Raw genomic sequence first — 57,135 nt, 5'->3', positions numbered from 1 at the left:
TCGCGCTGCCGACCATGTACTTCCACTGGCCGATCTGGCTCGCGATCGTGTTCGCGTTCGTCGGCTCGATGCTGCTCGGCGCGCTCAACGGCTATCTGGTGATGCGCACGCGCCTGCCGTCGTTCATCGTCACGCTCGCGTTCCTGTTCATACTGCGCGGTCTCACGCTCGCGCTATCGGTGATGTTCGCCGATCGCACCATCATCTCCGGCGTCGGCGACGTCGCGCGTCAGGACTGGTTCGCGCACACGTTCTTCCAGGGCGTCGCGTTCAGAGGCCTGTTCGTGTGGCTCGGCCACCTCGGCCTCGTGAAGATGCTCGACAACGGCACGCCGCTCGTGCCGGGCATTCCCAAGGTGCTGCTGTGGTGGCTCGTGCTCGCCGTGGTCTGCGCGTTCACGCTCGCCAGGACGCGCTTCGGCAACTGGATTTTCGCGGTCGGAGGCGATGCCAACGCGGCCAAGAACGTCGGCGTGCCGGTGCGTCGCGTGAAGATCTCGCTGTTCGTGCTGACCGCGTTCTGCTCGGCCCTGTATGCAGTACTTCAGGTGTGCGACATCGGTTCGGCCGCGGCCGACCGCGGTTTGCAGGCGGAGTTCGAGGCGATCATCGCCGCGGTGATCGGCGGCACGCTGCTCACGGGCGGCTACGGCTCGGTGATTGGCGCATGCTTCGGTGCGCTGATCTTCGGCGTCGTGCAGATCGGCATCACGTACACCAACGTCGATTCCGACTGGTTCCGCGTGTTCCTCGGCGTGATGCTGCTGTTCGCCGTGCTGTTCAACCACTACGTGCGCGGCCGCGTCGCGGCATCGCGCTAGACGGAGGTTCACGATGAGCACCCCCGAACAGAACACCGACGACATCATTTTGTCGCTGGAAAACGTCAGCCGTTATTTCGGCAACATCATCGCGCTGAACGACATCACGCTGCGCCTCATACGCGGCGAAGTGCATTGCCTGCTCGGCGACAACGGTGCCGGCAAGTCGACACTGATCAAGACGCTCGCAGGCGTGTATCAGCCGAGCAAAGGCACCTACCGGGTGGACGGCAAACCGGTGCACTTCACGTCGCCGAAAGACGCGCTCGATCTCGGTATCGCAACCGTCTACCAGGATCTCGCGCTGGTGCCGCTGCTATCGGTCGCGCGCAATTTTTTCATGGGCCGCGAGCCGCAGAAAAAGCTGTTCGGCCTTCTGAACGTGATGGATCTCGAAACCTGCGCAACCACCGCGCGCGACAAGCTCGCCGAAATGGGCATCAACGTGCGCGACCCGCATCAGCCGATCGGCACGATGTCGGGCGGCGAGCGTCAATGTCTGGCGATTGCGCGTGCGATCCACTTCGGCGCGCGCGTGCTGATTCTCGACGAACCGACCGCCGCGCTCGGCGTCAAGCAGAGCTTCAACGTGCTGAAGCTGATCCACAAGGCGCGCGCCAAAGGCATCTCGGTGATCTTCATCACGCACAACGTGCACCACGCGTATCCGATCGGCGATTCGTTCACGCTGCTCAATCGCGGCCGCTCGCTCGGCACGTTCACCAAACAGACGATCAGCAAGAACGAAGTGCTCGACATGATGGCCGGCGGCGCCGAGATGCAGAAGATGATCGGCGAACTCGAAGGCGCGACGATCTGACCGATTCGCGCGGCACGTCCAGCCTCGGCGCGTTTCGCCCGGCTGGCCGACGCGCACCTACCGCGCACTGTTACTCAGGACTATTCATGGCTCACTCCAGTACCTCCAGCGGTAACGCAGCGGACAGCCGGTTCGCGCCGGGGCGCGCCCGCGACATCGTGTGCCTCGGCCGGCTGGCCGTCGATCTGTACGCGCAGCAGGTCGGCGCACGGCTCGAAGACGTGTCGAGCTTCGCGAAGTATCTCGGCGGCTCGTCGGCGAACATCGCGTTCGGCTGCGCGCGGCTCGGGCTTGCCGCGGCCATGCTGGCACGCGTCGGCAACGATCACATGGGGCGTTTCCTGACGGAGACGCTCACGAAGGAAGGCTGCGACGTGAGTCACGTGCGCATCGATCACGATCGGCTGACCGCGCTCGTGCTGCTCGGCCTGAAGGACCGTGACACCTTTCCGCTGATCTTCTACCGCGAGAACTGCGCGGACATGGCGGTCGACGAGGCCGATTTCGACAAGGCGTTCATCGCGTCATCGAAAGCGCTGCTGATCACCGGCACGCATTTCTCGACCGAGCAGGTCAATCGCACGAGCCGTCGCGCGCTCGACTACGCGCGCCGCAACGACGTGCGCACCGTGCTCGACATCGACTACCGCCCGGTGCTGTGGGGACTCACGGGCAAGGCCGACGGCGAGACGCGTTTCGTCGCGAGCGAAGGCGTCAGCGCGCATTTGCAGCGGATTCTGCCGCTGTTCGATCTGGTGATCGGCACCGAGGAAGAGTTTCGCATCGCCAGCGGCAAGGCCGACCTCGCCGACGCGCTCGCGATGGTGCGCGCGGTGACGCCGGCCACGCTCGTGCTGAAACGCGGGCCGCTCGGCTGTCAGATCATCGACGGCGAGGTGCCCGCATCGCTCGACGATGCGCCGGTTCACGGCGGCGTCGAAGTCGAAGTGCTGAACGTGCTCGGCGCGGGCGACGCGTTCGCCTCCGGCTTTCTGTCCGGCTGGCTGCGCGATCAGCCGCTCGTCGCCTGCGCGCGCGCCGCGAACGCGAGCGGCGCGCTGGTCGTATCGCGGCACGGCTGCGCCCCGGCGATGCCGACATCGGCCGAACTCGACTACTTCCTGCGCGAAGCGCAGGCCGATCCGCAACGCATGCGCCGCCCCGATCGCGATGCGAAGCTCGCAAGACTGCATCGCGTGTCGCCGGCGCGCAAAGCGTGGCACGAGGTGCTCGGCTTCGCTTTCGATCATCGCAATCCGTTCTTCGAACTCGCGCAGCAGACTGGGGCCGACGAAGCGCGCATTGCCTCGCTGAAGGGCTTGTTCGTCGAAGCGGTCGCGCAGACCGAACGCGCGTTGAATCTGCACGGACGCATCGGCGTACTGATCGACGACCGCTATGGTCAGGACGCGCTGAATGCCGCGACCGGTCGCGGCTGGTGGATCGGCCGCCCGGTCGAACTGCCCGGCTCCGTGCCGCTCGTGTTCGATCATGGTCGTTCGATCGGCACCACGTTGATCGCGTGGCCGCAGGAGCACGTCGTGAAATGCCTCGTGCAGTTTCATCCCGACGAACCGATCGAGCAGCGGCTCGAACAGGAGGCGCAACTGCGCGCGCTGTATGACGCGACCCAGGCAAGCGGCCACGAACTGCTGCTCGAAGTGATTCCTCCGAAGCATGCGTCGCTGCCGCAGGGGCCGGATATCGTGTATCGCGCGTTAAAGCGCATCTACAACCTCGGCATCTACCCCGAGTGGTGGAAGCTCGAACCGATGGACGCCGCGCAATGGCAGGCCATCGACGCGCTGATCGCCGAGCGCGATCCGTATTGCCGCGGCGTCGTGCTGCTCGGTTTGTCGGCGGCGGTCGAGCAGTTGAGCGAGGGCTTTCGCGCGGCCGCGCAAGCGGCGACGTGCCGCGGCTTCACGGTCGGCCGCACGATCTTTCACGAACCGAGTCATGCGTGGCTCGCCGGTGAAATTGGCGACGACGAACTGATCGCGCGCGTGCGCCTCACGTTCGAAACGTTGATCGCCGCATGGCGCGGTGCGCGCGGCGAACCGGCGGCGCATGGCACACCTCATCACGCTCATCAGGAGCAGGCCGCATGAACGAGCGCATCATGCATGACGACACCCCATCGGCCAGCGGCGCGACGCAAGCGCACGCGCCTGCGCGCACCGGCGGCACGATTCGCCTGACGATGGCGCAGGCGCTCGTGCGCTATCTGGCCGCGCAACGCGTCGCCAGCGAAGACGGCACCAACGTCGAACCGCTGTTCGGCGGCGTGTTCGCGATTTTCGGTCACGGCAACGTCGCGGGCATCGGCGAGGCGCTGTATCAGCATCGCGACGCGCTGCCGACCTTGCGCGCGCACAACGAGCAGGCGATGGCGCACAGTGCGATCGCCTACGCAAAGGCGCACTTTCGCCGCCGCATGATGGCCGTGACGACGTCGATCGGCCCAGGCGCCACCAATCTGCTGACCGCGGCCGCGCTCGCGCACGTGAACCGTTTGCCGGTGCTGCTGTTGCCCGGCGACATCTTCGTGTCGCGCGCGCCCGATCCGGTCTTGCAGCAGGTCGAGGATTTCAACGATGGCGGCGTATCCGCGAATGACGCGTTCAAGCCGCTGTCGCGCTACTTCGACCGCATCGTGCATCCTGCGCAATTGCTGAGCGCGCTGCCGCGCGCGATCCGCGTGCTCACCGATGCCGCGTTGTGCGGCCCCGTCACGCTGGCGCTGCCGCAGGACGTGCAGGCGCAGGCGTGGGACTTCCCGGAGGACTTTTTCACGCCGCGCGTCGTGCGCTTTCACGCACCCGCGCCGCGTAGCGACGATATCGACGCCGCGTGCGCGCGCTTGCGGCACGCGAAGCGTCCGTTGATCGTCGCGGGCGGCGGCGTGCTGTACAGCCGCGCGGCCGATGCGCTGCACCGCTTCGCGAGCTCGCACGGCGTGCCGGTCGCGGAAACGCAGGCCGGCAAAAGCTCGCTCGCGTGGAACGATCCGCTGAATGCGGGCGCGCTCGGGGTGACCGGCTCAGCGGCTGCCAACGCGCTTGCGCATGACGCCGACTGCGTGCTCGCGCTCGGCACGCGGCTGCAGGACTTCACGACCGGCTCGAACACGCTGTTCACGCAAGCCGACGTGATCGCGATCAACGCGAACGGATTCGACGCGCTCAAGCATCGCGGCTTCGTCGTCGAAGCCGATGTGAAACTCGCGCTCGATGCGCTAACGGGGCCGCTGCATGGCTGGCACGCCGAGCGCAGCTGGACCGCGCGCGCACACAAGCTCGCGGCGAGCTGGCGCGACACCGTGCAAACGCTCACCCATGCGCCCCAACGCGACGCGGTACTGCCCTATGAGGGCGACGTGATCGGCGCGGTGCAGCGTTCGAGCGCGCACTCGCCGACCGACGACATCGTCGTCTGCGCGGCCGGCACGCTGCCCGCCGATCTGCACAAGCTATGGCGCGCGGGCCGGCCCGGCGCGTATCACGTCGAATACGGCTATTCGTGCATGGGCTACGAGATCGCGGGCGGCCTCGGCGTCAAGCTCGCGCGGCCCGAGCGCGAGGTGATCGTGATTCTCGGCGACGGCAGCTATCTGATGATGAACAGCGAGATCGCGAGCTCGGTGATGCTCGGCGCGAAGCTGATCGTCGTCGTGCTCGACAATCGCGGCTTCGGCTGCATCAATCGACTGCAACAGGCTTGCGGTAGCGCACCGTTCAATAATCTGCTCGACGATTGCGTGCACGCACCGGAAGGCGCGCCGCGCATCGACTTCGCCGCGCATGCGCGCGCGCTCGGCGCGCAAGCCGAGCATGCGCGCAATCTCGCCGAGCTCGAAGCGGCACTGCAACGCGCGCGCGCGGCGCGAGGCACGTACGTGATCAGCATCGACACCGACCCGGCTCGCACCACCGAAGACGGTGGCTGGTGGTGGGAAGTCGCGGTGCCCGAAGTGTCGACGCGCACCGAGGTGCGCGAGGCCCGCGCGAAGTACGACGCGCAGCTCGCCGCGCGCGCGGCGCCGCCCGCGACGCCTGCGCCGTCACAGGGCGCCGATCACGACTGAGAACCATGAGGACTCCGGCATGACTGCTTTCGACGTACGCATCGGCATCAACCCGCTGTCGTGGATGAACGACGACCTGCCGTCGCTCGGCGGCGAGACGCCGCTCGAAGTCGCGCTGACCGAGGGTCGCCAGATCGGCTATCAGGGCTTCGAACTCGGCAACAAGTTTCCTCGCGAGCCGCAAGCGCTGAAAACGCTGCTCGCGCAATACGACCTCGCGCTCGTGTCCGGCTGGTACTCGGGACAACTGGCCAGGCGCAGCGTCGCCGAAGAAATCGACGCGGTCGGCCCGCATCTGGAGTTGCTCGCGCAGAACGGCGCGACCGTGATGGTGTATGGCGAAGTCGCCGATTCGATCCAGGGCGCGCCGCGCCCGCTGTATCAACGGCCGCGCTTTTTCGGCGACGCGCAATGGGCCGGCTACGCGGCCCGCGTCGATGAATTCGCGCGTTATACGCTGAGTCGCGGCGTGCGGCTCGCCTATCATCATCATATGGGCGCGTACGTCGAAACGCCTGCCGACGTCGATCAGTTGATGGCGCGCACAGGCGACGCGGTCGGCCTGCTGTTCGACGCCGGGCACATCACGTTGGCGGGCGGCGATCCGTTGGCCGTGCTCGACAAACACATCGCGCGCGTTTGCCACGTGCACTGCAAGGACGTGCGCCCCGCCGTGATGAAGCTCGCACGCAATCGCAACTGGAGTTTTCTCGATGCGGTGATCGCCGGTGCGTTCACGGTGCCCGGCGACGGCGCGGTCGATTTTCCGGCGCTGATCGACCGGTTGAAGCGGCACGGTTATTGCGGCTGGCTCGTCGTCGAGGCGGAGCAGGACCCGGTGGTCGCGCCGCCGTTCGACTATGCGCAGAAGGGATATGGAACTTTGCGGGCGCTCGTCGATGCGCCGCTCGGCACGGAGGCAACATGAGCTTATTAGTGAAGGCAGAGCGCGAAGGCCAGACGATCGCGCGCGTGACGCCGCAGTCGGCCTGCTGGCGCTATGTGGGATTCGCCGCGTACCGGCTCGGCGCGAACGAACTCGTCTACGTGTTCGAGCCGGCGCGCGAAGCGTGCATCGTCGTGCTGAGCGGCGCGGTCGATATCGAAACGCCGGGCACGACGTGGAGCTCGCTCGGTTCACGCGACAGCGTGTTCGAAGACGCGGCGCCGTACGCGGTGTATTTGCCGCCGAAGGTGCGCGCGACGGTGCGCGCATGCCGCGACGCGGAGATCGGTGTCGCGAGCGCGCCGGCCAAGGGCGAGTATCCGGCGCGGCTGATCGAGCCGGCGTCGATGAAGCGCTCGACGCGCGGTAAGTCGCTGAATACGCGTTACGTGTGCGACATTCTTCCGCACACCGAGCCGGCGGAATCGCTGCTGGTGGTCGAAGTGAGAACGCCGGGCGGTCACGCGTCGAGCTACCCGCCGCACAAGCACGACACCGACAATATCCCGCTCGAAAGCTCGCTCGAAGAAACCTATTACCACCGGCTCGATCCGCCGCAAGGCTTCGCATTCCAACGCGTGTACACCGACTCACGCGATATCGACGAATCGATGGCCGTCGAGGATCACGACGTCGTGATGGTGCCGCGCGGCTATCACCCGGTCGTCGTGCCGTACGGCTACGACTCGTATTATCTGAACGTGATGGCGGGCAGCCAGCGGGTCTGGCATTTCCATAACGATCCGGCGCACGAATGGATCATCAACAAGGATGCTTGACTAACTTGTCCGTAGCCGCGCGTCAGCCAACCCCGAGCCATTCGCGCATCACGTCGTCGCGCGACATAAACGACGCCAGCGCGCCGTCGAACACGATCTCGCCGTGCCCCATCACCGCGACGCGGCACGCGATGTCCCGCGCGATCACGAGCCTCTGCTCGATCAGCAACATCGCGACGCCACGCTCGCGCAGCGCGTGCAGACAGGCGGCGACCTGCTGCATCACGAGACTCGCGAGCCCTTCGCCGGGCTCGTCGATCAACAGCAGATCGGGATCGCCGAGCAGCGCCCGCGCGAGCGCGAGCATCTGTTGCTCGCCGCCCGACAGCGCGCCGGCGTGCGTGCGCTTGCGCGCGGCGAGCACCGGGAACAGCGCGTACGCGTCGTCGAGCGTGAAGCGCGGCGCGCGGCCGCGCGCACGCGATGCGGCAGCCGGCGCAATGCCGAGCAGCAGGTTTTCATGCACGCTCAGCGCGGCGAACACGTCGCGATGCTCGGCCACATAGCCGAGCCCGAGCCGCGCGATCTCGAACGTGCGCCGACCGGCGAGCGAACGCCCCGCGAAACGCAGTTCGCCCTCGCAGCGCACGAGGCCCATGATCGCGCGCGCGAGCGTCGAGCGGCCCGAGCCGTTGCGGCCGACCAGCGCGACCACTTCGCCGGGCTCGATGCTCAGCGTGACGCCGTGCAGCGCCTGGCTCGCGCCGTACCACGCATTCAGGTCGCAAATGTCGAGCAGCGCGCTCATCGGCCTGCTCCGTGGTCCGGTTCATCACCCGCCCGCGCGCGTGAGCCGACGTCGAAGCGTTCACCCAGATACGCGGCCCGTACCGCCGCGTCGGCGCGAATCGCGGCCGGCGATCCACTTGCGATGATGCGCCCTTGCACCAGCACCGAAATGCGATCGGCGATCGCGAACACCGCATCCATGTCGTGCTCGACCATCAGCAGCGTGCGGCCCGCGGTGGTGTCGCGGATCAGCTCGATCGCGCGTGCCGCTTCCGCGCGGTTCATGCCCGCCGTCGGTTCGTCGAGCAGCAGCGTGTGCGCGCCGCCCGCGAGCGCGATGCCGAGGTCGAGCGCGCGCTGCTCCGCGTAGCTGAGCGTGCCGGCCGCGACGTCGCGGCGCGCGCCGAGGCCGACCGCGTCGAGCACGTCGGCCGCGCGCGCATCGACCGCGGCCGTGCCGGTCAGACGCTGCCACCAGCGCGTGCGATCGCGCTCGGCAAGCTGCGCCGCGCAGCGCAGGTTGTCGAACACGGACAGCCGCGCGAACACGCTGGTGCTCTGAAAGCTGCGCGCGAGGCCACGGCGCGCGATCGCGGCCGGCGCGAGCCGCGTGATGTCCGCGCCGAACAGGTGGATACGCCCCGCGCTCGGCCGCGCGCCGCCCCCGATCAGGTTGAACAGCGTGGACTTGCCCGCGCCGTTCGGGCCGATCAGCGCGTGCCGCTCGCCTGGCTCGATCGCGAGATCGACGCCGCGCAGGATTTGCGTCGAGCCGAAACGCTTTTCGATGCCGTAGAGCGCGAGTGCGGGGATCATCGTGCGGCTCCGGGGAATCGCGCCGCGCGTGCATGGGCCGTGACGCGCGCATGCGCGCGCAGCGCATGGCGCGTGGTCAGCGCAGCCAGAGCGGCGAGCGCAACGAGCGCCAGCGCAAGAGGAAGCGGCGACAGCGGCGGCGCGACGGTGACATCGGTACCCGCGCCAGCGCCCGCACCTGCCCCGGCGCCGAACCATGCGCCGAACAACCCACCTGAAACCGCACCTTCGTCCGCGCCGAACTGCGCCGCATAGGCCCACTGCACCGCGAACACGATGGCCGCGAGCCACAGCACCCCCGCCGCCGCGCTCCACCAATACGCGGCGCGGCAACGTCGCCAGCCGTTGGCGGCAATCCGCGCCGTCTGCCGCGAGGCAAAGCCGGCGAGCCCATCCGGCGCGGCCAGCACGACGACGACGAAGAACAGCCCGAGATAGAACAGCCACGCCCGCGTGACACTGGCGACCACCACGCTGAAAAACGTCAGCACGATCGCCCCCGCGACCGGCCCGAAGAACGCCGCCGTGCCGCCGATCACGGTCGCGATCAGCACCGCGCCCGAGCGCATCATGCCGACGCTCTCAGTCGATACGAGCTCGATATTGATCAGCCCGAGCGTGCCCGCGACGCCCGCGAAAAACGCCGACAGCACGACCACGCCATAGCGAACCCGCCGCGGATAGCAGCCGATCGCCGCCGCGCGCGCCGGGTTGTCGCGCACAGCGTTCGCGAGCCGCATGAACGGTGTGCGCGACAGCCCGAACATCGCGACGCTGGCCACGACGCTCCACAGCGCGATCAGCGCATAGGCCTCGCGCGCCGGACCGAAGCTCCAGCCGCCGAAGAGTGGCCCGCTCGCGCGATCGATCGCGACGCCCGCCTCGCCGCCGAACCAGCCCGGCAGCGTCCACGCGGCCGCGACGACGAGCTCGCCGAGACCGAGCGTGATCATCGCGAATGCGGTGCCGGCACGGCGCGTCGCGATGAAGCCGAACAGCACGCCGCACAGTGCGCCGCCGATGCCGCCGAGCAACGGCAGCAGCACGAGCGGCATGCCGCCCGCGTTGAACACCCGCGCGGCGATCAACGCGCCGAGCCCCGCATAAGCGGCGTGCCCGAACGACAGCAGCCCGGTCCCGCCGAGCAGCAGGTTGTACGACAGCGCGAACACGATCATCGTCGCGCTTTGCGCGAGATAGCCGAGCAGCCAGCTGTGCGGCCAGATGAAAGGCGGTACGGCCAGAAAGGCGACGAGCGCGAGCCACGGCGCGAACGCACGGCCGCCCCCGCGAGACGGCACCTCGCTTTCCAGCGCGTTTGACGACCCGCTCCGCTTACGCATGATCGTCACGCCGTCCGAACAGCCCGCGCGGCCTCGTCGCCAGCACCGCGACGAGCAGCAGGTACGGCAGCAGCGGCGCCAGTTGCGCGAGCGTCAGCGCGTCCCATTCGGGCGGCAGCACCGCGCCGGCGAGCGACACCACGTCGCCCAACGACAGATCGCTCGCGACCGCCAGCGTTTGCAGGCACCCCACCAGCAGCGACGCGACGAGCGCCCCGCTCAGCGACCCGAGCCCGCCGATCACGACCACGACGAACACGATCGAGCCGAGCGACTCCGCCATCGCCGGCTCGATGACGAACAGCGGCGCGCCGATCACGCCGGCCAGCGCGGCGAGCGCGGTGCCGGCCGCGAACACGCCGGTGAACACGCGCGGCACGTCGTGCCCGAGCGCTTCGACGGCCTGCGCATGCGTGAGCGCGGCGCGCACGATCAAGCCCGTCTTCGACACGCGCAGCATCGCGACGAGCGCCGCGAGCATCGCGAGCGACACCGCCATCATGAACGCGCGGTAGCGCGTGAAGACCGCGCCGTACAGCGAGAACAGCGGACCGTCGAGCACCGCCGGAATCCTCGCCGACAGCGGACCGAGCCCCCAGCCGAGCTTGACGAGTTCGCCGAGCAGATAGGCGGCGCCGAACGTCAGCAGCAGTTCGGGCAGATGCCCGTGCCCGCGCACGCGCCGCAGCAGCCAGCGTTCGAGCGCCGCGCCGAGCAGACCGACGAGGAGCGGCGCAACCACCAGCGCGCTCCAGAAGCCGGCGCGCGCCGCCACCGAAAAGCCGACGTACGCGCCGAGCATATAGAAGCTCGCATGCGCGAAGTTGAGCACGCCGAGCATGCTGAAGATCAGCGTCAGCCCGGCCGACAGCATGAACAGCAACAGCCCGTAGCTCAGGCCGTTGAGCAGAGTGATGATGAACGGCTGCACGCGTCTAGTCCGCCGGCCCGACGACGCACAACGGTTCGAGCGCCGCGCGCAGCTCGGCGGGCAGGTTCACGGGACGACGCGTCGCGCGATCCACGTAGACGTGCACGAAATGCCCTTGCGCGGCGGGCTCGGCGTCGCCATCACGAAATAGCCCCACCTCGTAGCGCACGCTCGACGTGCCGAGCCGCGCGACGCGCAAGCCCGCGTCGATGCGATCGGGAAACACGAGCGGCGCGAAGTAGTTGCACTGCGTCTCGACGACCAGCCCGATCGTCGTGCCGTGCTCGAAATCGAGTACGCGCGCGCGGATCAGATACTCGTTCACGACGGTGTCGAAATAGCTGTAGTAGACGACGTTGTTCACGTGGCCGTAGACGTCGTTGTCCATCCAGCGCGTGGTGATCGGCAGGAAATGCGGATACGCGGCGCGGCCGGCGGGGGCGGGTTTGTTCATCGGACGTGGCGGTGGGTGGAGGCGAGGATCACAGCGACTCGGTCAGCATGCGGCGATAGTCGTCGGCGCTCGCCTCGCGCGGATTCGTGCGATGACAATGGTCGACCAGCGCGCCCTGCACGACCTTGTCGAACATGCTTTCGTCGACGCCCATTTGCCTGAGGCCGGTCGGCAGTCCAAGCCGCGCCGTCATGTCGAACAGCGCCTGCGCGAGATCCGCATGCTCGGGCACCCCCATCACGCGACGCATGCGCGCATAGCGACGCTCGGCCACCACGCTCGGCGCGCGCTCGTTGAAGCGCAGCACCGCGGGCAGCACGACCGCGTTCAGCGTGCCGTGATGCAGCGACGTGCGGCCGTTCACCTTCAGGCCGCCCAGCGGATGCGACAGCGAGTGCACACAGCCGAGGCCCTTCTGGAACGCCATCCCGCCCTGCATCGACGCGCTCATCATGTTCAGGCGCGCCTCGCGATCGCCGCCGTCCGCGCACGCGCGCTCGATGTTGTGCCACGCGCGTTCGAGGCCATCGAGCGCGATACCGTCGGCGGGCGGATTGAAGGCCGGCGCGAGGAAGGTCTCGATGCAATGCGCGATCGCGTCCATGCCGGTCGCGGCGGTCAGCCCCGGCGGCAGGCCGAGCGTGAGACCGGGATCGCACAGCGCCGATTTCGGCAGCAGATTCCACGAATGAAAGCCGAGCTTGCGGCCGTCGTTCAGGATCACAATCGCGCCGCGCGCGACTTCGCTGCCAGTGCCGGCCGTGGTCGGAATCGCGATCAGCGGCGCGACGGCGTCGGTGATCTTCGCGCTGCCGCCTTCGATCGTCGCGTACTGCGTGAGCGGCCCCGGATGCGTGGCCGCGATCGCGACGCCCTTCGCGAGATCGATCGACGAACCGCCGCCCACCGCGATCAGCCCGTCGCAGCGTTCGTCGCGATACACCTGGGCGGCCGCGAGCACCATTTCCTCGGTCGGGTTCGACGGCGTGTCGTCGAACAGCGGCACGTCGCCGAGCTTCAGCGCGTCGAGTGCCTGCCGCGCAATGCCGGCCGCGACGACGCCCTTGTCGCTGATCACCAGAGGCCGCTCGATGCCGATGCGCGCGCACTCGGACGACAGTTGCGACAGGGCGTCGTAGCCCAGATGAATATGGGTCAGGTAGTAGATGTAGGCCATGCCGTTTTCTCCCTGAGCGTGCGCTCATTGACCGCCGATTGACGTGGATGATCGGTTCGGTGATGCGTCGATGGATGTGCCGGGTCGTGTGGTGTCGCGTGCGTTGTGGGCTGTCTCCATGTTGGCTGTGATTTCTGCGTCGTCTGTTTGCTGGCTAATGTTGCAGCTCGATGGGCCGAACGCCTCACTGCCCCGGCCGCTCGACGAATTCGAACGGCAACCCGCGTCGCCGCATCCATTCGCCGAGCGCCTGGCCGGTGCCCGCGCGCCACGGCCGCAGCTTCGCGGGCTCGACGAGCCGGTATTCGAGCAGCTCGGGCGAGAGCGCGATCGTCCCATGCGCCTTCACGTGATACGCGATGATCAGCTCGTTCTTGCGGATGAATTCGTACACGCCGATCAGCTCGACCGACACGGCGTGCAGCGAGGTCTCCTCCATCACTTCGCGCGCGATGCCCTGCTCCGGCGTCTCGCCGTTTTCGAGGAAGCCGGTGATCAGCGCGAACATGCCCTCGGGCCACGCGGCATTGCGCGCAAGCAGGATCTTGCCCTCGTACTCGACGATCGCCGCGACGACCGGCAGCGGGTTATTCCAATGGACGTAGCCGCACTCGGTATCGGGACAGCTCTGACGGACGCGGCCGCCCTCGTGGTCGGGGTCGGCGCGTTCGGTCAGGGGTTTCGCGCAGCGGGGACAGAATCGGTACTCGGTCATGGCGGGGGACGTCTCTTTGTTTCGTGTTTTCTGGCGGGGCGTAGTTGGGTGGCTTTGCGCGTGTGCCGAGTGGTGCATCGAGGCGCCGGTGGTAACTCGGGTTCCAGCAACCTCACGCGTCTTCCATCACGCGACGCACAGCTCACGCACGTCGGCGGCGAAACGCTCGACCGTGTCGGGCTGCGTGTCCCACGCGCACATCAGCCGGCAACCGCCCGCGCCGATAAACTCGTAGAACTTCCAGCCGCGCGCGCGCATCGCCTTCGCGGCATGCGGCGGCAACTGCGCGAACACCGCGTTCGATTCGCTCGCAAACATGATGCTCACGCCGGGGATTTCCTGCAACCGCGTCTCCAGCAGACGCGCCATCGCGTTCGCGTGACGCGCATTGCGCAGCCATACGTCGTTGTCGAGCAGGCCGAGCCACGGCGCGGAGATGAAGCGCATCTTCGATGCGAGCTGCCCCGCCTGCTTCAGCCGATAGGCGAAATCGTCGGCGAGCGCGCGGTCGAAGAACACCACCGCCTCGCCGACCGGCAAGCCGTTCTTGGTGCCGCCAAAACACAGCACGTCGACGCCCGCGCGCCATGTGATTTCCGACGGATGCACGTCGAGCGCGGCGACCGCGTTCGCGAAGCGCGCGCCGTCCATGTGCACCTTCAGATGACGACGCTTCGCGATCGCCGCGATGGCGCGCACTTCCTCGACGCTGTAGACGGTGCCGACCTCGGTCGACTGCGTCAGCGTGACGATCTTGGGCTTCGGATAGTGGATATCGGCGCGCCGCGTGACGATGGACTCGATCGCATCGGGCGTGAGCTTGCCGGCGATGCCCGGCGCCGTGAGCAGTTTCGAGCCCCCTGAAAAGAACTCGGGGCCGCCGCATTCGTCGGTCTCGATGTGCGCGAGTTCGTGGCAAATCACCGAGTGGTACGACTGGCACAGCGACGCGAGCGCGAGCGAATTGGCCGCCGTGCCGTTGAACACGAAGAACACTTCGCAATCGGTCTGAAACAGGTCGCGCAGACGGTCGCAGACCTGGTTGGTCCACGAGTCGTCGCCGTAGGCCGGCTCGTGGCCGCTGTTGTTGGCGGCGATCAGCGCGTCGAGCGCTTCGGGACAGATGCCGGCGTAGTTGTCGGACGCGAAATGTTGCATGGTCGAGCGACGCGCCCGGCGACAGGCGCGAGGGAATGACGGAAAGCGGTCATTTTAGTGCGCTCGTGCGAGATTTGTTTTCGCGTCTTAGCTGCAACCGCAATCCGGCATGCGGCCACGGCGCGGGCCACGCGGCACGCGCGTCACTGCGATCAGGCCCGCCGCCCCCGCCAGCAGCGCGCCCGCGGCGAGCCACAGCGCCAGCGAAAACGACCCCGTGTGCGCGGCAATCGGCGCGGCCACCAACGGACCCGCGATCTGACCGATGCCATAGGCCGCCGTCGCATAACCCATCAGCCCGGCCGCGTCGTCGCCGCGCAGACGCCGCGCCTCGCGCATCGCGAATAGCGTGATCGCGGTGAACGGCAGGCCGATCAGGATGCTGCCGAGCGAGAACCCGCCCGCCGTCGGCCATACGATGCCCAGTGCGATGCCGAGCGCCTGCAGCACATACGAGCCCGCGAGCAGCGCGCGGTTGTCCCAATGCACGGGCAAACGCGCGGCGAGCAACGCGCCGACGATCAGCGCCGCACCGAACATCGGCCAGAACAGGTCCGGCCACGCCGAGCCCGGCAACGCGTGGCGCGCGATGACCGGCAAAAAGGTCGCGGTGATGATGTAGCCGAAGCCCGGTATGCCGTAGAGCAGGATCAGCCAGACCGCGTCGCTACGGTGGACGGCATGGCTCGTCTGAATGGCGGCCGTACGAGGCGGCTGGTTTGCGCTGGCGCGCGATCCGGTGGCGGGCTTTGCGGTTGCGGAGCTTGCAGCGGCAGGCTTCGCTGTTCCCGCACGCCGCGCTTCGCCAAACACCGGCCACACCAGCACCGACAGCACCGCGCCGATCGCCGCAAAGCCGATCCATCCGACCACCGCGCCATAGCCGCCCGCGACGCTGACCAGCAAGCCGGTGCCGACGATGCCCACGCCCGGCCCCGTATAGATGACGCCGCTCCACGCCTGCGCGCCGAGTTCGGCGAGCCGCCGCAAGCCCCACTGCGACGCGAACACGAAGGTCCATGCGCTGACCGCGCCGGCGACGAAGCGCACCAGCGCCCACACCCAGAACTGGCCGGTGACGCCCATCGCGAGCGTCAGCAGCACGGTCGCGGCGAGTCCGACGCGCACCATGCGTGCGGGCTCGACCCGCAGCGCCGCGCACGTCATCGCACCGGCGAAATAGCCGGCGTAATTGAACGACGCGAGCCAGCCGCCATGCTGGATATCGATCTGCGGCTGGCCGAGCGCGGCGCCGTGCAGCATCAGCGGCAGCAGCGGCGTGAATGCGAAGCGCCCGATACCAAGCGCGACGGCCAGCGTGACCATGCAGGCGAGCGCCGCGCGCCGGGCGGCGTGCGGCTCGTGGAAGCGCGGGTGCGCGTGGGAAGCGAGATCGTTCATGATCGGACGGCCAAACGGCGATGGTATGAATTCATACTAGCTTGACCTTTGAATCACGAAAAATGAATAATTAGAATGTTATTCATCGCCAGGAGAGAATCATGGATCTGGCCGCTCTGACCATTTTTCGCGCGGTCGTGCGCGAAAACGGCGTGACGCGCGCCGCGGCGAAGCTCAATCGCGTGCAATCGAACGTGACCACGCGCATCAAGCAGCTCGAGGAGCAGCTCGGCACCGAGCTGTTCATCCGCGACGGCCGCCGCCTCGTGCTGACGCCGGCCGGCGAGACGCTGCTGCCCTACGCGGAACGGCTGCTCGCGCTCGCCGACGAGGCGCGGCACGCGGTACGCGAGGATCGTCCGAGCGGGCGTCTGCGTCTCGGCACGATGGAAAGCGTCGCGGCGACGCGTCTGCCGGGCCTGCTCGCGCAATATCACCAGCAATGGCCGGCCGTCGAACTGGAACTGGAGACCGGCACGACCGGCAGGCTGATCGAGCGAGTACGCGAGTTCGAGGTCGATGCGGCGCTGGTCGCGACGCCGCTCGATCCGGCCACGCTCGGCGATCTGTTCGAGACCGTACCGATCTTCCGCGAGGAACTCGTGATGCTGACGCCGCGCGGTCATCGGCCGATCCGCGAAGTGCGCGACATCGCGCTATCGACGCTGATCGCGTTCGAGCGGGGCTGCGCGTATCGCGCGTATATCGAGAAGTGGTATCTGGAGCACGGCACGCGGCCGCAACGGGTGCTGGAGCTCGGCTCGTATCACGCGATCGTCGCGTGCGTGGCGGCCGGCGCGGGCGTCGCCGTCGCACCGCGCTCGGTGCTCGATCTGGCGACCGACACGAGCAATATCGCGGTGCACGAATTGCCCGATATCGGCATGATCGACACGCTGCTGGTGTGGCGACGCGGGCATTTTTCGGCGGCGCTCAATGCGCTGCGACGCACGCTGGTGGCGTCGCAGGAAGGGACAGCCGAGGTGGATGCGGTGGCGTCCGCGGATGCGAATGTGGTCTGATCGTTGAATCCGCCCCGCCGACCAGGTTCGACGCAAACCGGTCGGCTTCAGCAAAAGCGAAGGGGCCACGCAACGCGCCGATCCTGCTGGCGCACCGCGTGGCCCCTTCGTCGAACCCGGCTCGACTTCGAGTCGAGCCGGACTCAACCGACCATCAGAATCAAAGCTGCCCTTCGACCCAGCCCTTGACGCCCGCGAGCGCCGCCGGCAGGTTGGCCGGCTCGGTACCGCCGGCCTGCGCCATGTCCGGACGGCCGCCGCCCTTGCCGCCGACCTGCTGGGCCACGAAGTTGACCAGTTCGCCCGCCTTGACCTTCTTGCTGGCGTCGGCGGTCACACCCGCGATCAGGCTGACCTTGCCGCCTTCCACCGACGCGAGCACGATCGCCGCGCTCTTCAGCTTGTCCTTGAGCTTGTCGACCGTTTCGCGCAGCGTCTTCACGTCCGCGCCTTCGAGCGTCGCCGCGAGCACATGCACGCCGCCGATTTCGATCGCCTGGCCCGCGAGTTCGTCGCCCTGGCTCGACGCCATCTTCGACTTCAGCGCGCCCAGTTCCTTCTCGAGCGCCTTCACCTGGTCTTGCACCTGGCCGATGCGCTGCGTGAGTTCCGCCGGTTGTGCCTTCAGCACGGCCGCGGCCGCGTTGACGCGCGCTTCGAGCTCCTGCACGTAGCGCACCGCGTTGTCGCCGGTGATCGCTTCGACGCGACGGATACCGGCCGCGACGCCGCCTTCCATCACGATCTTGAAGAAACCGATGTCGCCCGAGCGATTCACGTGCGTACCGCCGCACAGCTCACGCGAGAAGCCGAGGTCGAGCACGCGCACTTCGTCGCCGTACTTTTCGCCGAACAGCGCCATTGCGCCGCCCTTCACCGCCTCGTCGTACGACATCACACGCACGATGCCGGGCGCGTTCGCCAGCACTTCGGCGTTGACGATTTCCTCGACGCGGCGGATCTGCTCGTCCGTCATCGGCGCGTTGTGGGCGAAGTCGAAGCGGGTCTTGTCGGCGTCGACGAGGGAGCCCTTCTGCTGCACGTGCGAACCGAGCACTTCGCGCAGCGCCTTGTGCATCAGGTGCGTGGCCGAGTGGTTGCGCGCCGTGCGGGCGCGGCGCACCGCGTCGATTTCGGCCTTGACGATGTCGCCGAGCTTCAGCGTGCCCTGCTCGAGCGTGCCGTGGTGGCCGACCACGTCGGCCTGAACCTTCAGCGTATCGACGACCGCAAAGCGCGTGCTGGCGTTGGCGAGCACGCCCTGGTCGCCGACCTGGCCGCCCGACTCGGCGTAGAACGGCGTGTGATCGAGCACGACGACCGCGTGCTGGCCGGCCTGCACCCGCTGCACCGACGCGCCATCGACGTACAGCGCGACGACCTTCGCGTCGTCGAAGACGATTTCTTCGTAGCCGTGGAAGGTGGTCTTCGCACCCGAGTATTCGAGGCCCTGCGCCATCTTGAACTTGCCCGCCGCGCGAGCCTGCTCGCGCTGACGCGCCATCGCGTCGTCGAACGCGGATTCGTCGACCGTCACTTCGCGCTCGCGGCAGACGTCCGCGGTCAGGTCGAGCGGGAAGCCGTAGGTGTCGTGCAGCTTGAACGCGAGTTCGCCGTCGAGCGTCTTGCCGCTGGTTTTGCCACCTGCGGCGCCGAGATCGGCCAATGCGGCCTCGAGAATCGACATGCCGTGCTCGATCGTCTCGAAGAAGCGCTCTTCTTCCTGACGCAGCACGTCGGTCACGCGCTGCTCGGCCTGCTTCAGTTCAGGGTAAGCGTCGCCCATCTGCGCGACGAGGTCGGCGACGAGGCGATGGAAGAACGAACCCTTCTTGCCGAGCTTGTAGCCGTGGCGGATCGCGCGGCGCACGATACGGCGCAGCACGTAGCCGCGGCCTTCGTTGCCCGGAATCACGCCGTCGACGATCAGGAACGAGCACGCGCGGATGTGATCGGCGATTACCTTCAGCGAGTTGTTGCCCAGATCGGTCACGCCGGTTTCGCGGCCAGCGGCTTGAATGAGCGCCTGGAACAGGTCGATCTCGTAGTTGCTGTGCACGTGCTGCAGCACCGCGGCGATGCGCTCGAGGCCCATGCCGGTGTCCACGCATTGCTTCGGCAGCGGCGTCATGTTGCCCTGCGCGTCGCGGTTGAACTGCATGAACACGAGGTTCCAGATTTCGATGTAGCGGTCGCCGTCTTCGTCGGGCGATCCCGGCGGCCCGCCCCACACGTCCGGGCCGTGGTCGTAGAAGATTTCCGAGCACGGGCCGCACGGGCCGGTGTCGGCCATCTGCCAGAAGTTGTCCGATGCGTAGCGCGCGCCCTTGTTGTCGCCGATGCGGATGATGCGCTCGACCGGCACGCCCACTTCCTTCGCCCAGATGTCGTGCGCTTCGTCGTCTTCCTGGTAGACGGTGACCCAGAGCTTGTCTTTGGGCAGCTGGTAGACGCCGGTCAGCAGTTCCCACGCGTAGTGGATCGCGTCGCGCTTGAAGTAGTCGCCGAACGAGAAGTTGCCGAGCATCTCGAAGAACGTGTGGTGACGCGCGGTGTAGCCGACGTTCTCGAGGTCGTTGTGCTTGCCGCCGGCGCGCACGCTGCGCTGCGCTGTCGTGGCCCGCGAATACGGACGCGATTCCGCGCCGAGGAACACATCTTTGAACTGCACCATCCCCGAATTGGTGAAGAGCAGTGTCGGGTCGTTGCCGGGCACGAGGCTCGACGAACGGACGATCGTATGGCCCTTCGATTCGAAGAACTTGAGGAATTTCTCGCGGATTTCAGCGGCTTTCATAGCGGGCGGGGGACGGTCCTGACGGTTCCTGACGGAGACTGGCGGTCGGTGGGATGCGCCAACTGTCTGTTTCTTTAAACGACTGATTATACGGGATCGGCAAGCGCGCGCGGCGCTGCGCGCCGCCTGGTTGGCGCTCGCGTGTCCGATCGTCCGATCCGCGCCATGACGTTCGGCTGACTGCGCCCGCGAGCGCGAATCGCTTAAGATGACTTCCGCGAAACTTCGCGCGAAATAACGCATGGCAGCTCGCCGCGCGGCCTGCAACCATCAGGAGACATTCAGGAACATGGGCGCTCTCAGTCATATCCGCGTGCTGGATCTCACCCGCGTGCTCGCCGGTCCGTGGTGCACGCAGACGCTCGCCGATTTCGGCGCCGACGTCATCAAGATCGAACGCCCCGAGGTCGGCGACGACACGCGCCACTGGGGGCCTCCCTATCTGAAAACGCCGGACGGCGCGGACACGCGCGAGGCCGCCTACTATCTCGCGGCGAACCGCAACAAGCGCTCGGTCACGCTCGACATCGCGTCGCCCGAGGGTCAGCGGATCGTGCGCGAACTGGCCGCGCAAAGCGACGTCGTGCTCGAGAACTACAAGGTCGGCCAGTTGAAGAAGTACGGCCTCGACTATGACTCGCTCAAAGAGGTCAAGCCCGACCTGATCTACTGCTCGGTCACGGGCTTCGGGCAGACCGGCCCGTATGCGCAGCGCGCCGGTTACGACTTCATCGTGCAGGGGATCGGCGGCTTCATGAGCATCACCGGCGAGCGTGACGGTCAGCCGGGCGGCGGCCCGCAGAAGGCCGGCGTCGCGATCGCCGACCTGATGACCGGCATGTACTCGACGATCGCGGTGCTGACCGCGCTCACGCACCGCGACCGCACCGGCGTTGGCCAATACATCGACATGGCGCTGCTCGACGTGCAGGTCGCGATGCTCGCCAACATGAACTCGAACTACCTCGCGAGCGGCCAGCCGCCGGTGCGCTGGGGCAATGCGCATCCGAACATCGTGCCCTACCAGACCTTCCAGACCAGCGACGGATGGATCATCGTCGCGGTCGGCAACGACGGACAGTTCCGCAAGTTCGTCGAAGTGGGCGGCCGCCCGGAACTCGCCGACGACGAGCGTTTCGCAACCAACCCCGCGCGCGTGCGCAACCGCGAACTGCTCGTGCCGATGCTCGCGGACATGGTCCGCCTGCAGGGCAAGCAGCAATGGATCGCGGCGCTCGAAGCGGCCGGCGTGCCGTGCGGGCCGATCAACAATCTCGACGAAGTGTTCGACAACGAGCAGGTGGTCGCGCGCGGTCTGCAGGTCGATCTGCCGCATCCGTCGGGCGGCACGGTCAAGCTCGTGCGCAATCCGATCACCATGACCGGCACGCCGCCGCAGGCGCTGAGCCATCCGCCGCTGCTCGGCGAGCATACCGAGCGGGTGCTGAGCGACGTGCTCGGATACGACGCGCAGACGATTGCCGAGTTGAAGCGCAAAGCGGTGATCTGATCGAGAAGGCGGCGAGACTCAGCGCATCGCCGTTAGCGAAGCCAGCCAGTCCCGCCCCTCGTCCCAATCGTCGAGACCGCTGTCGGCGTTGATGTGGCCGCGCGCGCCGATCCCGACCCAGCGGCTGCCCCACGCGTTCGCGCAGGTTTGTGAAAACGGCACGCCGCCATAAGGATCGTCGCTGCTCGCCACCACGATCGTCGCAAACGGCAGGCGGGTGAGCGGCACCGGTGCAAAGCCGCCCGCGTCCCTCGGGAAGTGCGCTTGGTCCGGATCGGGCACGGCGACCAGCAGCGCGCCGGCCACCTTCGCGAGCTGCGCCGCGCTTGCGTACTGCGAGGCCCAGAACGCCGTGGTCAGACAGCCGAGGCTGTGAGCGGCGAACACGACCGGCGCGTCCACGGCGTCAAGCGCGGCGGCCAGCGTACGGCACCAGGCGTCGCGCGAAGGGTGGTCCCAGTCCGGCATCTGCACGCGGACGACCGCGGGATCGAGCGCTTCCCTGCGCGTTTGCCAGTGGCCTGGGCCGGAGTCCAGATAGCCCGGCAATACGAGTGTGGTTGGTTGGTGTTCGCTCATTGTGCTTCCCCGTGTTCGGCTTATCGCCCGCTCGCGGGATAGCGCGGCGGGCCGTCTACCGTATCACGCGCGCCACGCCGCCACCACGGGGATCGCTCGCGGGCTCGGGTGTCGTGCCGTCCACGCGGATCATCTGCACGTCGCCGTTGAACGACTGCTGCTCGACCGTAAAGCCGAGCGCCTTCAATTGTGTGGCGAGCTCATCCGGCGCGCGACGGTACGGCTCGAAGTAGATCGTCTTTGGCGGCAGCAGCTGATGATGGAAACGCATCGCGGCGAGCGCGTCCGTCGGTGACATGTCGAAGTCGTACAGATTCGTCATCACCTGGAAGATCGTCGTCAGGATGCGAGAGCCGCCGGGCGTGCCGATCGCTAGCGCGATCTTGCCGTCCTTCAGCAGCAGCGTGGGCGTCATCGACGAAATCGGGCGGCGGCCCGGCGCGATCGCATCCGGCTCGGCATCGGCGGCGCCGGGTGTCGACGCCGCGCCCGTCGCGCCAGCGACGGCTGGCTTGATCACGAAATCGTCCATCGCATCGTTCAGCAGGAACCCGCCGCCGTCCACCACGACGCCGGAGCCGAAATCGCCGTTCAGCGTGTAGGTGTTCGACACCGCGTTGCCCCATTTGTCGACCACCGAGAAATGCGTGGTTTGCGCCTTCTCCGCCGCCGCGCCGCCGTCGACACCGGGTTTCACCGTCGCGGCGGCCGGCGCTTCGTCGGCTTTGACTTCGGCCGCGCGCTGCGCGAGGTAGGCGTCGTCGATCAGCTTCGCGACCGGCACCGGCGATGCGTCCGGGTCGCCGATATGGCGCTGCCGGTCCGCGAACACGCGATCCTCGATCTGCGCGATCAGATGGATGTACGGCGCAGAATTCAACGCAAGGCCGTCGAACGCCGGCTGCAGATCGGCCCGCATCTTCAGCATCTGGATCAGCCCGAGGCCGCCGGAGCTCGGCGGCGGCGCGGTGATCACGCGGTAGCCGTGCCAGTCGGCCGCGAGCGGCTCGCGCCACAGAGCCTTGTACTGGCTCAGATCCTGGCTCGTGATCAAGCCGTGGCCGTACATCTGCGCGGCGATCATTTGAGCGGTGCGGCCCTCGTAAAACTCGCGGCCGCCGTCGCTCGCGATCCGCCCCAGCGTCTGCGCGAGTTCCGGTTGGCGCAGCATCGCGCCCGCCTTCAGGTTCGCGAAGTAGGCGTCGAAATTGGTCTTGCCCGCGAAACTCTTGGCGGCCGCGTCGCGTCGCTGCTGCAGCCGCGGGTCGACCTGGAAGCCGTCGGTCGCGTAATGGATCGCGGGCGCGAGCACCTGCTTCCATTTGAGCTTGCCGAAGCGCCGCTGCGCTTCCCACATGCCATCGACAGTGCCCGGCACGGCCGCCGCGCGATGCCCGACCGTGCTCATGCCCGGCGCCACGTTGCCCTTGTCGTCGAGGTACATGTCGCGGGTCGCCTGCTGCGGCGCGCGCTCGCGATAGTCGAGAAAATACGGCTTGCCGTCGACCAGCAGCGTCATGAAGCCGCCGCCGCCGAGGTTGCCCGCATCGGGCCGCGTGACGGCGAGCGTGAAGGCCATCGCAACCGCGGCATCGACCGCGTTGCCGCCTGCGGCGAAGATCTGCTGCGCGGTGTCAGCGCTGTAGCTGTCCGGCGCGGCGACTGCCGACGCATCGAGCGCCGGCTTCGGCGCCGGTGTTTTCGCGGCGGCGGACAGCGGCGCGGCCACGTTCACGGCAAGCACGGCAAACCAGGCCGAAGCGAGCACACGACGGTTACGGCAAGAAAATCGGGCGCTAGCCAAAGCGCGGGCAAAGGGCGCGCGAAACGCGCCGTGCGTCGGGACAGACATCCGAGAAAACTCCGGCAACGAGGCGAGCATGGCGCACGAGCAGCGGAGCCTCGTGCAGGAAGATGAGGACAGCGTGGACGGCTCGAGCAAGCCCGCCCCGCGCGAAGGCCCAGCACAGGCGCGCGGGCCGCGCGCAGCAGCGCATCCTAAGTCGGCGCGTCGCGCGTCGCCAACCCGTTTTACCTCCTGTTACAGCCCCGCGCGCCGGCTTCCCTGACTCCGGCAGCCGCGCCAAACTCACTGCGCCGTTGGCTGCGCGCCGCAACCACCTGCCGCGAACGGGCTCGTCAGGTAGAATTGACGGCTACACGGGCGCATTGCGCGCCCCCATGGACTCTCATCTTCTCGCATGAATACCGAACGCAACGACGCGCCCGCGGCATCCAATTTCATCCGCAACATCATCGACGACGACAACCGCACCGGCAAATGGAACCAGCGTGTCGAAACGCGCTTCCCGCCGGAGCCGAACGGCTATCTGCACATCGGTCACGCAAAGAGCATCTGCCTGAACTTCGGCGTCGCGCGCAGCTACGGCGGCGTGTGCCATCTGCGCTTCGACGACACCAATCCGGAGAAGGAAAGCGTCGAGTACGTCGAGTCGATCATCGACTCGGTGCGCTGGCTCGGCTTCGAATGGGAAAAGGACCGCACCGAGCATCTGTACTTCGCGAGCGACTACTACGACAAGCTGTACGAGTTCGCGGAGCTGCTGATCCAGCGCGGCAAGGCTTACGTGGATAGCCAGTCGGCCGAGGAAATCCGCGCGAACCGCGGCTCGGCCGCCGAGGTCGGCACGCCGTCGCGCTTCCGCGAGCGTTCGGTCGCGGAAAACCTCGACCTGTTCCGCCGCATGAAGGCGGGCGAGTTCAAGGAAGGCGAGCACGTGCTGCGCGCGAAGATCGACATGTCGTCGCCGAACTTCAACATGCGCGACCCGGTCATCTACCGCATCCGCTTCGCGCATCACTACCGTACCGGCGACACCTGGTGCGTGTACCCGATGTACGACTACACGCACTGCATCTCGGACGCGCTCGAAAACATCACGCATTCGCTGTGCACGCTCGAGTTCGAAGATCACCGCCCACTGTACGACTGGATCCTGAACGAACTCGCCGAGGCCGGTGTCTTCGGGCGTCCGCTGCCGCAGCAAATCGAGTTTTCGCGCCTGAACCTGACCTATGCGATCACCAGCAAGCGCAAGCTGCTGCAACTCGTCAACGAAGGCCATGTGGAAGGCTGGGACGACCCACGCATGCCGACCATCGTCGGCGTGCGCCGGCGTGGCTTCACGCCCGAGTCGATCCAGCTGTTCTGCGAGCGCATCGGCGTGACCAAGGTCGACTCGTGGATCGACATGAGCGTGTTCGAAGGCGCGCTGCGCGACGATCTCGACGAGAAGGCACCGCGCATCGCCGCCGTGCTCGATCCGGTCAAGCTGATCATCGACAACTTCCCCGAACGCCTCACCGAGCCGTGCCACGCACCGGTGCATCCGCATCATCCGGAACAGGGCATGCGAGAGTTTCCGATTTCGCGCGAGCTGTGGATCGAGCGCGAGGACTTCACTGAGACGCCGCCGAAAGGCTATTTCCGCCTGTTCCCGGGCAACAAGGTACGGCTGCGCTACGGCTACGTGATCGAATGCACGCACGCGGACAAGGACGAGAACGGCAATATCGTCGCGGTGCACTGCAACTACTTCCCGGACAGCAAATCGGGCACCGAAGGCGCGAACAATTACAAGGTCAAGGGCAACATCCACTGGGTCAGCGCGGCGGCCGCGTGCCCGGCCGAAGTACGCATCTACGACCGGCTGTTCAAGGAACCGCAACCGGACGCCGGCGGCCGCGACTTCCTCGAAGCGCTGAATCCGGACTCGAAACGCGTGGTCCAGGCCTACCTCGAAACCGGCGCGCGCCATGCGCTGCCGGAGCAGCGCTACCAGTTCGAGCGCCACGGCTACTTCGTCGCCGACCGCGTCGATTCGAAGCCGGGTAAGCCCGTATTCAACCGCATCGTCAGTCTGCGCGACAGTTGGGGCAAGCCGGCCTGAGCCCGCGCCGGCGAGGGCCCGGCGTTGCGGGCCCATCCGGGTTGCCGGATGTTTCGATCGACACTCACTGCGCGCTCGCCCGAGCGCGCCGGTCCGGGAGGTCCGATGAAGGTTGCAGGCCGCCACGGGGAAGGGTCTGAAGGCAGGGTTCGCGTCGCACGGAGCGCGCGCGGCTCACGCTTCCCGCGTCTGCTGCGCGGCATGCACAGCGTGCTGCTTACGCTGGCCGCCTGCGGCGTGCTCGCGTTCACCGGCCCCGCCCGCGCGGATGAACTGACCGGCACGCTGAGAAAGATCCACGACGACGGCGTCGTCGTGCTCGGCGTGCGAGAGGCGTCGATCCCGTTCTCGTACTTCGACGGCAAGCGCACGGTCGGCTACTCGCAGGCGATCGCAATGCAGATCGTCGATGAAATCAGGAAAACGCTCGGCATGGCGCAGCTGCGGGTTCACGAAATCACGGTAACGTCGTCGAACCGCACGCCGATGCTGCTGAACAACCAGATCGATCTCGAATGCGGCTCGACCACGCACACGGTCGAGCGCGAAAACGTCGCCGCGTTTTCAGACAGCTTTTTCCAGTACGCGGTGCGCATGATCACGCGCAGGAACAGCGGCATCACCGATTTCCCCGATCTGGCCGGCAAGCCGGTCGTGACGACCGCGGGCACGTCCGACGAGCGCCTGCTGCGCAGCCTCAACACCGACAAGCAGCTGAACATGCGCATCATGAGCGTGCGCGACCATCAGGACGCCTTCAACGCGATGAAGGACGGTCACGCGGTGGCGTTCGTGATGGACGAGCCGATCGTCTACGGTTTCAAGGCGACCGACCCGCATCCCGACGATTTCATCGTGACGGGCACGCCGCTTGGCTACGAGGTTTATGCGTGCATGTTCCGCAAGGGCGACGAGCCGTTCCGCGCGCTCGTGAATCGCGTGATCGTGCGCTCGCAGACGTCCGGCGACGCCGAGCGTCTGTATCGGCAGTGGTTCACGCAGCCGATTCCGCCGCATGGCATCAACGTCAATTTCCCGCTGTCGGAGCAGAACCGCGCGTTGTTCGCGCATCCGAACGACCACGCGCTCGATTGACGGCGGCGTGCGCCGTCTATAGCGACCGGTGCAACTCCGTGAGCGACAGCGTCGTCTCGAAGAGCCGCGTCAGACTACGGCTCGCGTAGCGCGGCACCTCTTCGATCGACGCCCAGCGGTAGTCGTCCATTTCGGGGATCAGCGTGCCGTCCGAGCGGCGCGGAAACAGCGACGTGCAGGTGCACGTGCTCAGATCGAGCTCGCCGGCACCCGCGCGGGCCGCGAACAGATGCAGGTCCTTGTCGCGCCGGTAGACGAACAGGCCGAGATCCTTCAGCCGATCGGCCTCGAGCGCGATGCCGGTTTCCTCGACCATCTCGCGCAGCGCCGTCACGTGCGGCGCCTCGCCGTCCTCGCCCTGGCCTTTCGGGATGTCCCAGTGCGTCGTTTCGGTGGCGTGCGCGAGCAGCACGCGTCCGTCGGGATCGAGCAGCACGATCCCGCACGAGACGATTCGCGGGCTCATCGCGCAGCCTCACTGCATGCACCTCTCGCGCCGCGCTCACGCATGCTCAACGCTTCTGCAGCTGCCAGGCGCCACCTTCCTTGCAGAAGTTCGGACGCAGGTTCATCGATTGCCCTTTCGCATTGAGTACGACCCCGAGGGTGCGGCAGGTGCGTGCGCCTTCGGTCGAGGTGCTGTCCATCGAGATGGTCGCGTCGATCTTCACGCTATTGCCGGTGCCGTCGTTGACCCACGTGAAGCTCTCGCCGTCCTTCCTGTCATTGAGCGCGCTCATGACCGCATGCTTGATCGAGTCGTTGTCACGCTGTCTCATATAGGTGATCGGCGTGTCGCCCAGAAAGCCGAGGTTCGCCGCTTGCGCGCCGATCGCCGCACCGAGCAGGAGGCTCGCGGCACTGAGGTGGAACAGCACACGGGTTCGCGACGACATGTAGGACTCTCCTCGAAGTGTGCACGGCGCGCACGGGCGCACGGCGGCTTTTGATCCTGACCTCAAAAGCATAGCATGCACACTTCGGCAGGCAGCGCGCCATCGACGCGGCCATCAACGCGCGGCGGCCGTCCCCTGCAGGCGGAACGTGTTGACGACGTCGCGCAGCATCTGCGCCTGCTCCTGCATCGACTGCGCGGCGGCCGCCGCCTGTTCGACCATTGCCGCGTTCTGCTGCGTGGTCTCGTCCATCTGCGCAATCGCGAGATTGACCTGCTCGATGCCGCGGCTCTGCTCGTCGGACGCGGCGGAAATCTCGCTGATGATGTCGGTCACGCGCTTCACCGCATCGACGAGCGACTCCATCGTGCCGCCCGCCTTCTCGACGAGCGTCTTGCCGCTGCCGACGCGAGCGACCGAATCCTCGATCAACGTCTTGATCTCCTTGGCCGCGTCGGCGCTGCGGCGCGCGAGGTTGCGCACCTCGCCCGCGACGACCGCGAAGCCGCGGCCCTCCTCGCCGGCGCGCGCGGCTTCGACGGCCGCGTTCAGCGCGAGGATGTTGGTTTGAAACGCGATGCTTTCGATCACGCCGATGATATCGACCACCCGCGCCGAGCTCGCCGCGATGCTCTGCATGTTCGCGACGACGTGCTGCACGGCCTCGCCGCCCTCGCCCGCGAGCTGCGACGCCGAGCGCGCCATGCGATTGGCCTGCAGCGCGTTGTCGGCGTTCTGCTTGACGGTCGCCGTCAGCTGCTCCATGCTCGCGGCCGTTTCGCCGAGCGACGACGCCTGCTGTTCCGTTCGCGCCGACAGATCGAGATTGCCCGCGGCGATCTCTTCGGCCGCGACCGTGATCGTTTCGGTGCCGCCGCGAATGCGCCGGATCGCGTCGGCGAGGCGGCTTTGCATGCGCTGCATCGCGAACAGCATGCTTTCCTGATCGTCGCCGGCCAGCGTGACCGGGCACGACAGATCGCCGTCGGCGATCGTCTGCGCGACGCTCGCCGCATAGGCGGGCTCGCCGCCGAGACTGCGCTTCACGTTGCGGATGATCAGCACGAGCGCGACGGTGCTGACGCTGCCGATCACGAGGATCGTCAGCAGATAGCGCAGCAGGTCGGCGCGGAACGCCGCGTCGATGTCGTTGACGTAGACACCCGAAATCAGAAACCAGTCCCACGCGGCAAAGCGCTTGACGAAGCTGATCTTCGGCACGCGCTCGTTGTTGCCGGCGAGGCGGCCCATGTAATCGACGAAGCCCTGCCCGTGCGCCTGCGCGACCTTGACCATTTCGACGAACAGCAGCTTGCCGTCGCTGTCCGCGTAGTGCGACACGTCCTTGTTGCGCAGATCGGCGAGCATCGGATGCATGATCACGACCGGCGTGGCAGTCGACACGATCATGTAGCCGCTGCCGGGGTAGCGCATCGCGGACAGGCGCGCCAGCGCCTGCTGCCGCGCCTGTTCGGGCGTCAGCTCGTGCTGGTCGGCGCGCTGCGCGTAGTCGGCGACGATGCCGTACGCGCTTTCCACGACGTTCTGCACCGCCGACTTGCGCTCGGCCAGCATCGTCGCGCGCGACTGCCATGCGGCCCAGCCGCCGAGGCCGAGCAGGCCGAGCCACGTAATCAGCAGCGCGAGCCAGAGTTTGGTGTTGAGGCTAAGTCGGTTCACGCTGATTCCTCCATCGCGGCGCGTCACACGGTTCTGTTGAATTAACGGCGCCGCGCGCGATTTCCTGAGTCGGGAAACACCCGAAGCGAGCCGTACGAACACGCGACAGCCTGGCAGCCACCGGGCGCGCAACATGGCACAAAAACAAAAAGGGTTACCGGCGCGAAACCTGTAACCCTTCGATGATTCTGGTACGGCAGGAGGGGCTCGAACCCCCGACCCTCGGCTTAGAAGGCCGATGCTCTATCCAGCTGAGCTACTGCCGTATGGATCGATATCTGCATGAAACCGGCACTCGCGGCGAGCCGCCCGATTTCCCACAAACTAAAATTCTAACTGAGCTGCAACCAACCGGGCCCGGATTATAACCGATCGCCCGGCGCGCTCAGACCGGCTGCGGATGCAGCATGAACCAGCCGAGGAACAGGATCCCCGCGATCGCGCAGTACGCGCCGAACGACGCGAGACGTCCGCGGCCTTCGAAATAGCGCATCAGGAAACGCACGCTCAGGTACGCTGCGATCGCGGTCAGCACGCCGCCGAGCACCGCGTCGGCAAGCTGGCTCGGCGCGTGAAGCAGCTTCGGCAGTTCGAGTACGCCAGCCGCGAAAATGATCGGCGTGCCGAGCAAGAACGAAAACTCGGCGGCTTTCTCGGTGGTGAGGCCGGCCGCATTGCCGGCGATCATCGTCAGGCCACTGCGCGAGAAGCCCGGAATCAGCGCGCCGATCTGCGCGAGGCCGACGAAGAACGCCTGGCGGAACGTCAGCTTTTCCGGCGGTTGATGCGCGCGCGCGCGTTGCAGACGATCGCCGAACCACAGCAGCACGCCATTCACGATCAACGCAATCGCGACGATCCGCAGATCATGAAAAAGCGCCTCGAGGCGCTTTTCCAGCACGAGACCGACGAGGCCCGCCGGAATCGTACCGATGATCAGCGCCCACATCATGTGACCGTCGTCGTTGCGGCGGCCGCCGAGCGACGCTAAGAAACCGCGCACCAGCGCGTACCAGCGCGCGCGGAAGTACCACAGCAGCGCGAACGCGGTGCCGAGATGCAGGGCGACGAGGAATGGCAGCAGTTGCGGTGCATGCTTGTCGATATGCATGTCGAACAGGGCTGGCACGAGCAGCGTGTGGCCAAGACTGCTCACCGGAAACAGTTCGGTAACGCCTTGCAGCACGCTCAGAAAAATGAGAAACGACAGGTTCACGCGGCGATCCTTGTAAGCAAAGTGTCGGGAACTGCGCGCCGCACAAAAGGGGGAGCCGGCGCGTCAAAGGCGCACCGATTATGCCTGGCTACACACTCAGCGCCAAGCGGTTAGGCCACATTCGGAGAGATATTGACGCGCCGCGTCACAACTCGACACCGTTGTTACGCGAGAGCAAGAAAGCGGGCGGCGGATTCGTCGCGCGCGTGCTGCGAAAGCAGGGAATGAAACCAGCGGATCAGCGCTTGAGAGAGTGGAAGAAGTAGTACGTGCTGGCGGTGAATATTCCGAATAAGCCCACCGCCATTGCCATTGCGAGATCCATGATGCCTCCTGAGCCGATTCGCCCGGGAGTCGGATGGACCGGACGCTCAGCCGGATTATCAATAGGATTCGCCCTTTTCCGACACCCGCAATTTCCCGGGAAGGGTTTCCCCGTAGCGCAAAGCAGCGCAAAATCGCGGTTTCGCCGCGCGAGACGCTGTCGCCGCGAATGGCGCAAAACGCCGCTTCGATGCAGAGGCAACGGCCGACCCACGCGGCCGCTTTGCACGACCCTCAACCTCTATCTGGCTAGCTATTGACCATGCCCCTCTCCCCGGAACAGGACATTCTCGAGATTGCCCAGGACGCCTCGGTGCTCCGTTTTTCGCCGCAAGCCGGCGGCCGTCTGCTGTCGTGGACGATCGACGGCGAAGAGGTGATTCACTGGCCCGAGCACGCCGACTGGAGCGTGCCCGCGCGGATTCGCGGCGGCAATCCGCTGCTGTTTCCATTTCTCGGCCGTCATCGCGTCGACGGCAAGATCGGCTATTGGCGTGACGCGCGGGGCACCGTGCGCGAGCTGCCAATGCACGGCTTCGCGCGCGACCTGCCGTTCGAGCCTCACGCCGACGTGCATGGCGCCGGCCTGCGGATGGTTCTGACCGACAGTGACGCGACCCGCAGCTCCTATCCGTTCGGCTTCCGCTTCGAGGCCGCCTACGAGCTCATCGATCCGCGCACGCTCGACGTGACGCTGACCACCACCAATACCGGCGACGCGCGCCTGCCCTACTACGCCGGCCATCACTTCTACTTCACGCTGCCGCACACGCAGCGCGCGCAAACGACGATCGAACTGCCGCGCACCGAGCGGTGCCGTCAGCTCGAGGACGGCTCGATCAGCCCCGCCGAGCCGGGCGAAGCGAGCTACACGCTCGACGAAGACCGGATCTACGATCGCTTCCATTGCCTGACCGGCACGCCCGATCGACCGGTGAGGGTCGAGGCGCCGGGCATCGATCGCGTGATCACGATCGATCTGCAGCGGCCCGGCTCGGTGCCCTGGTACGCGGTGACGACGTGGACTGAAACGCCGCAGTCGGACTTTTACTGCGTGGAGCCGTGGCTCGGGTTGCCCGATGCGATCCACAACGGCCGAGGTTTGCGCTGGCTCGAGCCGGGACAAACCGAAACGGCGGCACTGCGCATTACCGTCGAGAAGACCAGCTGATACGCCGGCGCCGGCGGCGAGCCGCTCGAAGCGGCCGCCCGCCACTTCGCTCTCCTCGCCGGGGGGCGCAACACAAAACCGTTAGAATCGAACGCTTTGTCTGTCTGTGCCGCGTGATCGGGATCAGCGCGCGGCAGTGCTTTGCGAGGTCCAATGCTGGAAACGACAAGAATCAAACGACTCGGCTGCGCGGCATTGCTCGCGCTGCTCGCCGCGTGCGGGTCGGCGCCGGTGGGACCGGGCTACTACCGGGTCGAACGGGGCGACACGCTGTCGAAAATCGCGCGCGGCAACCGGCAATCGGTGCAGAACATCGCACGCTGGAACAACCTGACCAATCCCGACAGGATCGAGGTCGGCCAGGTGCTGCGCGTCGCGCCGCCAGGCGGCGCGGCGTCGACGAGCGGCGCGATCCGCAGCGGCGGTGGCGATAGCAGCAGTGGCAGCGCGAGCGCGGCGGCCGCGCCGCGTCCTGCGCCCGCGGACACTGCGCCGGCGACCGCGCCCGCGTCGATCTCGCTGGTATGGCCGGCCGACGGCACGGTGTTCCGCCGTTTCGACGGCGGCAACTCGAAGGGTATCGATATTGCCGCGGCGGCCGGCACGCCCATCGTCGCGGCGGCGCCTGGCACCGTCGTCTATGCGGGCAACGGTCTGCGCGGCTACGGCAATCTGCTGATCCTCAAGCACAACGCCGACTATCTGACCGCTTACGCGCATAACCGCGCGCTGTTGGTGAAGGAAGGCGAATCGGTCAAGCGCGGCCAGAAAATCGCCGAAATGGGCGACACCGATACCGATCGCGTGATGCTGCATTTCGAACTGCGCTACCAGGGCCGCTCGATCGATCCGTCGAAAGAACTGCCACCACGCTAGGCGACGGGCGCGAGAACCCGCCGTGCTATAAACGCTCAATTCGAAGCGGCGTGGCTGCGCGCCACGCCCTTCGGTTATCTGCAAGGAATCTGAAATGAAAAGCCCATTGGCGCGCGTCGCGGCGGCTGCGACGATCAGTCTTGGCCTCCTGACGCTCGGCGGCCTCGGCGGCTGCTCGACCACGACCACGATGACCTATCTGCCGAGCGGCGACACCGGCTTCGCGATCAACTGCAGCGGCAGCGATGCCAGCACGAGCTGGGCCGAGTGCTACAAGCGCGCGGGCGAAACCTGCGGCAACTACGGGTACGACGTGGTTTCGAAAGACGTCGACAACGGCGCGACGTCGGGCGGCACGATCGGTGGGATTTTCGGCGCGAATGTGAAAAACCGTTCGATGGTCATCCGCTGCAAGCAGTAAAAGGCAGCGGGCCGTGCGGCACGCGCGGCCGCCGAGCGGCAGAGCGTCACCGCTTAGCGGCGCCGCCAGCGCCCGGAGCGCGGATCGATGCGCGCGGCGAAGCGCACCAGCAACGCGAGCGCGATTAGCCATACGCCGACAAAAATGATCACCCCGGTCATGAGTCTCGCGCCGAAACAAATAATCCACCATCATCGGCCGCATATGTGAATTCGTGGTGAAGATCGCCGCGGCAGGTTAAACATCCGCGTAAATCCATTCAAAAAAAAGCCCGGCACGAGGCCGGGCTAACGGGGGTTCGGCGCATATCGGCAAAGGACCGGTTCACCATGCGCCAGAACGAAATCTAACAATCTGTATTTCCAAGCGCAATGCATTAATTTTGCGGCCAATGTTACACGGCGTACGGATTCCGCAATCCGTGAATCGGAAATGTCGGAATCAGACCGGCTTAATGCGCCGCAGCTGGGATACTCCACACGCCGAATCATTCAAACCAGGAATGTCGGAGTATCGCACCGGCTAATGTTCCTGGGCTATCGGCGGAAAGTCCCGCCAAACCAGCAGAGGAAAGACGTCTGGCCGAATAACACTAACTCATTCGGCAATAACGCCGCTTTGGCTCGCGAATATTAACTTGGTGCGGAAACGCACGTAACGCATCGATTAGTCGCGGCAACTCTTCCGAATAAGCGCCGATACGTTTTCACAACAAATTCGCGAATAGTGAAATCTTTAACATTGACAATTCCGCCGACAATATTGAAACCGCATTCAAACTCGTTTCAGTTTTGAATATTCGGACGATTAATGGCCGGTGCTGGTGGGCGGCACGCCTCGTGTGCCGCCGTCGTTGAATCCGCCGGCATCCAGGTTCAGAATCCGATTCAGTCAGCGCTGCATAAAAAACCGCCCGGCACGTTGCGCAAGGCCGCCACGCGGCCCGCCGGTCCTTGCCAATAGTTTATAGTGACGGCCCCGTCCGACCCTGTCCACGATGACTTCCAACGACGCCTCCCAAAGCCCCCTTTATGCGAAGCTGCTCGGCGAAACCGCCAAGATCGGCTGGAGCGAACTCGAACGTTTTTTTGCGCGCGGCATACTGCTGCACGTCGCGCGCGACCTCGATCTCGTGAGCGTCGCCGAGGCAATCGCCAACGACGACACCACCCGGGTCGCCCAATGGTTGTCCTCCGGCCTCGTCGTGCGCGTTCAGTCGGAGACGGCCGCCGATTTCGCCGCGCGCGACCCCGAGCTGTGGGCCGTCGTCGTCTCTCCTTGGGTGTGCGTGCAGGAGCGCTCTTGAACGACGCGAGGACGCCCGATGCCGGTACGCCCGATGCCGGTATGCCCCTCGCCGCGCGATCCGAACCCGCCGCACACCCAGCCAGCGCGCCCGCGCTGCCGGTGCGCTGGCATCGCCGGGTGCTCGCGCTCGCGTTGCCGATCGTCCTCGCGAATCTGACGCAACCGATCCTCGGCGCGGTCGACACCGCCGTCGCTGGTCATCTGGACAGTGCCTCTTACCTCGGCGGCGTCGCGCTCGGCGGGCTCTTCTTCAACTTCGTGTTCTGGGGCTTCGGCTTCCTGCGCATGGGCACGACCGGCCTCGTCGCGCAGGCGCACGGCGCGGGCCGCAGCGACGAGTTGCGCAACACCGTCGTGCGCGCACTGCTGATGGCGGCCGCGATCGGCGCACTGGTGCTGCTCGTGCAGCAACCGCTGATCGACTATGCGCTGCGGGCGATCGGCGGCAGCGACGCCGTGCAGCAGCACGCGCAGGTTTATTGCCACGCGCGCATCTGGGCCGCGCCGCTCGCGCTCGGCAACTACGTGATACTCGGCTGGCTGCTCGGCACGCAGCAGGTGCGGCTCGCATTGCTGTCGCAGGTCTTCATCAACAGCGTGAACATCGCCGCGGTGCTGCTGTACGTGTACGCGTTTCATTGGGGCGTGGCCGGCATCGGCGCGGCTACCGCGACCGCCGACGCGCTCGGCTTCGTGCTCGGGCTCGCCCTGCTATGGCACGGCAGGCCGCGCGGCCTGCCCGCGCTGAATCGCGCCGCCTTGTTCGACGCCGCCGCGCTGAAGCGGCTCGTCGTGCTCAATCGCGACATCTTCGTGCGCACGCTGTGCCTGCTGTCGTCGTTCGGCTGGTTCGCGCATCTCGGCGCGCGACAAGGCGACGCGACGCTCGCCGCGAACGCATTGCTACTCAATTTCCAGACCTTCATGGCGTACGGGCTCGACGGTTTCGCGCACGCGGCCGAGGCGCTGGTCGGCGCGGCGATCGGTGCGCGCGATCGTCACGCGTTCGCGCAGGCGGTCAAGGTCACCGCGCTGTGGTCGGCGCTCGGCGCGCTCGGCTTCTCGTGCGTGTACTGGGGCGCGGGCGCGTGGATCATCGAGCGGCTGACCGATCAGGCCGCCGTGCGTGCCGCGGCCGAAACCTATCTGCCGTGGGCGGCGCTGTCGCCGGTCATTTCGGTGTGGGGCTTCCTGCTCGACGGCGTGTTCATCGGCGCGACGCGAACGCGCGAGCTGATGATGTCGATGGTGGTGTCGCTTGCGGTGTTCGTGGCGGCGGCGTCGGCATTGCTCGCGTGGCACGGCAATCACGGGCTGTGGATCGCGCTGCTGATCTTCATGGCCACGCGTGGCGCAACGCTCGCGCGTTACCTGCCGGGCGTGTCGCGGGGGATTGCGGCCGCCTAGCGCGGTGCGCTGGGCACCGTTGGCTATTCGGCGGACGACAGACCGTTACGGCTTGAAACAAGCGCATACATATCGCATAACGAGCGCGTCCTGGAATGCTCTCAGCCCGTGCTCTCCGCGCGAACCGTCGGCACGGGTCAGAAGTGCCGGCGTGCCCGCGCCGGTGCTTCGCTTTCCCCGCCCTTTCCCGATCGTTTTCACTTCAACGAGCGCTCACTGCGCGACGGGCGCGGGCACCATCGCGGGCGGCCGATCGTCGGTGGGCACGCCGTGGTAGTCGGCGGGATCATGTGGTGGGCTACCGCGATGCGCGGACGGATTGTCCGCACAGCCGGCGACGCCGGCGCACAACAGCAAGGCAAGAGTCAGAACGCGGGTCATTTTGCAATCGTCTCCGGGACAAAGCGATGGCGGACGTCCGCCGGCGCGCCGAGAGTCTAACCGCAAAGCGCGTTCGGCGACGCCATCACACACCTTGTGCGTCGCTCGTTCCAGTTCGTGAGATTTCGCCGGACGTGCGCTACTATGGGTTCGTGGCTGAACCTACCGGGAGACTGCCATGGACGGTGAATCGATCGCGGGCCTGATCGGGCTCGCAATAGGCCTGATCGTGCTGGTGGCGTTGTCGATCTTCGAATCGCGGGCCTACCGGCGTGAACACGATGGCGAGGGCATGCTGCACCACTGGACGCATCAGCATCTACATATGCCGCATTGGAGGCGTCCAAGGCATTGATGCGGGTGATCTTCGACTCTGACCGAATGGCCTCTGGCCGCGGCACCGGCATGTCACGGTGCCCCAGTCGCGCGGTTCGCTCGATGACGCGTTGACCGGCGTTGCGGCGCCTGCGCGCATCGAGGTCCGCTGGACGTGCGCAACGCTTTTCCAGTTCTTTGGGCATACATACCTCGAACGACGACGCTTCCTGCGTCGCTCTCTCCTTCTGCGCTTTCGTCCAAGGCCTCACTGCATCGAGCTTAACGGGTGATGGGCACATGCCTTGCTGGTTCCGATCCAGCAACAGACGCGCGACACCCGTGTCGATTGTCGCGGCGCGCGCGCCAAACCAGCGTGAAGATGCGGCCAGCGATTTCGCGGCCCCCTCAAAAAGGAGAACGCCATGACCGTCGGAACCATTCTGCTAATCGTGCTCATCCTGCTGCTGATCGGCGCGTTGCCAAGCTGGCCGTATAGCAGCGGCTGGGGCTATCGGCCGACTGGACTCGTCGGCGTCGTGCTGATCATCGTGATCGTTCTGCTGTTGATGGGGCGTATATAGCCCACCGCGAGGCCGGCGCGAGCCCGCTACGGTGAACGTCGTTGCCCGTGCGGTTGGGGCCGCCAGGGGATTGACGCTCCTGCCCGCACCCCCTATACTCTCGGATTCGTCGGAGCGTAGCGCAGCCTGGTAGCGCATCTGATTTGGGATCAGAGGGTCGTAGGTTCGAATCCTATCGCTCCGACCACGAAAAGCAGGTCGAAACCCGCGAAGCCTCCGGCTTCGCGGGTTTTTGCTTTTTTGGCTCGCGTTCACGTGGACGCCGACAGCCGCCCCGTCAGGCACTCGCCTTGCAAATCATCACCCGCGCATGCGACAGTGCTTGATGCAGGTACCTCGCTGCGAAGACGCGCAAGCCCGCCGCAACGCCATCCCAAGCCGCTCAAAAAGGAGACTCCCATGGACCTGATCCTCTGGCGTCACGCCGAAGCAGAAGATGTCGCCGCGAGCGATCTCTCCCGCTCGCTCACCACGCGCGGCCGCAAGCAGGCGCAGAACGCCGCGAAATGGCTGCGCGCCCGTTTGCCCGACGACGTGGTCATACTCGCGAGCCCCGCCGTGCGCACCATCCAGACCGCCGAGACGTTGAGCGACCAGTACCGCGTCGTGCGCGAACTCGCGCCGAACGCGAGCGCGAACGACGTCCTGGAAGCGGCTGGCTGGCCCGGCGGCATCGCGCAAACCGTGGTGATCGTCGGCCATCAACCGACGCTCGGCCACGTCGCCGCGCAATTGCTCGGCGACAGCCGCGCGAGCTGGCCACTGAAAAAAGCCGGCATCTGGTGGATCGAGAGCCGCGAGCGCAACGGCGAAGATGAGGCGGTGTTGCGCGCCGCCATCAGCCCCGATCTGATCTAAGCGCGCGCGTCGCGCGACACCTCCGACATTACAGGCACCCACGCGAGGGCTTACGGGCAGTCATCCAATCGTCACGGCTTTGCCATGCGAGCGTCACCGCGCGTTACTACATTGGCGAAAAAAGAAATCCTCACTCTTTTCGACCAGGACAGCCAATGCGAGAACTGCCGACGCCCACCCTGCCCTTCGCCTCGCTTTTCGAACCGCGCCGTCTGCCGCGCGCCGAGGAAACGGTCACCGCGCAGCATCGCCTGCAAGTGTCGTGGGCGCGTACCGACGAAGAGCTGCGTGAAGCGCAGCGTCTACGCTATCGCGTCTTCGCCGACGAAATGGGCGCACGCCTCAGCGGCCCCGCGGGCCTCGACGTCGATGCCTTCGATTCGTACTGCGACCATTTGCTGGTACGCGATCTCGACACGTTGAAAGTAGTCGGCACGTATCGCGCTCTGCCGCCGCATCAGGCCGCGCGCATCGGCCGTCTATATGCGGAAAGCGAGTTCGACGTGTCGCGTCTCACGCATCTGCGCGCGAAGATGGTCGAGGTCGGTCGCTCGTGCGTGCATCCGGACTATCGCAGCGGCTCGGTGATCATGTCGCTATGGGCTGGGCTCGCCGCGTACATGAAGCACAACGGCTACGAGACGATGCTCGGCTGCGCGAGCGTCGCGATGGCCGACGGCGGCCACTATGCGGCGAACCTGTATTGCTCGCTGCGCGACAACGCGCTGACCGCGCCCGAATATCGCGCGTTCCCGCATACGCCGCTGCCGGTCGACGAACTGCAGACGGGTGCCGCCGTCGCGCCGCCCCCGCTCGTGAAGGGCTACTTGCGTCTCGGCGCGAAGATTTGCGGCGCACCGGCGTGGGACCCTGACTTCAATACCGCGGATTTCCTGACGCTGTTCCGTCTGTCCGATATCAACGCGCGCTATGCGCGGCACTTCCTCGGCGATGCGTTGCCGCGATAAGCTGCGCCGAGATACGAAAAAGCCCTGCATTCGCAGGGCTTTTTTTGTTCATGCACACGCCGCGGATCGACGCGTGCGTCGATCCGCATCGCGTCAATCGTCCGTATAAACGACACGGTACGGAATCCCGACTTTCTCCCACTCCGCCGCCTCCTGGATCAGGCTGTAATCCGTCAACGGATTGTTGGCGACCCACTCGTTCGGCAAACGCACCTCGTAACCGCCGTTCGCCTGAGCAACCGTGATGCCCGGCAGGCCGACGTCCGCGCGTCGACGGCACAGCAACGCCGCAAGCCGCAGACAGAACAGCAGCGGCCATTCGACGTCACGCGTCTGCGACAGCTTGCCGAGCTTGCCCGCGTGGCCGAGCACGAGCGCGGCGAGGCGCGCCTGGTCGGTACGCGAAAAGCCCGGCATGTCGGCATTGCTCGCGATATAAGCCGAGTGTTTGTGATACGCGCTATGCGAGATCGACAGGCCGATTTCGTGTAGCGACGCCGCCCAGCCGATGAACATGCGGTTTTCCGCGCGGCGTTCCTCGTCCGGTTCGACGAACTGGTCGTAGAAGCTCGTCGACAGATCGCCGATGCGCCCCGCCTGCGGGCGATCGACGCCATAGCGGCGCATGAAGCCCTCGACCGTCACCGTACGCATGTCCTCGTGCTGCGAACGGCCGAGCAGGTCGTACATGACGCCGAGGCGCAGCGCGCCGTCGGTGGTGTCGACATAGTCGACGCCCAGTTCGTCGAACACCGCGATCATGATCGACAGCCCGCCCGCGAGCACCGGCACGCGGTCGCTCTTCAGCGCAATCAGTTTCAGCCGGTTGACGTTTTCGGCCTTGATCAGCGCGCGCTTGAGCCGCTCGAGGCCGCCGCGCGAAATGCCGTGGGTGACGCCCGCATCGTTGAAATTGTTCGCCTCGACCAGTTCGGCGAGCGCGCGCGCGGTGCCCGACGAGCCGATCGCCTGCTCCCAGCCGGTCTTCTTGTATTCGGCGGAAATGATCTGGATTTCGCGGCGCGCGGCGAGCTCGGCCTGGCGCATCGTGTACTCGTCGACGTTGCCGGCCGGGAAAAACGCGCGGCTATGGCTCACGCAGCCGATATACAAGCTCTCCATCATCATCGGCGTGTAGTGCGAGCCGATGATGAATTCCGTCGAGCCACCGCCAATATCGACGACGAGCCGCTTGCCCGCGCTCGCCGGCACCGAGTGCGCGGCGCCCGCATAAATCAGGCGCGCTTCCTCGCGCCCGGCGATCACCTCGATCGGAAAACCGAGCGCGGCCTGCGCTTCGCCGAGAAATTCGCCCGCATTCTTCGCGATGCGCAGCGTATTGGTCGCGACCGCGCGCACGTGGTCCGGATGAAAATCGCGCAACCGCTCGCCGAAGCGCTTCAGCGCATCCCAGCCACGCACCTGCGATGCGCGATCGAGCATCTTGTCGCTCGATAGCCCGGCCGCGAGCCGCACCGGCTCGCGCAAGGCGTCGACCTGATAGATCTGGCTGCCCGCGTCGGTTTCCTCGACCCGGCCCACGATGAGCCGGAAGCTGTTCGAACCGAGATCGACGGCGGCGAGGAGATGAGGAAGATTGACCATCGGGTAAGCGTACTCCATGCGCGCGAGCGCCGCGGCTGCGGCCGAGGGCGTGGCGGCGGGCTCCGGCAGCGCCACGCGCCTGCCCGGCGCCTTCGGCGCATGGTGCGCGTCGCGGCCAGCCGCACTGTTCAAAGACGCCATTCTAAGCGTAGCAGCCTTCACGGTGTCACCTCGCGGCGCAGGGAGTTCGGTATCGTCGCATAGGTAGCGCGTCATATTGACGACAGAGGACGATTGCGGCATAAAATCTTAAAAACATCGCCGATGTCATCAGGACGTCACCAAACCGTGAGAATTTCCGAGCGTCTTTCCGTCTCCATTTCAGACATTCCAATCTCGCCGCCGATGTCCATCCGCTATCCCCTGTTGAATCGCGAGCTGGGCATTCTGGGTTTCAATGAGCGTGTGTTGGCGCAAGCCGCCGATCCCGCCGTCCCCTTGCTCGAACGTCTCCGCTTTATCTGCATCACCAGTAGCAACCTCGACGAATTTTTCGAAGTCCGCATGGCCGGGCTTCAGGAACAGATGGGCGACAACCCCGGCGCATTGTCGCCCGACGGCATGTCGCTGCTTCACATGTACGACCTCGTGGTCGAACGTGCGCAGAAGCTCGTGCATCGCCAGTACACGATGCTGCACGACACGGTGCTCACCGCGCTCGAACAGGAAGGCATCTATTTCCACGGCAACGAAGCCTGGAGCGACGCGCAGACCGAATGGGCGCGCAACTACTTCTTCAACGAACTGCTGCCGGTGCTCACGCCGATCGGTCTCGACCCCGCGCATCCGTTTCCGCGCGTGCTGAACAAGAGCCTGAACTTCGTCGTCGAGCTCGAGGGCAAGGACGCGTTCGGCCGTCAGGCGATGATGGGCATCGTGCAGGCGCCGCGCGCGCTGCCGCGACTCGTGCGCATGCCGCAGGAGCTGTCGGGTTATCCGCATGGCTTCGTGCTGCTGAGCTCGCTGCTCCAACACTTTGTCGGCGAGCTGTTTCCGAATCTCTTCGTGCGCAGCTGCAATCAGTTTCGCATCACGCGCAACAGCGAGCTGTTCGTCGACGAAGACGAAATCACCAATCTGCGCGTCGCGTTGCAGGGCGAACTGCCGGCGCGGCATCTGGGCAATGCGGTGCGGCTCGAAGTGTCGGCGGAAACGCCCACGCATGTGGTGCGGCGCCTGCTCGACGAAAGCGGTCTGTCGAACAAGGACTGCTACTACGTGAACGGCCCCGTCAATCTGGTGCGGCTGATGCAGCTGCCCGAGATGGTCGACCGGCCGGATCTGAAGTTCGTGCCGCACATTCCGTCGACGCCGAGGCAGATCGCCAACAGCGCGAGCATGTTCGACGTGATCGATCAGGGCGACGTGCTGCTGCATCATCCGTACGAGAGCTTCCAGCCGGTGCTCGAGCTGCTGTTGCAGGCTGCCAAGGACCCGAACGTGGTCGCGATCAAGCAGACCATCTATCGGACCGGCACCGACTCGCCGCTGATGGATGCGCTGATGCAGGCCGCGCGCAACGGCAAGGAAGTCACGGTGGTCGTCGAGCTGCTCGCGCGCTTCGACGAGGAAACCAACATCAACTGGGCCTCGCAGCTCGAAGCGGTCGGCGCGCACGTGGTCTACGGCGTAGTCGGCCACAAGTGCCACGCGAAGATGATGCTGATCGTGCGACGCGTGTCGGCGGGCGGCAAGGCGAGCCTGAAACGCTACGTGCACCTCGGCACGGGCAACTATCACCCGCGCACCGCGCGCCTCTATACCGATTTCGGTCTGATGACCGCCGATCAGAAGATCTGCGAGGACGTGCACCATGTGTTCCAGCAGCTCACCGGCATCGGCGGCGAGCTGACGCTACACGAGCTGTGGCAGTCGCCGTTCACGCTGCATCCGAAGCTCGTCGACGCGATCCGCAAGGAAGCCGAGCATGCGCGCGCGGGCAAGAAGGCGCGCATCGTCGCGAAGATGAACGCGCTGCTCGAGCCGACGGTGATCGCCGAGCTGTACGAAGCATCGCAGGCCGGCGTGAAGATCGATCTGATCGTGCGCGGCGTGTGCTCGCTGCAGCCGGGCGTGCAAGGGCTCTCCGAGAACATCACGGTGCGCTCGATCGTCGGGCGCTTTCTCGAACACCATCGCATCTACTACTTCTACGACGGCGGCAAGGAACAGGTCTATCTGTCGAGCGCCGACTGGATGGATCGCAATCTGTTCCGGCGCGTCGAAGTCGCATTCCCGGTCAACAACCGGCGACTGAAGCGGCGCGTGATCGCGGAAGGGCTGTCGGCGTTTCTCGGCGACAACCAGTCGGCCTGGTTGATGCAGAGCGACGGTCACTATCGCCGGCGCCGGCCGGGCAAGGCGTCGCGCAATGCTCAGATGAGTCTGCTCGGCAAGTTCTGTTCGTAGTCGCCCGCGTTTCGGGTGACTGCCGCGTTCAAACCTGCGCGGTTTGACAGCGCGCCGTCCGATACACCGGAAAGCGCACCGTGAACGTGCTGCCGCGCCCTTCTTCGCTCTTCACGTCGAGTTGCGCATCGTGCCGTTGCAGTACGTGCTTGACGATCGCGAGACCGAGCCCGGTGCCGCCCGTGTCGCGCGAACGGCTGCGATCGACGCGATAGAAGCGCTCGGTGAGCCGCGGGATATCGGCGGCCGGAATGCCGAGGCCGCTATCGGTGACCGAGAACACCGCATGGCCACCCTGCGCACGCCAGTTAACCTTGATCGAGCCGCCGTCCGGCGTGTAGCGGATCGCGTTCGTCACCAGATTGCCGAATGCGCTGAAAATCTCGGTTTCGACGCCGGTGACGGTCAGCGCTTCGTCGGCATCGAAGACGATCTTTAGATGATCGCTGGACAGGCTCTGCGCGTCGTCATGCAGATGCCGCAACACCGCGCGCATGTCGATCATCTGATCGCTCGGTGGCTTGTTATCGCCTTCGAGCGTCGCGAGCACGAGCAGATCGCTGACGATATGACGCATGCGCGACGCCTGCTGCTCCATCAACTCGAGATAACGCGCGCGCTCGGCTTCGCCCAACGGCAGCTCGCGCATCGTCTCGAGAAAGCCGGACAACACGGTCAGCGGCGTTTTCAATTCGTGCGACACGTTGGCGACGAAGTCACGCCGCATCGCATCGGTGCGCTCGAGCTCGGTGATGTCCTGCGACAGCACGAGCTTGCGATTGTCGCCGTAAGGAAACACCTGCACCGACAGCACGTTCTGGCGCTTGTCGCCCATGCCGCGCATGATCAGCATTTCCTCGTACCGATGCGAATTCAGATAGCGCACGAAATCCGGATGACGCACCAGATGCGTGATGTGCTGACGCAGATCGCGCTTCGCATCGAGCCCAAAGTGGCTTTCGGAAATCGCGTTGCACCACTCGATCTGATCATGATCGTCGAGCATCGCGACACCGTTAGGCGACGCCTGGATCGCCTGGATGAAACGCGAATGCTGCTGCTCGACCTGGCGCACCTGGGCATGCCAGCGCTTCGCGAGCTTGTGCAGACGGTAGTAGATTTCGCCCCAGATGCCGGGGGCGCTCGGCACTTCGCCGTACACCGGCGCGTCGAGCAGACGCCACAGACGCTGCTTGTGGAAGGTACTGAAGACACTCTGTGCGAGCAGCAGGACGATGGCGAGAGCGAGCCCTGCCTTGACGTTCAGCAGTGCGCCGACCACCGCGCACAGAACAGCAAGCAGCACGACCGACACGATGGAGCGCGCCCAGATGATGTTCATGGTCTAGCGATCGAAGAGAAAATACAGCGCAGGAGGAAGGTACGGCGGCACAGCGCCGTGCAATGCAGCGCGCCGCCGACGGCTATCAGGCGCTCTTCGCCAGCCGGTAACCGCTGCCGCGTACCGTTTCAATCATAGCATCGCACCCGGCCGGCTTGAGCGCCGCGCGCAGACGCTTGATATGCACGTCGACGGTCCGCTCTTCGACGAACACGTGATCGCCCCACACCTGATCGAGCAGTTGCGTGCGGCTGTGCACGCGCTCCGGGTGAGTCATGAAGAAGTGCAGCAGCCGGAATTCGGTCGGGCCGAGATCGAGCTTGATCTCGCTGCCTTCCGCATGCGCGGCGACGCGGTGCGTGGCCGGATCGAGCTTCAGGCCGTTGATTGCGACCACGTCTTCGGTCAGCTGCGGCGCGCGGCGGCGCAGCACCGCCTTGATGCGCGCCATCAGTTCCTTCGGCGAGAACGGCTTCGTCACGTAGTCGTCGGCGCCGATCTCGAGGCCGAGCACCTTGTCCTGCTCGTCGCCTCGCGCGGTCAGCATGATGATCGGGATATGCTTCGTACGCTCGTTGTTGCGCAGATCGCGCGCGAACGAAATACCCGATTTACCCGGCAACATCCAGTCGAGCAGCACGAGATCGGGCAGTACGTCGCTGATCAGGTTGTGCGCCTGCTCCGCGTTGTACGCGCGAATCGGGCAGTGCCCGGCGTGTTGAAGATTGACCGAAATCAGTTCGGAAATGGCGGGCTCATCTTCAATGACGAGAATGCTGCTGGGCATCGGCACCTCTGTTCCTTTTCTCTGGATTAGCTGAGCGCTTCGCGTTCGAGCGTGTCGCGCGACTGGTGCCGCACGTCGGTACCCTTGACGATGTAGATGATGAATTCCGCGATGTTCTTCGCGTGGTCGCCGATCCGCTCGATTGCCTTGGCGATGAACAGGAAGTCGAGGCCCACCGAGATCGAACGCGGATCTTCGGTCATATACGAAATCAGCTTGCGCACGAACGCGCGGAATTCCTCGTCGATCGCCTTGTCGTCGCGCACGATCTGCGCGGCGGCGACCGTGTCCAGACGCGCGAACGCGTCCAGCGCACGGCGCAGGATCGACACGGCCATTTCGCCCGACAGCTTGATCTCGGCGATGTTGATGGTGCGCGATGCGCCGTCTTCCATCAGACGCTTGGTGCGCTTCGCGATCTTTTCGGCTTCGTCGCCGGCGCGCTCGAGGTTCGTGATGGTCTTCGAGATCGCGATCAGCAAGCGCAGATCGCGCGCGGCCGGCTGACGGCGCGCAATGATGTTGCTGCACTCTTCGTCGATCTCGACTTCCATCTTGTTCAGACGGTCTTCGGCGACGATCACCTGCTCGGCGATGTCGAGGTCAAATTCGTTGAGCGCCTGCATCGCGTTGACGATCTGCGATTCGACGAGACCGCCCATTTCGAGCACCTTCGACGAAACGAGGTTGAGGTCGGCGTCGAACTGGCTGGACAGATGTTTATCGGACATGTCGTACTCCGTTGTATTGCCCGGCGGATTAGCCGAAGCGGCCAGTGATGTAGTCCTCGGTTTCCTTGCGGACCGGCTTGATGAAGATCTTTTCGGTGTCGCCGAATTCGATCAGTTCGCCGAGGTACATATAGGCAGTGTAGTCCGAACAGCGGGCCGCCTGCTGCATGTTGTGCGTGACGATCACCACCGTGTAGTCGCTCTTGAGTTCAGCGATCAGCTCTTCGATACGGCCCGTCGAAATCGGGTCGAGCGCCGAGCAGGGCTCGTCGAGCAGCAGCACTTCGGGGCGAATTGCAATACCGCGCGCGATGCACAGACGCTGCTGCTGGCCGCCCGACAAACCGTAGCCGCTCTGGCCGAGCTTGTCCTTCACTTCGTTCCACAGCGCCGCCTTGGTCAGCGCCCATTCGACGCGGTCGTCCATTTCCGAGCGTGACAGCTTCTCGAACATCTTCACGCCGAAAGCGATGTTGTCGTAGATCGACATCGGGAACGGCGTCGGCTTCTGGAACACCATGCCGATGCGCGCGCGCAGCAGCGAAATGTCCTGGCGCATGGTCAGCAGGTTTTCGCCGTCCATCACGATCTCGCCTTCCGCGCGCTGCTCCGCATAAAGCGCGTACATCTTGTTGAAGGTACGCAGCAGCGTGGACTTGCCGCAGCCCGACGGGCCGATGAACGCGGTCACCTTGCCTTCGGGAATCTGCAGATTGATGTTCTTCAGCGCGTGATACTTGCCATAGAAGAAGTTGAGGTCCTTGACCTCGATCTTCGGACGCGACGGGGTTTGCGCGTGAGCGCTGTGTTCGGGGTCGGAGCCCGCGGGCGCGGCTGCGTGCCCGATCGGATTGAGTTGGGTTTCTGCCATGTTCATCGGATTCACTCCGCCCTTACTTGTTCGAGAAGATCGTGCGCGCGAGGACGTTCAGTCCCAGCACCGCGAGCGTGATCAGAAAGACGCCGGCCCACGCGAGCGATTGCCACTGCGCGAACGGGCTCATCGCAAACTTGTAGATCGTGACCGGCAGGTTCGCGACCGGCTGGCCCATATCGACCGAGAAGAACTGGTTCGACAAAGCGGTGAAGAGCAGCGGTGCGGTTTCGCCGGCAATTCGCGCGACACCGAGCAGCACACCGGTGACGATGCCCGCGATCGACGCCTTCAGCGTGATCGACAGCACCATCTTCCACTTCGGCGTGCCGAGCGCGAACGCGGCTTCACGCATCGCATTCGGCACGAGCTTCAGCATGTTTTCGGTCGTGCGAATCACGATCGGAATCTGCAGCAGCGCCAGCGAGAGCACGCCGGCCCAGCCGCTGAAGTGGCCCATCTTCACGACGACGAGCGCGTAGACGAACAGACCGATGACGATCGACGGCGCCGACAGCAGGATGTCGTTGATGAAGCGCGTGAGGTTCGCGAGCCAGCCTTTCTGGCCGTATTCGGCGAGATAGACGCCCGCCATGATGCCGATCGGCGTGCCGACGAAGGTCGCGAGCCCGACCAGCAACAGGCTGCCGACGATCGCGTTGGCGAGACCGCCGCCATCGGTGTTCGGCGGCGGCGTCGACTGCGTGAACAGCTCGACCGACAGACCACCGATACCGAGACGCAGCGTCGTATAGAGAATCCACACGAGCCACAGCAGGCCGAACGCCATCGCCGCGAGCGACAGCGTCAGCGCAAGCGCGTTGGTCATGCGACGGCGCCCTTGCAGACGCACGCGCATCGTTTCGAGCGTCGCGGCGTCCTTCAGACCCGGCATGTTCAGGGACGGCCCGCTCATTTCGCGCCCTCCCCTTTCTCGAGACGCAGCAGCATGACTTTCGAAATCGCCAGCACGATGAATGTAATCACGAACAGGATCAGGCCGAGCTCCATCAGCGCCGACGTATGCAGGCCCGGCTCCGCTTCCGCGAACTCGTTGGCGAGCGCCGACGTGATGCTGTTGCCCGGCGAAAACAGCGAAATATTGTCGAGCAGGTTGGTGTTGCCGATGACGAACGTGACCGCCATCGTCTCACCCAGCGCGCGGCCGAGGCCGAGCATGATGCCGCCGATCACACCGCTCTTGGTGAACGGCAGCACGATCTTCCACATCACTTCCCACGTCGTGCAGCCGATACCGTACGCCGATTCCTTCAGCAGCACCGGCGTCACTTCGAACACGTCGCGCATCACCGCTGCGATGTACGGGATGATCATGATCGCAAGGATCACGCCCGCGCACAGAATGCCGATGCCGATCGGCGGACCGGCGAACAGCGCGCCGACGATCGGAATGCCGCCGAGCACCGCGCCTAGCGGCTTCTGGAACCACACCGCGAAGATCGGCGCGAACACGAGCAGACCCCACATGCCGTACACGATCGACGGAATCGCGGCGAGCAGCTCGATCGCGATGCCGAGCGGCCGGCGCAGCCACGCGGGCGACAGTTCAGTCAGAAACAGCGCGATACCGAAGCTGACGGGCACCGCGATGAGCAGAGCGATGATCGACGTCGCGAGAGTGCCGTAGATCGGCACGAGCGCGCCAAATTGCTTGCTGGGTGGATCCCACACTGCCGTCCACAGGAACGCGAGACCGAACTCGCGAATCGACGGCATCGAGGCGACGATCAGCGACACGATGATGCCGCCGAGCAGCAGCAGCGTGACGATGGCGGAAAGGCGTGCGAGGCCGCCGAAGATCACATCACCCGAACGGCCAGGCGCTTTCTGCTGCGACGCGCTGCCAGGCGGAGTGGCCCGGCTCGTGCCGGACCCTAAATGAATATCGGACATGAGAGCCTGAGGGACCTGTTTCCAGTTGCCGGACGACACATGTCGGGCGGTCGGTGATGCATGCGGCGCATGCCGCGTGAAAGTCACAGGCCGTCCTCGCACGAGGACGGCCGGGGTGCTACAGGGCGCGGCCCAGATCGACCGCGCCAGCTTACGCCTGTTACTCGGCGAGCGTCTTGCCTGCCGAATCCTTGACCTTCTGCTTCCACTGCGTGCGGATTTCCGAGACGACCGACTGCGGCAGCGAGATGTAGTCCAGATCGTTCGCAGCCTGGCCGCCGTTCTTGAACGCCCAGTCGAAGAACTTCAGCGTTTCCGCGCCTTGCGGTGCCTTGTCCTGCGTCGTGTGCAGCAGCACGAACGTCGCGCCGACGATCGGCCATGCGTTCTTGCCCGGCTCGTTCGTCAGGATCTGATAGAACGACTTCGACCAGTCGGCGCCAGCCGCCGCTGCCTTGAACGTGTCGGTCTCCGGCTGAACCACCGCGCCGGATTCGTTCTTCATCGCGACGTAGTTCATGTGGTTCTGCTTGGCGTACGCCCATTCGACGTAACCGATCGCGCCCGGCAGACGCTGCACGAAAGCCGCGACGCCGTCGTTGCCCTTGCCGCCCGTGCCGGTCGGCCAGTTGACCGTCGCACCTTCACCGACCTTCGTCTTCCATTCCGGGTTGACCTTCGACAGGTAGTTCGTCCAGATGAAGCTGGTGCCCGAACCGTCGGCGCGGCGCACCACGGCGATGTCCAGATCCGGCAGCTTGACCTTCGAATTCAGCGCGGCGATTGCAGGGTCGTTCCACTTCTTGATCTTGCCCAGGTAGATGTCACCGAGCACTTCACCGGACAGCACCAGTTCGCCCGGCTTGACGCCCGGCACGTTGACTGCCGGCACCACGCCGCCGACCACCGTCGGGAACTGGAAGAGGCCTGCCTTCGCGAGTTCGTCGTCCTTCAGCGGAGCGTCCGACCCTGCGAAATCGACGGTCTTCGCCTCGATCTGCTTGATGCCGCCCGAAGAACCGATGCCTTGGTAGTTAACCTTGCCGCCGCCGGTCTTCTGATAAGCGTCGGCCCACTTCGTGTAAATCGGTGCCGCGAACGTGCTGCCCGCGCCGGTGATGTCTGCGGCTTGCGCTGCGATTGCGAAGAGCGCGCCAGCGACGCCAGCGAACACGGTTTGCATCAATTTCATGAGACCTCCAAGGGGGTGTGAGCGTGTGGTGTGAGCGTGAAACTCGAACACCGCGAAGCTTAGGGTCTCTTTATGACAAAAACGTGACTGATAATGAATCAGATGTGACAGTAATATTACCCCGTGAAAGGTGTCGAAGCCGCCGAATTGCCGCTGTGCCGATGCCCGCTGCATCGCATTTTTCGAGGCAGACGAAAAAGATGGGGCGCAAACGTTTGCTCTGCGCGCGTTGGTCGTTTTTGTGCGGGATATGCCGTCCTTTTGGCGGCTGCGGAGTGGGGATTCGATGGGGTGAGGAATGAGCCTTCGTTGGGTTTGAAAGCCCGGCCGCCCAGTTTATGGAGCCCGCTGAATCTTCTGCTTGCGACGCTCGGGCAGGCGGCAAGCGGCCGCCACCGCCCGCCGTCGACTCGGGGAATCGATCAGGCCGTCGCTACCCGCACGGCTTCGGCAATCGCTTCAGAATGCTCGAGCGCGTCCGCGACGTTCTGCGCCTCCACCATCACGCGCAGTACCGGCTCGGTGCCCGACGCGCGGATCAGCACGCGGCCGCGGCCGTCGAGCGCGCCTTCGGCCACCTTGATCGCACTCCGGATCGTCTCGCTGCCCTTCCAGTCCGAGCCGGGCTTCATGCGCACGTTGATCAGCTTCTGCGGAAACAGGGTGACACCGTCGAGCAGATCCGCGAGCGATTTGCCGCTGCGCTGCATCGCCGCCAGCACGAGCAGAGCGGACACGATGCCGTCGCCGGTCGAATGGCGATCGAGTGACAGAATGTGGCCCGAACCTTCGGCGCCGAGCTGCCAGCCGTGCTCGCGAAGCTGTTCGAGCACATAGCGGTCGCCGACCGCGGCGCGCACGAACTTGACGCCGGCATTCTGCAGCGCGACCTCCACGGCCATGTTGGTCATCAGCGTGCCGACCGCTCCTTCCACGTGGCCGGCGGTCGCCATACGGTCCTTGACCAGGACGTACAACAGCTCGTCGCCGTTGAAAAGGCGGCCGGACTCGTCGACGACCTGCAGACGGTCGGCGTCGCCATCGAGCGCGATACCGAGGTCCGCGTGGTTCGCGCGCACCGCGCGAACCAGCGCATCCGGCGCGGTCGCGCCGACGCCGTCGTTGATATTGAAGCCGTTCGGCGAGACGCCGATCGGGATCACTTCCGCGCCGAGCTCATGGAACACGTGCGGCGCGACGTCGTACGCGGCGCCATGCGCGCAATCGACGACGAGCTTCATGCCGCGCAGGTCGTACGCGGCCGGGAATGTGCTCTTGCAGAACTCGATGTAGCGGCCACCTGCGTCATCGAGACGGCGCGCTTTGCCCAGTTGCTCGGAGGCCGCGCACGCGAGCGGCAGTTCGAGCTGCTCCTCGATCTGCGCCTCGACGTCGTCCGGCAGCTTGTTGCCGTCGGCCGAGAAGAACTTGATGCCGTTGTCGTAGTACGGGTTGTGCGATGCGCTGATCACGACACCCGCGGCAAGCCGCAGTGCGCGCGTCAGATAGGCGATGCCGGGTGTCGGCATCGGGCCGGCCAGCATCACGTCGACGCCGGCGGCCGAGAAGCCCGATTCGAGCGCGGCTTCGAGCATGTAGCCCGACACCCGCGTATCCTTGCCGATCAGCACGGTCGGACGGGTGCCTGTTTTCGCCCATTGATCGGCGCCCGCGAGCACCTTGCCGGCCGCATAGCCGAGCCGCAACACGAATTCCGGCGTGATCGGGCCTTCGCCGACCTTGCCTCGAATGCCGTCCGTTCCGAAGTAACGACGTGCCATGTTTGTTCTCCCTGTCCGTGGCTGCGGGTTCAACCGTGCGCGCGGCTCTGCTTGTCCGCGTCGCGCAGGGTTGCCCATACTTTCAATGCATCGACCGTTTGCGCGACGTCGTGTACGCGCAGAATCGCGGCGCCCCGTTCGGCCGCGCACACCGCCGCGGCGATGCTGCCGGCCACGCGCTCCGGCGCCGGCCGCCCCGTCACCGCGCCAACCATCGACTTGCGCGACATGCCCGCAAGAATCGGATACGGCGAAGCGGCGCGCGGGGCCGTGTCGCGCAGATGCGCGAGCAGCGCGTAGTTATGCTCGACGACGACCTTGCCGAAGCCGAAACCCGGATCGACGCTGATACGCTCGCGCGCAATCCCCGCCTGCTGCAACGTCGCGACACGCTCTTCGAGGAAGTGGCGCACTTCGCCGACGACGTCGTCATAGTGCGGCTCGCCCAGCTGCATGGTCTGCGGCTCACCTAGCATATGCATGACACAAAGGCCGCAGTCGCTGTCGCGCACCGCGTCGATCGCGCCGGGCATGCGGAAGCCCCAGATGTCGTTGATCAGGTCGGCGCCCGCGTTCAACGCATGACGCATCACTTCCGGCTTGTACGTATCAACCGACAACGGCACGTTCGCGCCACGCAGTTGCTCGACGAGCGGCAACACGCGCTCCAGCTCTTCGTCGAGCGGCACCGGCGGCGCGCCAGGACGCGTCGATTCCCCGCCGATATCGATGATGTCCGCGCCCTCGAGCATCATGCGCTCGGCCTGGCGCAGCGCATCGCCGCGCATCGCGAACTTGCCGCCATCGGAAAAGGAATCGGGAGTGACGTTCAGGATGCCCATGACCAACGGGCGTTCGAACGTCAGCTTGTAGCGGCCACACTGCAGCGGCTCTGGAAGGGGTACGGAAGAAGAATCGACTTTCGACACGTAGCAATGCTTCACTTGGAACGGATAAATGCAAAACGGGCCGGTGTGTAGCACACCGGCCCGCACTTTCTACTGGCTGCCGATCAGGCCGGCGCGGTTGCGCTGCCCGGCTTGACTTCGGTGCCCGGGCTGCCGCCCGACGAGGCGTCGCTTGCCGACGGCGGCGAGCTCTTCGGCGAACGCGGCGGACGGCCTGCCATGATGTCGTTGATCTGATCGGCGTCGATCGTCTCCCACTCCATCAGTGCAGCGGTCATCGCTTCGACCTTGTCGCGGTTCTCTTCGAGCAGGCGCCGTGCGAGATTGTACTGCTCGTCCAGCACATGACGGATTTCCGCGTCGACCTTCTGCTGCGTCGCTTCCGAAATGGTCCGCGTGAAGCCACGGCCGAACGGCGAAGCGTCGTTCTCGTCGTCGACATAGACCATGGGTCCGAGCGCATCCGTCATGCCGAAGCGGGCAACCATTGCGCGAGCCGTCTGCGTCGCCTTGTTGAAGTCGTCCGACGCACCGGTGCTGATCAGGTTCAGGAACAGTTCTTCCGCGACGCGGCCACCGAACAGGATGGCAAGACGGTCGAGCAGATATTCCTTCGAGTACGTTTCGTTGTCATGCTCCGGCAACTGCCATGTGACGCCCAGCGCACGGCCGCGCGGAATGATCGTGACCTTGTGCACCGGATCGGCCTTCGGCAACAGCTTCGCGATCACCGCATGACCCGATTCGTGATACGCGGTAGCACGCTTCGATTCTTCGCGGATCACAGCCGACTTGCGCTCTGGACCCATGAAGATCTTGTCCTTCGCGTCCTCGAAGTCCGTCATTTCGACGATGCGCTTGCCGCGGCGCGCCGCGAATAGTGCTGCTTCGTTGACGAGGTTTGCGAGATCAGCGCCCGAGAAACCCGGCGTGCCGCGCGCGATCACTGCCGCATCGACGTCGTTCGAGATCGGCACCTTGCGCAGGTGCACCTTCATGATGTGCTCACGGCCGCGAATATCGGGCAGACCCACGTACACCTGACGGTCGAAACGGCCCGGACGCAACAGCGCCTTGTCGAGCACATCCGAACGGTTCGTCGCGGCGATCACGATGACGCCCGAGTTCGCCTCGAAGCCGTCCATTTCGACGAGCATCTGGTTCAGCGTCTGTTCGCGCTCGTCGTTACCGCCGCCCATGCCGGCGCCTCGATGACGGCCGACCGCGTCGATTTCGTCGATGAACACGATACACGGCGCGTGCTTCTTGGCCTGCTCGAACATGTCGCGCACGCGAGCCGCGCCGACGCCGACGAACATTTCCACGAAATCTGAACCTGAAATGCTGAAGAACGGCACCTTCGCCTCGCCGGCGATGGCGCGCGCGAGCAGCGTCTTACCGGTTCCCGGCGGGCCAACGAGCAGCACGCCGCGCGGAATACGACCACCGAGCTTCTGGAATTTCTGCGGATCGCGCAGGAAGTCGACGAGTTCCGACACTTCTTCCTTGGCTTCGTCGCAACCGGCGACGTCGGTGAAATTGATTGCGTTGTTGTTCTCGTCGATCAGCCGCGCGCGCGACTTGCCAAACGAGAAGGCCCCGCCTTTGCCGCCCCCCTGCATCTGTCGCATCATGTAAAACCAGAAACCGATGATCAGGATCGTCGGTCCGAGGTAATACAGCACGGACATCAGTGCATTGGGTTCGTCGTCAGCCTTGCCGCTCACCTGTACGCCATACTTCATCAGATCGCCGACCATCCAGATGTCGCCGGGCGACACGATCTGGTACTTCTGGCCGTCTGCTGGAGTGACCGTGAGGTTCCGTCCCTGGACAATGACGTTCTTGACTTTGCCGTTCTTCGCGTCGTCCATGAACTGCGAATAGGAAACGCCTTCCTGGACACGGGGCTTGTCGAACTGCTTGAACACCGTAAACAGCACCAGTGCGATCACCAGCCACACTGCTGCTTTCGAAAACATATTGTTGTTCAAAGCACCACTCCTTCACTTAGACGGGCGCCTACATTTGCCTTGCGGCACCACGAAAGCATTCTAATCCAGTCCGCAGACCCCTGCCATAACGTTTCACTACCACGGAAATAGGGTAGCGGGCCGGCTTGACGCCCGTCTCCGGACGCATCGGGCTCATTATTGGCAGAGATGGAACCGGCTCGCCGCATCCCTACGCGGGACGCTTCAGATGCTTACCCAAAATAAATGTTTCTGACGATTTATCCCGCGACGCCTTCGGCTTGCGGGCCGCCACCACCTTGAATTGGCGTTTGAACTTTTCGACAATCTGACTGTATCCGCTGCCGTGAAAGCATTTGACTAAAAGGGCACCATCCGGCTTCAGGTGATTTTGCGCGAATTCGAGCGCCAGATCGCATAAGTGCTCGATCCGCGCCGCATCCGCGATCGCCACGCCCGACAGGTTGGGCGCCATATCCGAAATTACAAGGTCTACCTGGCGCGCACCGACCAATTCTTCGAGCTGGACCAGCACCGAGTCTTCGCGGAAATCGCCCTGGATGAAGTGCACGTCGGCCACCGGCTCCATCGGCAGAATGTCCAAAGCGATGATCGTGCCGTCGATGCCACCTTCGCGCTCTGCGTTGCGCTGCGAGCCGCCCGCGAGCTTGTTGCGCACGTACTGGCTCCAGCTGCCCGGCGAGGAACCGAGGTCGACGATCACCTGCCCGGGACGGATCAGCTTGTCCTGCTCGTCGATTTCCTTGAGCTTGTAGGCCGCGCGGGCGCGATAACCTTCCCGCTGCGCCATTTTGACGTACGGATCGTTGATGTGGTCGTGCAGCCACGCGGTATTGAACTTGTTTTTTGCCATTAAAGATTGAACTATTACTGCGTCGGGTCGCGCTTTAGGGGATAATACGCGGTTAATTCGCGCGGCCCCCGCCAGACTGGCGGCGATCCGCGATTCTGTTGTTCTGACGCGCGCCCTGCTGAATCGAGTCGCCCGAATCGCTCGGCGATCGGACGAAAACGCAGGAGCCGCCATTTTAGTCGAGTCTTCCACTTTCCATGCCAGCCCTCAAAGTCTCTTCCGACCAACGCGCCGAGTTGCGCTCCCAGGCACATGCGCTCAAACCGGTCGTGCTCGTCGGCGCCGAAGGCTTGACCGACGCTGTGCTCGCCGAAATCAAGGTGCACCTCGCCGCGCATCAACTGATCAAAATTCGCGTGTTCGGCGATGAGCGCGAGGAGCGCATCGCTATCTACGAAGAAATCTGCGACGCGCTGAACGCTGCACCGATCCAGCATATCGGCAAGCTGCTCGTGATCTGGAAGCCAGAATCGGCGCAGCCGGCGGCAAAAGCGAAGCGCGGCGCGTTGCCGAGCGCCCGCGAAGCGGCAGCCGAACAAACCCGGCCGGCCAAGGGACGCGCACCCCGCATCGTCAAGGTCGCCAAGCCGACCGACGTACCGATGCGCAAGCCGCGAGCGAAAGCGGTGCTGGTGCGCGGCAATGAACGCGTGACGCAGGGCGGCAACATCAAGCGCGCGAAGAAGCGTCAAACCAGCGCGAAGCGTTCGCATCAGTCGAAGTAAGAGAACACGCGCCCAAGGTGCGGACCGACTCCGCACTGCGCATTGGCGGCCTTGAGCGCGAGGCCCGAAGCAGCGCGAATGAACCGTAGTTGGCCACCGGAATCGCGACGATTCGTCGCAATGTGAGGTTCATCGCGCGCATCGGCATCGACCCGGCGGCCATGGCACGCGCACCGTCACACCATCAGCCACCCGCGAGCTTCAGCCCGCCACCTTGCCCGTGACGCCGCGCGCGCCCTCTTCCTCGGCCGCGGCACCGACAGGCGCCGGCAGCAGCCAAACGAGCACAACCCCTAGCAGGCTCTCGATCAGGTAGAACAGACTGGACACGCCATGCAGGATGCCGAAGCGCGTCGCATAAACGGAATGCCCGATGTCGCTGCCCGCCTCGAGCGCCGCCACGCGCATCGCGTTCATGAACGGCTGCAACGCGAAATAGCCAACCAGCACGCATACGAGCATACCGGCGAGCAGCCAGCGCAAGCGGCGATATGCGCCACTCCCGCGCCGCACGAGCAAATTGG

Annotated in this window: 51 protein-coding genes and 2 tRNA genes (2 of these 53 only partly in view); 22 read left to right on the top strand and 31 right to left on the bottom strand. The window is 65.4% G+C overall.

The genetic code is table 11. The features are described 5' to 3' along the window. The 6 genes from HDG33_RS14230 to iolB form a co-directional block, all read left to right on the top strand. On the top strand, positions 1–821 hold the 3' portion of the coding sequence (locus HDG33_RS14230) for an ABC transporter permease (protein ID WP_184028446.1). Its footprint begins 370 nt before the window's first position; only the last 821 of its 1,191 coding nucleotides appear in the window; its start codon lies beyond the left edge, outside the window; the stop codon is at positions 819–821. A gap of 13 nt (positions 822–834) precedes the next feature. Beyond that, positions 835–1,641: an ATP-binding cassette domain-containing protein gene (locus HDG33_RS14225; RefSeq protein ID WP_090801043.1), complete on the top strand. Its 807-nt coding sequence runs from the start codon at positions 835–837 to the stop codon at positions 1,639–1,641. 86 nt (positions 1,642–1,727) lie between these two features. Continuing rightward, positions 1,728–3,752, top strand: coding sequence for a bifunctional 5-dehydro-2-deoxygluconokinase/5-dehydro-2-deoxyphosphogluconate aldolase (gene iolC, locus HDG33_RS14220; protein ID WP_184028442.1), 2,025 nt, complete (start codon positions 1,728–1,730; stop codon positions 3,750–3,752). Then, entirely contained in the window at positions 3,749–5,728 is a 1,980-nt protein-coding gene (gene iolD / locus HDG33_RS14215) for a 3D-(3,5/4)-trihydroxycyclohexane-1,2-dione acylhydrolase (decyclizing) (protein ID WP_184028439.1), read from the top strand. Before iolC ends, iolD begins: the two co-directional genes overlap by 4 nt. 19 nt (positions 5,729–5,747) lie before the next feature. Next, the gene (iolE, locus tag HDG33_RS14210) at positions 5,748–6,656 is read left to right on the top strand and encodes a myo-inosose-2 dehydratase (RefSeq protein ID WP_184028436.1); all 909 of its coding nucleotides are present in this window, start codon (positions 5,748–5,750) and stop codon (positions 6,654–6,656) included. Then, positions 6,653–7,453, top strand: a complete 801-nt coding sequence (gene iolB, locus HDG33_RS14205) for a 5-deoxy-glucuronate isomerase (RefSeq protein WP_184028433.1) — start codon at positions 6,653–6,655, stop codon at positions 7,451–7,453. Before iolE ends, iolB begins: the two co-directional genes overlap by 4 nt. 22 nt (positions 7,454–7,475) lie before the next feature. Here the strand turns inward: iolB and HDG33_RS14200 are convergent, their stop codons facing one another. The 9 genes from HDG33_RS14200 to HDG33_RS14160 all read right to left on the bottom strand — a co-directional run bounded on the left by HDG33_RS14200 (position 7,476) and on the right by HDG33_RS14160 (position 16,177). Next, positions 7,476–8,201: an ABC transporter ATP-binding protein gene (locus tag HDG33_RS14200; protein WP_184028430.1), complete on the bottom strand. Its 726-nt coding sequence runs from the start codon at positions 8,199–8,201 to the stop codon at positions 7,476–7,478. Next, positions 8,198–8,998 (bottom strand): ABC transporter ATP-binding protein, encoded by an 801-nt coding sequence (locus HDG33_RS14195; RefSeq protein WP_184028426.1) that lies wholly within the window; start codon positions 8,996–8,998, stop codon positions 8,198–8,200. Before HDG33_RS14195 ends, HDG33_RS14200 begins: the two co-directional genes overlap by 4 nt. Further along, a complete protein-coding gene (locus HDG33_RS14190; protein WP_184028423.1) occupies positions 8,995–10,341 on the bottom strand; it encodes a branched-chain amino acid ABC transporter permease in 1,347 nt (448 codons plus the stop codon). Before HDG33_RS14190 ends, HDG33_RS14195 begins: the two co-directional genes overlap by 4 nt. Next, positions 10,334–11,272 carry a branched-chain amino acid ABC transporter permease gene (locus HDG33_RS14185; RefSeq protein ID WP_184028419.1) on the bottom strand — a complete coding sequence of 313 codons (939 nt, stop codon included), beginning with the start codon at positions 11,270–11,272 and terminating at the stop codon, positions 10,334–10,336. Before HDG33_RS14185 ends, HDG33_RS14190 begins: the two co-directional genes overlap by 8 nt. A gap of 4 nt (positions 11,273–11,276) precedes the next feature. Next, positions 11,277–11,726: a thioesterase family protein gene (locus HDG33_RS14180; RefSeq protein WP_184028416.1), complete on the bottom strand. Its 450-nt coding sequence runs from the start codon at positions 11,724–11,726 to the stop codon at positions 11,277–11,279. A 28-nt stretch (positions 11,727–11,754) separates the two neighbouring features. After that, positions 11,755–12,903, bottom strand: coding sequence for an iron-containing alcohol dehydrogenase (locus tag HDG33_RS14175; RefSeq protein ID WP_184028413.1), 1,149 nt, complete (start codon positions 12,901–12,903; stop codon positions 11,755–11,757). A gap of 184 nt (positions 12,904–13,087) precedes the next feature. After that, positions 13,088–13,618 carry an NUDIX domain-containing protein gene (locus HDG33_RS14170; protein ID WP_184028409.1) on the bottom strand — a complete coding sequence of 177 codons (531 nt, stop codon included), beginning with the start codon at positions 13,616–13,618 and terminating at the stop codon, positions 13,088–13,090. A gap of 126 nt (positions 13,619–13,744) precedes the next feature. After that, positions 13,745–14,776 (bottom strand): low specificity L-threonine aldolase, encoded by a 1,032-nt coding sequence (locus HDG33_RS14165; protein WP_184028407.1) that lies wholly within the window; start codon positions 14,774–14,776, stop codon positions 13,745–13,747. An 87-nt stretch (positions 14,777–14,863) separates the two neighbouring features. Continuing rightward, entirely contained in the window at positions 14,864–16,177 is a 1,314-nt protein-coding gene (locus tag HDG33_RS14160; protein WP_184028400.1) for a YbfB/YjiJ family MFS transporter, read from the bottom strand. Positions 16,178–16,278: 101 nt separating this feature from the next. Here HDG33_RS14160 and HDG33_RS14155 point away from each other — a divergent pair, with 101 nt between their 5' ends. After that, positions 16,279–17,199, top strand: a complete 921-nt coding sequence (locus tag HDG33_RS14155; protein WP_184028397.1) for a LysR family transcriptional regulator — start codon at positions 16,279–16,281, stop codon at positions 17,197–17,199. Between the two features lie 160 nt (positions 17,200–17,359). Here the strand turns inward: HDG33_RS14155 and alaS are convergent, their stop codons facing one another. Next, positions 17,360–19,996: an alanine--tRNA ligase gene (gene alaS / locus HDG33_RS14150; protein ID WP_184028394.1), complete on the bottom strand. Its 2,637-nt coding sequence runs from the start codon at positions 19,994–19,996 to the stop codon at positions 17,360–17,362. A gap of 289 nt (positions 19,997–20,285) precedes the next feature. Here alaS and HDG33_RS14145 point away from each other — a divergent pair, with 289 nt between their 5' ends. Further along, positions 20,286–21,506 (top strand): CaiB/BaiF CoA-transferase family protein, encoded by a 1,221-nt coding sequence (locus HDG33_RS14145; RefSeq protein WP_184028764.1) that lies wholly within the window; start codon positions 20,286–20,288, stop codon positions 21,504–21,506. Positions 21,507–21,524: 18 nt separating this feature from the next. On the opposite strand, the gene HDG33_RS14140 is transcribed toward HDG33_RS14145, so the two are convergent. Together HDG33_RS14140 and ggt are read right to left on the bottom strand one after the other, a co-directional pair. Beyond that, the gene (locus HDG33_RS14140) at positions 21,525–22,085 is read right to left on the bottom strand and encodes an alpha/beta hydrolase (protein WP_184028390.1); all 561 of its coding nucleotides are present in this window, start codon (positions 22,083–22,085) and stop codon (positions 21,525–21,527) included. Between the two features lie 55 nt (positions 22,086–22,140). Continuing rightward, positions 22,141–23,937, bottom strand: a complete 1,797-nt coding sequence (gene ggt, locus HDG33_RS14135; protein ID WP_184028387.1) for a gamma-glutamyltransferase — start codon at positions 23,935–23,937, stop codon at positions 22,141–22,143. Between the two features lie 349 nt (positions 23,938–24,286). Here ggt and HDG33_RS14130 point away from each other — a divergent pair, with 349 nt between their 5' ends. Together HDG33_RS14130 and HDG33_RS14125 are read left to right on the top strand one after the other, a co-directional pair. Next, a complete protein-coding gene (locus tag HDG33_RS14130) occupies positions 24,287–25,996 on the top strand; it encodes a glutamine--tRNA ligase/YqeY domain fusion protein (RefSeq protein ID WP_184028384.1) in 1,710 nt (569 codons plus the stop codon). A gap of 201 nt (positions 25,997–26,197) precedes the next feature. Continuing rightward, on the top strand, positions 26,198–27,091 hold the full coding sequence (locus tag HDG33_RS14125; RefSeq protein WP_184028761.1) for a transporter substrate-binding domain-containing protein: 894 nt from the start codon (positions 26,198–26,200) through the stop codon (positions 27,089–27,091). 16 nt (positions 27,092–27,107) lie between these two features. Here HDG33_RS14125 and HDG33_RS14120 read toward each other — a convergent pair whose 3' ends face one another. The 5 genes from HDG33_RS14120 to HDG33_RS14100 all read right to left on the bottom strand — a co-directional run bounded on the left by HDG33_RS14120 (position 27,108) and on the right by HDG33_RS14100 (position 30,883). Further along, on the bottom strand, positions 27,108–27,557 hold the full coding sequence (locus HDG33_RS14120) for an NUDIX hydrolase (RefSeq protein ID WP_184028381.1): 450 nt from the start codon (positions 27,555–27,557) through the stop codon (positions 27,108–27,110). A gap of 46 nt (positions 27,558–27,603) precedes the next feature. Then, on the bottom strand, positions 27,604–27,987 hold the full coding sequence (locus tag HDG33_RS14115) for a hypothetical protein (protein ID WP_184028375.1): 384 nt from the start codon (positions 27,985–27,987) through the stop codon (positions 27,604–27,606). Positions 27,988–28,101: 114 nt separating this feature from the next. Next, a complete protein-coding gene (locus HDG33_RS14110) occupies positions 28,102–29,667 on the bottom strand; it encodes a methyl-accepting chemotaxis protein (RefSeq protein ID WP_184028367.1) in 1,566 nt (521 codons plus the stop codon). A 189-nt stretch (positions 29,668–29,856) separates the two neighbouring features. Continuing rightward, positions 29,857–29,933, bottom strand: a tRNA-Arg gene (locus tag HDG33_RS14105). A 119-nt stretch (positions 29,934–30,052) separates the two neighbouring features. Further along, positions 30,053–30,883, bottom strand: a complete 831-nt coding sequence (locus tag HDG33_RS14100) for an undecaprenyl-diphosphate phosphatase (RefSeq protein ID WP_184028364.1) — start codon at positions 30,881–30,883, stop codon at positions 30,053–30,055. Between the two features lie 586 nt (positions 30,884–31,469). On the opposite strand from HDG33_RS14100, the gene HDG33_RS14095 reads away from it, so the two are divergent. The 5 genes from HDG33_RS14095 (at position 31,470) to HDG33_RS14075 (ending at position 36,390) form a co-directional block, all read left to right on the top strand. Further along, positions 31,470–32,378: an aldose epimerase gene (locus tag HDG33_RS14095; RefSeq protein WP_184028361.1), complete on the top strand. Its 909-nt coding sequence runs from the start codon at positions 31,470–31,472 to the stop codon at positions 32,376–32,378. Positions 32,379–32,531: 153 nt separating this feature from the next. After that, a complete protein-coding gene (locus HDG33_RS14090; RefSeq protein ID WP_184028358.1) occupies positions 32,532–33,254 on the top strand; it encodes a peptidoglycan DD-metalloendopeptidase family protein in 723 nt (240 codons plus the stop codon). A gap of 94 nt (positions 33,255–33,348) precedes the next feature. Beyond that, a complete protein-coding gene (locus tag HDG33_RS14085) occupies positions 33,349–33,675 on the top strand; it encodes a hypothetical protein (RefSeq protein WP_090801089.1) in 327 nt (108 codons plus the stop codon). Between the two features lie 997 nt (positions 33,676–34,672). Continuing rightward, positions 34,673–34,981: a DUF2288 domain-containing protein gene (locus HDG33_RS14080; RefSeq protein ID WP_090801091.1), complete on the top strand. Its 309-nt coding sequence runs from the start codon at positions 34,673–34,675 to the stop codon at positions 34,979–34,981. Between the two features lie 41 nt (positions 34,982–35,022). After that, the gene (locus tag HDG33_RS14075) at positions 35,023–36,390 is read left to right on the top strand and encodes an MATE family efflux transporter (protein WP_184028758.1); all 1,368 of its coding nucleotides are present in this window, start codon (positions 35,023–35,025) and stop codon (positions 36,388–36,390) included. A 213-nt stretch (positions 36,391–36,603) separates the two neighbouring features. Here HDG33_RS14075 and HDG33_RS14070 read toward each other — a convergent pair whose 3' ends face one another. Then, positions 36,604–36,771: a hypothetical protein gene (locus tag HDG33_RS14070; protein ID WP_167368601.1), complete on the bottom strand. Its 168-nt coding sequence runs from the start codon at positions 36,769–36,771 to the stop codon at positions 36,604–36,606. Positions 36,772–36,949: 178 nt separating this feature from the next. On the opposite strand from HDG33_RS14070, the gene HDG33_RS14065 reads away from it, so the two are divergent. The 5 genes from HDG33_RS14065 (at position 36,950) to HDG33_RS14045 (ending at position 39,496) form a co-directional block, all read left to right on the top strand. Further along, positions 36,950–37,126: a hypothetical protein gene (locus tag HDG33_RS14065; protein ID WP_018421224.1), complete on the top strand. Its 177-nt coding sequence runs from the start codon at positions 36,950–36,952 to the stop codon at positions 37,124–37,126. Between the two features lie 385 nt (positions 37,127–37,511). Further along, positions 37,512–37,670 (top strand): DUF3309 family protein, encoded by a 159-nt coding sequence (locus HDG33_RS14060; RefSeq protein WP_090801093.1) that lies wholly within the window; start codon positions 37,512–37,514, stop codon positions 37,668–37,670. 110 nt (positions 37,671–37,780) lie between these two features. Next, a tRNA-Pro gene (locus tag HDG33_RS14055) sits at positions 37,781–37,857 on the top strand. A gap of 212 nt (positions 37,858–38,069) precedes the next feature. Beyond that, positions 38,070–38,528: a histidine phosphatase family protein gene (locus HDG33_RS14050; protein WP_184028355.1), complete on the top strand. Its 459-nt coding sequence runs from the start codon at positions 38,070–38,072 to the stop codon at positions 38,526–38,528. 155 nt (positions 38,529–38,683) lie between these two features. Then, positions 38,684–39,496 (top strand): GNAT family N-acetyltransferase, encoded by an 813-nt coding sequence (locus tag HDG33_RS14045; protein WP_184028352.1) that lies wholly within the window; start codon positions 38,684–38,686, stop codon positions 39,494–39,496. A gap of 93 nt (positions 39,497–39,589) precedes the next feature. Here HDG33_RS14045 and ppx read toward each other — a convergent pair whose 3' ends face one another. Next, complete coding sequence (gene ppx, locus HDG33_RS14040; protein WP_184028349.1) at positions 39,590–41,242, bottom strand: exopolyphosphatase; 1,653 nt, start codon at positions 41,240–41,242, stop codon at positions 39,590–39,592. 204 nt (positions 41,243–41,446) lie between these two features. On the opposite strand from ppx, the gene ppk1 reads away from it, so the two are divergent. Continuing rightward, positions 41,447–43,510, top strand: a complete 2,064-nt coding sequence (gene ppk1 / locus HDG33_RS14035) for a polyphosphate kinase 1 (RefSeq protein WP_184028755.1) — start codon at positions 41,447–41,449, stop codon at positions 43,508–43,510. 28 nt (positions 43,511–43,538) lie between these two features. On the opposite strand, the gene phoR is transcribed toward ppk1, so the two are convergent. From phoR to HDG33_RS13980, 11 genes are all read right to left on the bottom strand, one after another. After that, entirely contained in the window at positions 43,539–44,852 is a 1,314-nt protein-coding gene (gene phoR / locus HDG33_RS14030; protein WP_184028346.1) for a phosphate regulon sensor histidine kinase PhoR, read from the bottom strand. A gap of 85 nt (positions 44,853–44,937) precedes the next feature. Then, on the bottom strand, positions 44,938–45,639 hold the full coding sequence (phoB, locus tag HDG33_RS14025) for a phosphate regulon transcriptional regulator PhoB (protein ID WP_008922879.1): 702 nt from the start codon (positions 45,637–45,639) through the stop codon (positions 44,938–44,940). Between the two features lie 26 nt (positions 45,640–45,665). Then, a complete protein-coding gene (gene phoU / locus HDG33_RS14020; RefSeq protein ID WP_184028343.1) occupies positions 45,666–46,370 on the bottom strand; it encodes a phosphate signaling complex protein PhoU in 705 nt (234 codons plus the stop codon). Positions 46,371–46,398: 28 nt separating this feature from the next. After that, positions 46,399–47,247: a phosphate ABC transporter ATP-binding protein PstB gene (gene pstB, locus HDG33_RS14015; RefSeq protein WP_184028340.1), complete on the bottom strand. Its 849-nt coding sequence runs from the start codon at positions 47,245–47,247 to the stop codon at positions 46,399–46,401. Between the two features lie 16 nt (positions 47,248–47,263). After that, entirely contained in the window at positions 47,264–48,160 is an 897-nt protein-coding gene (gene pstA, locus HDG33_RS14010; RefSeq protein ID WP_090801102.1) for a phosphate ABC transporter permease PstA, read from the bottom strand. Further along, positions 48,157–49,158, bottom strand: a complete 1,002-nt coding sequence (gene pstC / locus HDG33_RS14005; protein WP_184028337.1) for a phosphate ABC transporter permease PstC — start codon at positions 49,156–49,158, stop codon at positions 48,157–48,159. The genes pstA and pstC overlap by 4 nt, the downstream gene beginning before the upstream one ends. A 160-nt stretch (positions 49,159–49,318) precedes the next feature. After that, positions 49,319–50,350: a phosphate ABC transporter substrate-binding protein PstS gene (gene pstS / locus HDG33_RS14000; RefSeq protein WP_184028334.1), complete on the bottom strand. Its 1,032-nt coding sequence runs from the start codon at positions 50,348–50,350 to the stop codon at positions 49,319–49,321. Positions 50,351–50,772: 422 nt separating this feature from the next. After that, on the bottom strand, positions 50,773–52,131 hold the full coding sequence (gene glmM / locus HDG33_RS13995) for a phosphoglucosamine mutase (RefSeq protein ID WP_184028331.1): 1,359 nt from the start codon (positions 52,129–52,131) through the stop codon (positions 50,773–50,775). Positions 52,132–52,160: 29 nt separating this feature from the next. Beyond that, complete coding sequence (gene folP / locus HDG33_RS13990; protein WP_409259014.1) at positions 52,161–53,060, bottom strand: dihydropteroate synthase; 900 nt, start codon at positions 53,058–53,060, stop codon at positions 52,161–52,163. A gap of 83 nt (positions 53,061–53,143) precedes the next feature. Then, on the bottom strand, positions 53,144–55,033 hold the full coding sequence (gene ftsH / locus HDG33_RS13985; protein WP_018421239.1) for an ATP-dependent zinc metalloprotease FtsH: 1,890 nt from the start codon (positions 55,031–55,033) through the stop codon (positions 53,144–53,146). A 190-nt stretch (positions 55,034–55,223) separates the two neighbouring features. Then, entirely contained in the window at positions 55,224–55,886 is a 663-nt protein-coding gene (locus tag HDG33_RS13980; RefSeq protein ID WP_184028328.1) for an RlmE family RNA methyltransferase, read from the bottom strand. A 197-nt stretch (positions 55,887–56,083) separates the two neighbouring features. Between HDG33_RS13980 and HDG33_RS13975 the strand changes: the two genes are divergently transcribed. After that, a complete protein-coding gene (locus HDG33_RS13975; protein WP_184028325.1) occupies positions 56,084–56,611 on the top strand; it encodes a YhbY family RNA-binding protein in 528 nt (175 codons plus the stop codon). 201 nt (positions 56,612–56,812) lie between these two features. Here the strand turns inward: HDG33_RS13975 and HDG33_RS13970 are convergent, their stop codons facing one another. Further along, positions 56,813–57,135, bottom strand: the 3' portion of a protein-coding gene (locus tag HDG33_RS13970; protein WP_184028322.1) for a DUF4149 domain-containing protein. Its footprint extends 187 nt past the window's final position; the window shows 323 of its 510 coding nt (coding positions 188–510); its start codon lies beyond the right edge, outside the window; the stop codon is at positions 56,813–56,815.

Source organism: Paraburkholderia sp. Cpub6, assembly GCF_014201065.1.
Taxonomy (GTDB): Bacteria; Pseudomonadota; Gammaproteobacteria; order Burkholderiales; family Burkholderiaceae; genus Paraburkholderia; species Paraburkholderia tuberum.
This window is presented reverse-complemented; position numbering and strand designations above follow the sequence as displayed.

Bases quoted from the DNA above. Each gene is read 5' to 3' on its own strand.
- HDG33_RS14115 (WP_184028375.1), bottom strand. From the start codon at position 27,987: ATGTCGTCGCGAACCCGTGTGCTGTTCCACCTCAGTGCCGCGAGCCTC.
- ggt (WP_184028387.1), bottom strand. From the start codon at position 23,937: ATGTCTGTCCCGACGCACGGCGCGTTTCGCGCGCCCTTTGCCCGCGCT.
- HDG33_RS14160 (WP_184028400.1), bottom strand. From the start codon at position 16,177: ATGAACGATCTCGCTTCCCACGCGCACCCGCGCTTCCACGAGCCGCAC.
- HDG33_RS14170 (WP_184028409.1), bottom strand. From the start codon at position 13,618: ATGACCGAGTACCGATTCTGTCCCCGCTGCGCGAAACCCCTGACCGAA.
- phoB (WP_008922879.1), bottom strand. From the start codon at position 45,639: ATGCCCAGCAGCATTCTCGTCATTGAAGATGAGCCCGCCATTTCCGAA.
- pstC (WP_184028337.1), bottom strand. From the start codon at position 49,158: ATGTCCGATATTCATTTAGGGTCCGGCACGAGCCGGGCCACTCCGCCT.
- iolD (WP_184028439.1), top strand. From the start codon at position 3,749: ATGAACGAGCGCATCATGCATGACGACACCCCATCGGCCAGCGGCGCG.
- HDG33_RS14200 (WP_184028430.1), bottom strand. From the start codon at position 8,201: ATGAGCGCGCTGCTCGACATTTGCGACCTGAATGCGTGGTACGGCGCG.
- HDG33_RS14130 (WP_184028384.1), top strand. From the start codon at position 24,287: ATGAATACCGAACGCAACGACGCGCCCGCGGCATCCAATTTCATCCGC.
- HDG33_RS14095 (WP_184028361.1), top strand. From the start codon at position 31,470: ATGCCCCTCTCCCCGGAACAGGACATTCTCGAGATTGCCCAGGACGCC.
- HDG33_RS14075 (WP_184028758.1), top strand. From the start codon at position 35,023: ATGCCCCTCGCCGCGCGATCCGAACCCGCCGCACACCCAGCCAGCGCG.
- HDG33_RS14140 (WP_184028390.1), bottom strand. From the start codon at position 22,085: ATGAGCGAACACCAACCAACCACACTCGTATTGCCGGGCTATCTGGAC.
- HDG33_RS14045 (WP_184028352.1), top strand. From the start codon at position 38,684: ATGCGAGAACTGCCGACGCCCACCCTGCCCTTCGCCTCGCTTTTCGAA.
- ppk1 (WP_184028755.1), top strand. From the start codon at position 41,447: ATGTCCATCCGCTATCCCCTGTTGAATCGCGAGCTGGGCATTCTGGGT.
- alaS (WP_184028394.1), bottom strand. From the start codon at position 19,996: ATGAAAGCCGCTGAAATCCGCGAGAAATTCCTCAAGTTCTTCGAATCG.
- HDG33_RS14195 (WP_184028426.1), bottom strand. From the start codon at position 8,998: ATGATCCCCGCACTCGCGCTCTACGGCATCGAAAAGCGTTTCGGCTCG.
- HDG33_RS14155 (WP_184028397.1), top strand. From the start codon at position 16,279: ATGGATCTGGCCGCTCTGACCATTTTTCGCGCGGTCGTGCGCGAAAAC.
- HDG33_RS14190 (WP_184028423.1), bottom strand. From the start codon at position 10,341: ATGCGTAAGCGGAGCGGGTCGTCAAACGCGCTGGAAAGCGAGGTGCCG.
- HDG33_RS14070 (WP_167368601.1), bottom strand. From the start codon at position 36,771: ATGACCCGCGTTCTGACTCTTGCCTTGCTGTTGTGCGCCGGCGTCGCC.
- pstA (WP_090801102.1), bottom strand. From the start codon at position 48,160: ATGAGCGGGCCGTCCCTGAACATGCCGGGTCTGAAGGACGCCGCGACG.
- pstS (WP_184028334.1), bottom strand. From the start codon at position 50,350: ATGAAATTGATGCAAACCGTGTTCGCTGGCGTCGCTGGCGCGCTCTTC.
- HDG33_RS14080 (WP_090801091.1), top strand. From the start codon at position 34,673: ATGACTTCCAACGACGCCTCCCAAAGCCCCCTTTATGCGAAGCTGCTC.
- HDG33_RS14050 (WP_184028355.1), top strand. From the start codon at position 38,070: ATGGACCTGATCCTCTGGCGTCACGCCGAAGCAGAAGATGTCGCCGCG.
- iolE (WP_184028436.1), top strand. From the start codon at position 5,748: ATGACTGCTTTCGACGTACGCATCGGCATCAACCCGCTGTCGTGGATG.
- HDG33_RS14125 (WP_184028761.1), top strand. From the start codon at position 26,198: ATGCACAGCGTGCTGCTTACGCTGGCCGCCTGCGGCGTGCTCGCGTTC.
- iolC (WP_184028442.1), top strand. From the start codon at position 1,728: ATGGCTCACTCCAGTACCTCCAGCGGTAACGCAGCGGACAGCCGGTTC.
- HDG33_RS14145 (WP_184028764.1), top strand. From the start codon at position 20,286: ATGGGCGCTCTCAGTCATATCCGCGTGCTGGATCTCACCCGCGTGCTC.
- HDG33_RS14120 (WP_184028381.1), bottom strand. From the start codon at position 27,557: ATGAGCCCGCGAATCGTCTCGTGCGGGATCGTGCTGCTCGATCCCGAC.
- ppx (WP_184028349.1), bottom strand. From the start codon at position 41,242: ATGGCGTCTTTGAACAGTGCGGCTGGCCGCGACGCGCACCATGCGCCG.
- HDG33_RS14090 (WP_184028358.1), top strand. From the start codon at position 32,532: ATGCTGGAAACGACAAGAATCAAACGACTCGGCTGCGCGGCATTGCTC.
- HDG33_RS14165 (WP_184028407.1), bottom strand. From the start codon at position 14,776: ATGCAACATTTCGCGTCCGACAACTACGCCGGCATCTGTCCCGAAGCG.
- HDG33_RS14225 (WP_090801043.1), top strand. From the start codon at position 835: ATGAGCACCCCCGAACAGAACACCGACGACATCATTTTGTCGCTGGAA.
- iolB (WP_184028433.1), top strand. From the start codon at position 6,653: ATGAGCTTATTAGTGAAGGCAGAGCGCGAAGGCCAGACGATCGCGCGC.
- phoU (WP_184028343.1), bottom strand. From the start codon at position 46,370: ATGTCCGATAAACATCTGTCCAGCCAGTTCGACGCCGACCTCAACCTC.
- glmM (WP_184028331.1), bottom strand. From the start codon at position 52,131: ATGGCACGTCGTTACTTCGGAACGGACGGCATTCGAGGCAAGGTCGGC.
- HDG33_RS14065 (WP_018421224.1), top strand. From the start codon at position 36,950: ATGGACGGTGAATCGATCGCGGGCCTGATCGGGCTCGCAATAGGCCTG.
- HDG33_RS13975 (WP_184028325.1), top strand. From the start codon at position 56,084: ATGCCAGCCCTCAAAGTCTCTTCCGACCAACGCGCCGAGTTGCGCTCC.
- HDG33_RS14180 (WP_184028416.1), bottom strand. From the start codon at position 11,726: ATGAACAAACCCGCCCCCGCCGGCCGCGCCGCGTATCCGCATTTCCTG.
- HDG33_RS13980 (WP_184028328.1), bottom strand. From the start codon at position 55,886: ATGGCAAAAAACAAGTTCAATACCGCGTGGCTGCACGACCACATCAAC.
- HDG33_RS14060 (WP_090801093.1), top strand. From the start codon at position 37,512: ATGACCGTCGGAACCATTCTGCTAATCGTGCTCATCCTGCTGCTGATC.
- HDG33_RS14175 (WP_184028413.1), bottom strand. From the start codon at position 12,903: ATGGCCTACATCTACTACCTGACCCATATTCATCTGGGCTACGACGCC.
- pstB (WP_184028340.1), bottom strand. From the start codon at position 47,247: ATGAACATGGCAGAAACCCAACTCAATCCGATCGGGCACGCAGCCGCG.
- HDG33_RS14085 (WP_090801089.1), top strand. From the start codon at position 33,349: ATGAAAAGCCCATTGGCGCGCGTCGCGGCGGCTGCGACGATCAGTCTT.
- phoR (WP_184028346.1), bottom strand. From the start codon at position 44,852: ATGAACATCATCTGGGCGCGCTCCATCGTGTCGGTCGTGCTGCTTGCT.